The 57,671-nt window shown below is 37.7% G+C and carries 56 protein-coding genes and 1 rRNA gene (1 of these 57 running past the window's edge); 38 read left to right on the top strand and 19 right to left on the bottom strand.

The annotated features are described in order from the left end of the window. Positions 1 to 112: 112 nt before the first annotated feature. Positions 113 to 228, top strand: a 5S ribosomal RNA gene (gene rrf / locus ACIQXF_RS15390). Between the two features lie 159 nt (positions 229 to 387). Here the strand turns inward: rrf and ACIQXF_RS15395 are convergent. Next, positions 388 to 1,059, bottom strand: a complete 672-nt coding sequence (locus ACIQXF_RS15395; RefSeq protein ID WP_402784214.1) for a LytTR family DNA-binding domain-containing protein — start codon at positions 1,057 to 1,059, stop codon at positions 388 to 390. A 215-nt stretch (positions 1,060 to 1,274) separates the two neighbouring features. On the opposite strand from ACIQXF_RS15395, the gene aceA reads away from it, so the two are divergent. Together aceA and aceB are read left to right on the top strand one after the other, a co-directional pair. Continuing rightward, positions 1,275 to 2,558 carry an isocitrate lyase gene (aceA, locus tag ACIQXF_RS15400; protein WP_402784216.1) on the top strand — a complete coding sequence of 428 codons (1,284 nt, stop codon included), beginning with the start codon at positions 1,275 to 1,277 and terminating at the stop codon, positions 2,556 to 2,558. Between the two features lie 304 nt (positions 2,559 to 2,862). Then, a complete protein-coding gene (gene aceB, locus ACIQXF_RS15405) occupies positions 2,863 to 4,461 on the top strand; it encodes a malate synthase A (RefSeq protein WP_402784218.1) in 1,599 nt (532 codons plus the stop codon). A gap of 341 nt (positions 4,462 to 4,802) precedes the next feature. Here the strand turns inward: aceB and ACIQXF_RS15410 are convergent, their stop codons facing one another. Next, positions 4,803 to 5,468: an O-methyltransferase gene (locus tag ACIQXF_RS15410; protein ID WP_402784331.1), complete on the bottom strand. Its 666-nt coding sequence runs from the start codon at positions 5,466 to 5,468 to the stop codon at positions 4,803 to 4,805. Between the two features lie 128 nt (positions 5,469 to 5,596). On the opposite strand from ACIQXF_RS15410, the gene ACIQXF_RS15415 reads away from it, so the two are divergent. From ACIQXF_RS15415 to ACIQXF_RS15440, 6 genes are all read left to right on the top strand, one after another. Further along, complete coding sequence (locus ACIQXF_RS15415) at positions 5,597 to 6,484, top strand: LysR family transcriptional regulator (RefSeq protein ID WP_402784220.1); 888 nt, start codon at positions 5,597 to 5,599, stop codon at positions 6,482 to 6,484. A gap of 87 nt (positions 6,485 to 6,571) precedes the next feature. Further along, positions 6,572 to 6,967: a GntR family transcriptional regulator gene (locus ACIQXF_RS15420; RefSeq protein ID WP_402784222.1), complete on the top strand. Its 396-nt coding sequence runs from the start codon at positions 6,572 to 6,574 to the stop codon at positions 6,965 to 6,967. A gap of 4 nt (positions 6,968 to 6,971) precedes the next feature. After that, complete coding sequence (locus ACIQXF_RS15425) at positions 6,972 to 8,069, top strand: DUF1648 domain-containing protein (protein ID WP_402784224.1); 1,098 nt, start codon at positions 6,972 to 6,974, stop codon at positions 8,067 to 8,069. Between the two features lie 147 nt (positions 8,070 to 8,216). After that, positions 8,217 to 8,891 (top strand): response regulator transcription factor, encoded by a 675-nt coding sequence (locus ACIQXF_RS15430; protein ID WP_402784225.1) that lies wholly within the window; start codon positions 8,217 to 8,219, stop codon positions 8,889 to 8,891. Continuing rightward, positions 8,888 to 10,258 carry a sensor histidine kinase gene (locus tag ACIQXF_RS15435; protein ID WP_402784227.1) on the top strand — a complete coding sequence of 457 codons (1,371 nt, stop codon included), beginning with the start codon at positions 8,888 to 8,890 and terminating at the stop codon, positions 10,256 to 10,258. The genes ACIQXF_RS15430 and ACIQXF_RS15435 overlap by 4 nt, the downstream gene beginning before the upstream one ends. 76 nt (positions 10,259 to 10,334) lie before the next feature. After that, positions 10,335 to 10,739: a hypothetical protein gene (locus ACIQXF_RS15440; protein WP_402784229.1), complete on the top strand. Its 405-nt coding sequence runs from the start codon at positions 10,335 to 10,337 to the stop codon at positions 10,737 to 10,739. A 56-nt stretch (positions 10,740 to 10,795) separates the two neighbouring features. Here the strand turns inward: ACIQXF_RS15440 and ACIQXF_RS15445 are convergent, their stop codons facing one another. Further along, positions 10,796 to 12,745: an SEL1-like repeat protein gene (locus tag ACIQXF_RS15445; protein ID WP_402784231.1), complete on the bottom strand. Its 1,950-nt coding sequence runs from the start codon at positions 12,743 to 12,745 to the stop codon at positions 10,796 to 10,798. A 217-nt stretch (positions 12,746 to 12,962) separates the two neighbouring features. On the opposite strand from ACIQXF_RS15445, the gene ACIQXF_RS15450 reads away from it, so the two are divergent. The 4 genes from ACIQXF_RS15450 to ACIQXF_RS15465 all read left to right on the top strand — a co-directional run bounded on the left by ACIQXF_RS15450 (position 12,963) and on the right by ACIQXF_RS15465 (position 16,967). After that, positions 12,963 to 13,676, top strand: coding sequence for a glycosyltransferase family 2 protein (locus ACIQXF_RS15450; RefSeq protein WP_402784233.1), 714 nt, complete (start codon positions 12,963 to 12,965; stop codon positions 13,674 to 13,676). An 82-nt stretch (positions 13,677 to 13,758) separates the two neighbouring features. Next, positions 13,759 to 14,019: a metal-sensitive transcriptional regulator gene (locus ACIQXF_RS15455; RefSeq protein WP_402784333.1), complete on the top strand. Its 261-nt coding sequence runs from the start codon at positions 13,759 to 13,761 to the stop codon at positions 14,017 to 14,019. A gap of 253 nt (positions 14,020 to 14,272) precedes the next feature. Beyond that, the gene (locus tag ACIQXF_RS15460) at positions 14,273 to 15,427 is read left to right on the top strand and encodes a transglutaminase domain-containing protein (RefSeq protein ID WP_402784234.1); all 1,155 of its coding nucleotides are present in this window, start codon (positions 14,273 to 14,275) and stop codon (positions 15,425 to 15,427) included. Between the two features lie 235 nt (positions 15,428 to 15,662). Further along, a complete protein-coding gene (locus ACIQXF_RS15465; protein ID WP_402784236.1) occupies positions 15,663 to 16,967 on the top strand; it encodes a transglutaminase domain-containing protein in 1,305 nt (434 codons plus the stop codon). Positions 16,968 to 17,123: 156 nt separating this feature from the next. Here the strand turns inward: ACIQXF_RS15465 and ACIQXF_RS15470 are convergent, their stop codons facing one another. From ACIQXF_RS15470 to ACIQXF_RS15500, 7 genes are all read right to left on the bottom strand, one after another. Continuing rightward, a complete protein-coding gene (locus ACIQXF_RS15470; RefSeq protein ID WP_402784238.1) occupies positions 17,124 to 18,071 on the bottom strand; it encodes an N-acetylglucosamine kinase in 948 nt (315 codons plus the stop codon). Beyond that, the gene (gene argH / locus ACIQXF_RS15475; RefSeq protein ID WP_402784239.1) at positions 18,068 to 19,582 is read right to left on the bottom strand and encodes an argininosuccinate lyase; all 1,515 of its coding nucleotides are present in this window, start codon (positions 19,580 to 19,582) and stop codon (positions 18,068 to 18,070) included. The genes ACIQXF_RS15470 and argH overlap by 4 nt, the downstream gene beginning before the upstream one ends. Positions 19,583 to 19,609: 27 nt before the next feature. Then, entirely contained in the window at positions 19,610 to 21,331 is a 1,722-nt protein-coding gene (locus tag ACIQXF_RS15480) for an ABC transporter permease (protein ID WP_402784241.1), read from the bottom strand. Between the two features lie 12 nt (positions 21,332 to 21,343). After that, positions 21,344 to 22,414 carry an ABC transporter ATP-binding protein gene (locus tag ACIQXF_RS15485; protein ID WP_402784243.1) on the bottom strand — a complete coding sequence of 357 codons (1,071 nt, stop codon included), beginning with the start codon at positions 22,412 to 22,414 and terminating at the stop codon, positions 21,344 to 21,346. Positions 22,415 to 22,627: 213 nt separating this feature from the next. Beyond that, positions 22,628 to 23,731: an extracellular solute-binding protein gene (locus tag ACIQXF_RS15490; protein ID WP_402784245.1), complete on the bottom strand. Its 1,104-nt coding sequence runs from the start codon at positions 23,729 to 23,731 to the stop codon at positions 22,628 to 22,630. A 195-nt stretch (positions 23,732 to 23,926) separates the two neighbouring features. Next, positions 23,927 to 24,862: an EamA family transporter gene (locus ACIQXF_RS15495; protein WP_402784247.1), complete on the bottom strand. Its 936-nt coding sequence runs from the start codon at positions 24,860 to 24,862 to the stop codon at positions 23,927 to 23,929. 18 nt (positions 24,863 to 24,880) lie between these two features. Continuing rightward, the gene (locus ACIQXF_RS15500) at positions 24,881 to 25,444 is read right to left on the bottom strand and encodes a GNAT family N-acetyltransferase (RefSeq protein ID WP_402784249.1); all 564 of its coding nucleotides are present in this window, start codon (positions 25,442 to 25,444) and stop codon (positions 24,881 to 24,883) included. 178 nt (positions 25,445 to 25,622) lie between these two features. Here ACIQXF_RS15500 and ACIQXF_RS15505 point away from each other — a divergent pair, with 178 nt between their 5' ends. The 6 genes from ACIQXF_RS15505 to ACIQXF_RS15530 all read left to right on the top strand — a co-directional run bounded on the left by ACIQXF_RS15505 (position 25,623) and on the right by ACIQXF_RS15530 (position 30,444). Beyond that, positions 25,623 to 26,567 (top strand): carbohydrate kinase family protein, encoded by a 945-nt coding sequence (locus ACIQXF_RS15505; RefSeq protein WP_402784251.1) that lies wholly within the window; start codon positions 25,623 to 25,625, stop codon positions 26,565 to 26,567. 157 nt (positions 26,568 to 26,724) lie between these two features. After that, positions 26,725 to 27,156, top strand: coding sequence for a protein-tyrosine phosphatase family protein (locus ACIQXF_RS15510; RefSeq protein WP_402784252.1), 432 nt, complete (start codon positions 26,725 to 26,727; stop codon positions 27,154 to 27,156). A gap of 212 nt (positions 27,157 to 27,368) precedes the next feature. Then, complete coding sequence (locus ACIQXF_RS15515) at positions 27,369 to 27,572, top strand: PLDc N-terminal domain-containing protein (protein WP_402784254.1); 204 nt, start codon at positions 27,369 to 27,371, stop codon at positions 27,570 to 27,572. Then, entirely contained in the window at positions 27,569 to 28,462 is an 894-nt protein-coding gene (locus ACIQXF_RS15520) for an ABC transporter ATP-binding protein (RefSeq protein ID WP_402784256.1), read from the top strand. The genes ACIQXF_RS15515 and ACIQXF_RS15520 overlap by 4 nt, the downstream gene beginning before the upstream one ends. Continuing rightward, a complete protein-coding gene (locus tag ACIQXF_RS15525; RefSeq protein WP_402784258.1) occupies positions 28,459 to 29,241 on the top strand; it encodes an ABC transporter permease in 783 nt (260 codons plus the stop codon). The genes ACIQXF_RS15520 and ACIQXF_RS15525 overlap by 4 nt, the downstream gene beginning before the upstream one ends. A 498-nt stretch (positions 29,242 to 29,739) precedes the next feature. Beyond that, the gene (locus ACIQXF_RS15530) at positions 29,740 to 30,444 is read left to right on the top strand and encodes a CBS domain-containing protein (RefSeq protein ID WP_402784260.1); all 705 of its coding nucleotides are present in this window, start codon (positions 29,740 to 29,742) and stop codon (positions 30,442 to 30,444) included. 18 nt (positions 30,445 to 30,462) lie between these two features. Here ACIQXF_RS15530 and ACIQXF_RS15535 read toward each other — a convergent pair whose 3' ends face one another. Further along, positions 30,463 to 31,188, bottom strand: a complete 726-nt coding sequence (locus ACIQXF_RS15535) for a DUF421 domain-containing protein (RefSeq protein WP_402784262.1) — start codon at positions 31,186 to 31,188, stop codon at positions 30,463 to 30,465. A gap of 115 nt (positions 31,189 to 31,303) precedes the next feature. On the opposite strand from ACIQXF_RS15535, the gene ACIQXF_RS15540 reads away from it, so the two are divergent. Beyond that, complete coding sequence (locus ACIQXF_RS15540) at positions 31,304 to 32,509, top strand: MFS transporter (RefSeq protein ID WP_402784264.1); 1,206 nt, start codon at positions 31,304 to 31,306, stop codon at positions 32,507 to 32,509. Positions 32,510 to 32,572: 63 nt separating this feature from the next. On the opposite strand, the gene ACIQXF_RS15545 is transcribed toward ACIQXF_RS15540, so the two are convergent. Further along, positions 32,573 to 33,259 carry a histidine kinase gene (locus tag ACIQXF_RS15545; RefSeq protein WP_402784266.1) on the bottom strand — a complete coding sequence of 229 codons (687 nt, stop codon included), beginning with the start codon at positions 33,257 to 33,259 and terminating at the stop codon, positions 32,573 to 32,575. Between the two features lie 917 nt (positions 33,260 to 34,176). On the opposite strand from ACIQXF_RS15545, the gene ACIQXF_RS15550 reads away from it, so the two are divergent. The 11 genes from ACIQXF_RS15550 (at position 34,177) to ACIQXF_RS15600 (ending at position 44,038) form a co-directional block, all read left to right on the top strand. Next, on the top strand, positions 34,177 to 36,588 hold the full coding sequence (locus ACIQXF_RS15550) for a Na+/H+ antiporter subunit A (RefSeq protein ID WP_402784268.1): 2,412 nt from the start codon (positions 34,177 to 34,179) through the stop codon (positions 36,586 to 36,588). After that, positions 36,578 to 37,000, top strand: a complete 423-nt coding sequence (locus tag ACIQXF_RS15555) for a Na(+)/H(+) antiporter subunit B (RefSeq protein ID WP_402784270.1) — start codon at positions 36,578 to 36,580, stop codon at positions 36,998 to 37,000. The genes ACIQXF_RS15550 and ACIQXF_RS15555 overlap by 11 nt, the downstream gene beginning before the upstream one ends. A gap of 3 nt (positions 37,001 to 37,003) precedes the next feature. Continuing rightward, complete coding sequence (locus ACIQXF_RS15560) at positions 37,004 to 37,342, top strand: Na(+)/H(+) antiporter subunit C (RefSeq protein ID WP_402784272.1); 339 nt, start codon at positions 37,004 to 37,006, stop codon at positions 37,340 to 37,342. Then, entirely contained in the window at positions 37,335 to 38,840 is a 1,506-nt protein-coding gene (locus ACIQXF_RS15565) for a Na+/H+ antiporter subunit D (protein WP_402784274.1), read from the top strand. The genes ACIQXF_RS15560 and ACIQXF_RS15565 overlap by 8 nt, the downstream gene beginning before the upstream one ends. Then, positions 38,840 to 39,322, top strand: a complete 483-nt coding sequence (locus tag ACIQXF_RS15570; RefSeq protein WP_402784276.1) for a Na+/H+ antiporter subunit E — start codon at positions 38,840 to 38,842, stop codon at positions 39,320 to 39,322. The genes ACIQXF_RS15565 and ACIQXF_RS15570 overlap by 1 nt, the downstream gene beginning before the upstream one ends. Then, positions 39,322 to 39,606: a Na(+)/H(+) antiporter subunit F1 gene (locus ACIQXF_RS15575; RefSeq protein WP_402784278.1), complete on the top strand. Its 285-nt coding sequence runs from the start codon at positions 39,322 to 39,324 to the stop codon at positions 39,604 to 39,606. The genes ACIQXF_RS15570 and ACIQXF_RS15575 overlap by 1 nt, the downstream gene beginning before the upstream one ends. Further along, complete coding sequence (locus ACIQXF_RS15580) at positions 39,584 to 39,943, top strand: Na+/H+ antiporter subunit G (RefSeq protein WP_402784280.1); 360 nt, start codon at positions 39,584 to 39,586, stop codon at positions 39,941 to 39,943. Before ACIQXF_RS15575 ends, ACIQXF_RS15580 begins: the two co-directional genes overlap by 23 nt. A gap of 649 nt (positions 39,944 to 40,592) precedes the next feature. Next, complete coding sequence (locus ACIQXF_RS15585) at positions 40,593 to 41,381, top strand: transporter substrate-binding domain-containing protein (RefSeq protein WP_402784282.1); 789 nt, start codon at positions 40,593 to 40,595, stop codon at positions 41,379 to 41,381. 85 nt (positions 41,382 to 41,466) lie between these two features. After that, positions 41,467 to 42,126, top strand: coding sequence for an amino acid ABC transporter permease (locus ACIQXF_RS15590; RefSeq protein ID WP_402784284.1), 660 nt, complete (start codon positions 41,467 to 41,469; stop codon positions 42,124 to 42,126). Then, a complete protein-coding gene (locus tag ACIQXF_RS15595) occupies positions 42,119 to 42,841 on the top strand; it encodes an amino acid ABC transporter ATP-binding protein (protein ID WP_402784286.1) in 723 nt (240 codons plus the stop codon). Before ACIQXF_RS15590 ends, ACIQXF_RS15595 begins: the two co-directional genes overlap by 8 nt. A 381-nt stretch (positions 42,842 to 43,222) precedes the next feature. After that, positions 43,223 to 44,038: a metallophosphoesterase gene (locus tag ACIQXF_RS15600; protein WP_402784288.1), complete on the top strand. Its 816-nt coding sequence runs from the start codon at positions 43,223 to 43,225 to the stop codon at positions 44,036 to 44,038. Between the two features lie 12 nt (positions 44,039 to 44,050). Here the strand turns inward: ACIQXF_RS15600 and tatC are convergent, their stop codons facing one another. The 5 genes from tatC to ACIQXF_RS15625 form a co-directional block, all read right to left on the bottom strand. Next, positions 44,051 to 44,899 (bottom strand): twin-arginine translocase subunit TatC, encoded by an 849-nt coding sequence (gene tatC, locus ACIQXF_RS15605; RefSeq protein ID WP_402784290.1) that lies wholly within the window; start codon positions 44,897 to 44,899, stop codon positions 44,051 to 44,053. A gap of 11 nt (positions 44,900 to 44,910) precedes the next feature. Then, complete coding sequence (tatA, locus tag ACIQXF_RS15610; protein WP_402784292.1) at positions 44,911 to 45,114, bottom strand: twin-arginine translocase TatA/TatE family subunit; 204 nt, start codon at positions 45,112 to 45,114, stop codon at positions 44,911 to 44,913. 45 nt (positions 45,115 to 45,159) lie between these two features. Then, positions 45,160 to 46,872: a GMC family oxidoreductase gene (locus ACIQXF_RS15615; RefSeq protein ID WP_402784294.1), complete on the bottom strand. Its 1,713-nt coding sequence runs from the start codon at positions 46,870 to 46,872 to the stop codon at positions 45,160 to 45,162. 16 nt (positions 46,873 to 46,888) lie between these two features. After that, the gene (locus tag ACIQXF_RS15620; protein ID WP_402784296.1) at positions 46,889 to 47,635 is read right to left on the bottom strand and encodes a gluconate 2-dehydrogenase subunit 3 family protein; all 747 of its coding nucleotides are present in this window, start codon (positions 47,633 to 47,635) and stop codon (positions 46,889 to 46,891) included. Between the two features lie 297 nt (positions 47,636 to 47,932). Then, the gene (locus ACIQXF_RS15625) at positions 47,933 to 49,117 is read right to left on the bottom strand and encodes an alanyl-tRNA editing protein (RefSeq protein WP_402784298.1); all 1,185 of its coding nucleotides are present in this window, start codon (positions 49,115 to 49,117) and stop codon (positions 47,933 to 47,935) included. A gap of 170 nt (positions 49,118 to 49,287) precedes the next feature. Here ACIQXF_RS15625 and ACIQXF_RS15630 point away from each other — a divergent pair, with 170 nt between their 5' ends. The 7 genes from ACIQXF_RS15630 (at position 49,288) to ACIQXF_RS15660 (ending at position 56,252) form a co-directional block, all read left to right on the top strand. Then, positions 49,288 to 49,575 (top strand): DUF6509 family protein, encoded by a 288-nt coding sequence (locus ACIQXF_RS15630; RefSeq protein ID WP_402784300.1) that lies wholly within the window; start codon positions 49,288 to 49,290, stop codon positions 49,573 to 49,575. 499 nt (positions 49,576 to 50,074) lie between these two features. Then, on the top strand, positions 50,075 to 51,220 hold the full coding sequence (locus tag ACIQXF_RS15635; protein WP_402784302.1) for a VanZ family protein: 1,146 nt from the start codon (positions 50,075 to 50,077) through the stop codon (positions 51,218 to 51,220). Positions 51,221 to 51,233: 13 nt separating this feature from the next. Further along, entirely contained in the window at positions 51,234 to 52,568 is a 1,335-nt protein-coding gene (locus tag ACIQXF_RS15640) for an FAD-dependent oxidoreductase (RefSeq protein WP_402784303.1), read from the top strand. Positions 52,569 to 52,582: 14 nt separating this feature from the next. After that, on the top strand, positions 52,583 to 53,056 hold the full coding sequence (locus ACIQXF_RS15645) for a glutathione peroxidase (RefSeq protein WP_402784305.1): 474 nt from the start codon (positions 52,583 to 52,585) through the stop codon (positions 53,054 to 53,056). 209 nt (positions 53,057 to 53,265) lie between these two features. Continuing rightward, the gene (locus ACIQXF_RS15650) at positions 53,266 to 54,033 is read left to right on the top strand and encodes an ABC transporter ATP-binding protein (protein ID WP_402784307.1); all 768 of its coding nucleotides are present in this window, start codon (positions 53,266 to 53,268) and stop codon (positions 54,031 to 54,033) included. Next, on the top strand, positions 54,020 to 55,888 hold the full coding sequence (locus ACIQXF_RS15655; protein ID WP_402784309.1) for an FtsX-like permease family protein: 1,869 nt from the start codon (positions 54,020 to 54,022) through the stop codon (positions 55,886 to 55,888). The genes ACIQXF_RS15650 and ACIQXF_RS15655 overlap by 14 nt, the downstream gene beginning before the upstream one ends. Before the next feature lies 1 nt (position 55,889). Further along, positions 55,890 to 56,252: a YxeA family protein gene (locus tag ACIQXF_RS15660; RefSeq protein WP_402784311.1), complete on the top strand. Its 363-nt coding sequence runs from the start codon at positions 55,890 to 55,892 to the stop codon at positions 56,250 to 56,252. Between the two features lie 27 nt (positions 56,253 to 56,279). On the opposite strand, the gene ACIQXF_RS15665 is transcribed toward ACIQXF_RS15660, so the two are convergent. Continuing rightward, complete coding sequence (locus ACIQXF_RS15665; RefSeq protein ID WP_402784313.1) at positions 56,280 to 57,671, bottom strand: sensor histidine kinase; 1,392 nt, start codon at positions 57,669 to 57,671, stop codon at positions 56,280 to 56,282. Further along, positions 57,668 to 57,671, bottom strand: partial view of a response regulator transcription factor gene (locus ACIQXF_RS15670; protein WP_402784315.1) — the 3' portion only. The gene runs 719 nt beyond the window's last position; 4 of the gene's 723 nt are visible here — the last part of the coding sequence; its start codon lies off the right edge, out of view; it ends in the stop codon at positions 57,668 to 57,670. The genes ACIQXF_RS15665 and ACIQXF_RS15670 overlap by 4 nt, the downstream gene beginning before the upstream one ends.

Genomic DNA, 57,671 nt, shown 5'->3' on the forward strand with positions numbered 1-57,671 from the left:
CACATGGAGCTGACGAATACTAATCGATCGAGGACTTAACCAAAATGTTTGAAGCAATCAATGCGCCGTTTATCCAGTTTTGAAGGAATAAATCTTTCAATTAAATACAAAGTCTAGTGATGATGGCAAAGAGGTCACACCCGTTCCCATACCGAACACGGAAGTTAAGCTCTTTAGCGCCGATGGTAGTTGGGGGCTTCCCCCTGTGAGAGTAGGACGTCGCTAGGCACACAGTAGCCACTGAGAAATCAGTGGTTTTTTTATTATTATCTTAAAATCTTGAGGCTGCTTAACCAGTGTATAAGCAGCCTTTTATCTTCATAGCAGATGTTTTTTGTATCGAAATCGAACCGGACGCAATTTCTCCTTGGCGAAATTGATTATGCATTAAAATTCAAGGGCATTTCGAAGATTATTTATATAGGATTGACTAACTGGAAGTTCACTTCCATCCTTTAGAGTAACAATAAAATTGGAAGTGAGATCACGAGTCATTTTTTTTATAAAGTGAATATTAACAATATAGGATCTATGAATGCGAATAAAGAACGATGGTAGACGCATTTGAAGCTCTTTTAGTGTAATACTCGTTTTAAATTGTTCCCCCTCTACATAAAACCACGTTTTTTTCTGTAGGCTTTCAATATGTGAAATCTTATCAATTGCAACAGGATTCCATTCTTCTTCTTGTTTCCCCGTTAGAAATTGAAAGGGTTCTAAATTCTTTTTGCTAAAGGTTGAAGGCAATACCACAATAAGCGCTGCAGGTACATCTAATATGTGGATTGGATAGCCTATCCCATAATATGGTGTATCAAACAAGGAATTATCTAAAATGGCGTCTGTTCGCTTTCTTGTGCTTAATACCTGTTCTGCAATGCTACCATATTGTACTTGTTGACCTACCTCCAAGTTAATGTTTTGATGTCCAGAATGAAAATAAATATAAGATTTTTCGACAGCAATTGCAATGGATGAATCAGTTGGAATCCAGTCCTTTAACATTGAAACAAACTCTTGTGAAATATCTTTTGGAAAAGAATTAGACTCATTATTCATTGTGAATATCCCCCTTGTCTGTAAACAGTTTACCAAATTTCGTCGCTAAAAAAAGCGGTTTCATCGTTAAAATTTGGTCTTCTATCTAAAAATAGTGAAAATTCAGATACACTGTTATATATTAATTTACAACAAATAAACCTGTTATGGAACAGAGAAATAAAAAGTTTTTTAACAGAGTATATTGTACACAAAGGGGAAGGTGGAATTTCAATATGTCAACACGTCAAGAAAAAATCCAAGCATTAGAAAAACAATGGGTAGAGAACCCTCGTTGGGCAGGCATTGAACGTGCATATTCAGCTGAAGAGGTTATAAAGTTACAGGGCTCTGTTGTACTTGAACAAACTTTAGCAACTAAAGGTGCCGCTCGACTTTGGAAATCTTTACACGAAGAACCGTTTATTAATGCATTGGGTGCACTAACAGGTAATCAAGCTGTACAACAAGTAAAAGCAGGATTACAAGCAATCTACTTATCAGGATGGCAAGTAGCTGCTGATGCTAACCTTTCTGGTCAAATGTACCCTGACCAATCCTTATATCCAGCAAACTCTGTACCAGCAGTAGTTAAGCGTATTAACCAAGCTTTACAACGCGCAGACCAAATCGATCATGCTGAAGGACGTGTAGATCAATTTGATTGGTTCGCTCCAATCGTAGCAGATGCTGAAGCTGGCTTCGGTGGTCCACTAAATGTATTTGAACTTGTAAAAGGTATGATTGAAGCTGGAGCTGCTGGTGTTCACTTAGAAGACCAATTAGCTTCTGAGAAAAAGTGTGGTCACTTAGGTGGTAAAGTTTTACTTCCAACACAAAATGCTGTTCGTAATTTAATTGCTGCTCGTCTTGCAACAGACGTAATGGGTGTTGATACAATATTAATCGCTCGTACAGATGCTGATGCTGCTGATATGGTAACATCTGATATCGATCCTCGTGATGCTGAGTTTATTACTGGTGAACGTACTCCAGAAGGTTTCTTCCGTACAAAACCAGGTATCAAACAAGCAATTGCACGTGGTTTAGCTTACGCTCCATATGCAGATTTAATCTGGTGTGAAACGTCTAAACCATCACTTGAGGAAGCTCGTGAATTTGCAGCAGCTATTCATGCTAAATTCCCAGGTAAAATGCTCGCATATAACTGCTCACCTTCATTCAACTGGAAAGCGAACCTTTCAGAAGAAGAAATTGCTGAGTATCAACGCGAACTTGGCAAATTGGGTTACAAATTCCAATTCGTTACATTAGCTGGTTTCCACGCTTTGAACCACTCTATGTTCGAGCTAGCTCATGATTATAAAGATAATGGTATGGCTGCATACTCTAAGCTTCAGCAAGCTGAGTTTGCATCTGAATCGAAAGGCTACACAGCTACACGTCACCAACGTGAAGTAGGTACTGGATACTTTGATGAAGTATCTCAAGCTATCTCTGGTGGTACTTCTTCTACAACAGCTATGGCTGGGTCTACAGAAACTGAACAATTCGTTTAAGTTTAACTTCTTTCAGCAGAAGTCTCCCACCTCTATAGGTGGTGAGATGAATGCAATTTTAAGTCACTCTTCAGCGGGTGTCCAAACATTCGCTGAAAGAAGTCAAAGCCTCCGGCAGATGTCACGGAATCGGAAAGGAGTTCTTTGTGCATGCACAAAGCCGATTCCGGACGCAATTATGCCGAGGCATAATTGATGTAAAGTACGCGTAATCCTAAATTCATAATCATAGATCAGTCTCCTCCGCTCCTCCTAAGGCGGAGGATGACTAAATTTAAAAACGCAAAGGTGGGGGAAACAACTGATGGAACAAGCAACAACAGGTAAGCTTAAAATTGTTGGGGAACAAAACGAGCAAACAAAAGAAATCTTAACACCAGAAGCCCTTGAGTTTGTTCTTGCCCTGCACGAAAAATTTGATGCTCGTCGTAAAGAATTGTTAGCGGCACGTCAAGAACGTCAAAAGCGTCTTGATTCAGGTGAGAAGCTCGATTTCTTATCGGAAACAAAGCATATTCGTGAGGGAGATTGGACAATTGCACCACTTCCGGCAGATTTGCAGGACCGTCGTGTAGAAATCACAGGACCAGTTGACCGTAAAATGGTTATTAATGCTTTAAATTCTGGTGCAAAAATGTTTATGGCTTGCTTTGAGGATGCATCTTCTCCGACATGGGAAAACATGATTGGTGGTCAAATTAATATGCGTGATGCTCTTAATAAGACCATTGAATTTACACAGGCATCCAATGGTAAAACATATAAATTAAATGAAAAAACAGCTGTGTTATTAGTACGCCCACGTGGTCTTCATTTACTTGAAAAGCATGTATTAGTAGATGGCGAACCGATTTCTGGTAGTTTCTTTGATTTCGGTCTGTATTTGTTCCACAATGCTAAAAATGCATTATCAAAAGGAACTGGGCCATATTTCTACCTACCGAAGCTTGAAAGCCATTTAGAGGCGCGCTTATGGAACGATGTCTTTGTATTTGCACAAGATTATATTGGAATTCCACAAGGGTCAATCAAAGCTACTGTACTAATAGAAACAATTTTAGCTGCGTTTGAAATGGATGAAATTTTATATGAACTACGTGAGCATTCAGCTGGTCTGAATTGTGGACGTTGGGATTATATCTTTAGCTATATCAAGCGTCTACGTAATCAACCTGATGTCATTTTACCTGACCGCGGGCAAGTAACTATGACAGTACCATTTATGAAGGCTTATACGTCTCTATGTATTCAAACTTGTCATAAACGTAACGCACCTGCAATGGGTGGTATGGCAGCCCAAATTCCGGTTAAAGGGGATGACGAGGCGAATGCCGTGGCATTTGCAAAGGTTGCTGAAGATAAGCGTCGTGAGGCTACAGACGGCCATGATGGTACTTGGGTAGCGCATCCAGGCATGGTTGCAACGGCGATGGAACAGTTTGATGCGATTATGACAACACCAAACCAAATCCATAAAAAGCGCGAAGATGTAAATGTTGCAGCTGAAGATTTAGTAGCTGTTCCAGAAGGGACAATTACACTAGATGGTCTTCGTATTAACTGTAGTGTAGGAGTTCAATATATTGCTTCTTGGCTACGAGGTAATGGTGCAGCACCGATTAACAACTTGATGGAGGATGCTGCAACAGCAGAAATTTCTCGTACTCAAGTATGGCAATGGATTCGTCATCCGAAAGGTATTTTAGATGATGGACGTGGTATTACATTGGCATTTGTACTAGAGATCTTGGAGGAAGAGCTTGTGAAAATTAAAGAGGCTGTTGGGGAACAAGCTTATAACAGTGGTCGCTACGATGAAGCTGCTGAACTGTTTAAATCTTTAATTGAGCAGGATGAATTTGCCGAATTCTTGACGCTTCCAGGTTACGAAAAATTAGCTTAATTGAAGATAATCTACTAAACGAACATATCCAACTTTCCTAAATTATTGTGGACTGAACTCGAATGCAGTCCACCTATTCCGCTAACGTATGAGCGGGGTCTGTTCCCCCGTTCTTACCTTAGAAAATGAGCACAGTTTCAAAAATAGAAGGGGTCTACTTATACAAGTAAAGAGATTTAAAAGGGGTGAAAGATGTCTTGCGAGCTTAGATGGGGGGCTTGTAAGGCATCTTTTTATTTTAGAAAAAAGGCATTTAATAGTTAACACATTTTTGCCGTCGACACTTCGCTTTTGCGAGTAAAGGGTGTCCCAAATGACTTTTGTGACTCCCCTTTTTGCAATTATTTAACTACAGCAAGCACAAATCCATCATAGCCTTTATGACCGACTGTTTGTATAGCAGTAGATTCAATTCGAGATTCTTCCTTCAATAAATTCATAAAATGACGTACACCTTGCACCCGAGCATCTTCACTTTTCTCATCAACCACTGCACCATTGCGCACTACATTATCAGCGATAATCACTGCTCCTGAATTAGCCAATTCTAAAGCCAGTTTTAAATAATGTGGATTATTTGGCTTATCTGCATCAATAAAAATTAAATCGAACGGAGGGGCTAATTTTTTTAAGGTAGGCAAAGTATCCAATGCCTTTCCAACGATTATTTCAACTTTATTTTCACAACCTGCATTTTTAATATTTTCCTTAGCCACAGAAGCATACTCCGGATCAACCTCTAATGTGTATACTTTGCCTTCTTTTGGAAGTGCACGCGCCATCCAAATGCTACTATAACCACCAAGTGTTCCGATTTCTAAAATGGTTTTTGCACCTTTCATTTTAGCAAGTAAATATAATAGCTTACCTTGAGTTGGTGAGACATCTATTTCTGGAATACCAGCTGCTTTATTGGCCAGTAAAACAGCTTCAAGTTTTGTGTCTGTCGGTATTAATCTGTCCATAAAGTAATCATCTACATTTTCCCAAACTTTGAAATAAGTCATCATACTATCCCCGTTTCCACATTCTTTCTTGCAAGCTTGCATGTAAAGTGTATGATAGAATGAATCATAATAAAAATATATTATAATTATTAATTCATAACTTTAAGTTATGGAAATGAGGTGAAATCATGAATATTCATGGATTAAAGTTGTTTTATCAAGTTGCCACCACAGGTAGTTTCACTAGAGCGGCAGAGTTACTGTGTATTAGTCAGCCAGCAGTTTCAAGCCAAATAAAAAAATTTGAACACGAAATAGGTGTTCAGTTATTTAAGCAGCAGGGACGAGGGGTAGTATTAACTGAATTTGGGGAAGCCTTATTAGAAAAAGCAAAAAATCTTGTTACGCTTGAAGAACATATTGAATCATTTATTGAAGATTATCGTCTTGCTAAAGCAGGAACCATACATATAGTTGCAACTTACTTACCGGCTAACTTTCTAATTCCAAAATGGGCTGCTACCTTTAAAGGAGCAAATGAGGATGTCAATTTAGTTATTACAACTACCAATACTAAAGATGCCTTTGAGCAACTAATACAGTATAAAGCAGACATTGCTATTTATGGTGGTGGTATATTGGAAAGGCCTGAAGAAGTAGAGTGGGAGGAGTTGTTTGAGGATGAATTATGGTTTGTTGTCTCCACTAATCATCACTATGCAAATCAATCCATTTCACTTGCTGACATGACAAAGGAACCTTTTATTATGCGTGAGGAGGGGAGCTCAATGAGAGAGCATCTTTTTTCTTTATGTCGAACGTTTCAAGTAAAACCACCAAAAATCGCACTACAGTTCAATGGAATTAATGAAACAATCCGTTCAGTAATGGCTGGCTATGGTGCAAACTTTATATCGTCGCTAGCTGTTCGGGAGTATGTTGATAGTGGGCAATTGGCAAGAGTTTATGTAAAGGATGTTCATATTAAACATAAAATTGCTATTTGTACAAGAAAGAATGAAAAGCACAGCTTACTTGTTAAAAAATTTATTGAGACAGTTAAGAATTCTTTATAATTGTGAATGCCTAGAATCTTATCTTTATATGCATGAAGGGTGATTGTTTGTTATATTGTTTTTATAACAAATATGGAGATGATATCAATGTTTATTCAAATAGAGCCCCAATCCGACGTACCCATTTATGAACAGGTAACACGTCAAATTATTGAAGGTATTGCAAGGGGAGATATGAAGCCTGGTGATACCTTACCATCTGTACGAAATTTAGCAGCGGATTTAGGTGTTAATATGCACACTGTTAATAAGAGTTATCATGAGCTAGAGGAAAAGGGGATTATCACAATCCGAGCCAAATCAGGAGCTATTATTTGTTCGGAAGAAGAGCGCGCTCTAACTCCTGAACAATTACAGCAAATTGAAAAAAATTTAAAGCCGGTTGTGGCAGAAGGAATGGTGCTCGGCGCAACAGTGGAGCAGATTGAGCACATGATGAAAAAGGTATTCGCTGATCTGCAAATACCAGCAGAAGGAGTGTAGCAAAATGCTACTAGGCATTTTTACAACGATCTATATCATCACATTAGCTTTACAAGTGTTTGTTCCATTTATAGTACGGGAAACAATTATTTTTGGTGTTACTGTACCTGAGCAACACGTAAAACATCCTGCATTAGGTAATATGAAGAAGCATTATGCTCAAATTGTAGGAATTTTTGGTATTGCGTTTTTAATCATTATGATCGTCAGTTATTCTTATCTTGCACCATCAGAGTTCATGCAAGGTAATTTACTACTTGGATGCTTATTTGCGATGCTGGCAGTCAGTATGATGCTATATTGGATGAACCATCAAAAAGTATTAAAACTTAAAAAACAAGAGCAATGGGGTTTAAATATAAAACAAGTGCGTGCAATTGATTTAACGGCACGTAGCCGTGATGAAATGCTTCCTTGGCCATTTTATGTAGTACCTTTAGGTGGTACGGTGTTTGTGATTATCTTTACGTTGTTACATTATGACCAAATTCCGAATAGTATTGCTGTACACTGGGGGCCAAACGGAGAAGCAGATTCTTGGAGGAACAAAACATATTTTACTGCGATTTCACTGCCGCTTGTCATGCTGATGATGCAATGTATGATGTGGGGGATTGTAGATTCCATCAAACGTTCGGCTATCAGATTGGCAGTTAATCGTAAGGAAGAATCATTGGAAGACCAGCTGAAAAGTCGGAAATACATGAGCTGGAACATTATGTTAATAAGCTATGCGTTAACTATATTACTCACCGTGTTACAGTTAAGCAATATCTATCCTTCGATGATGGCAGGAAATAGATTGTTACCAGTATTTTTTTCATTTTTAATACTCATTCTTGGTTCATTAATTGTTTACGTATGGAAAAAACGTCGGCTAAGGGTAAGCTATGGGGAAAATATAATGTCAGAGGTAACGGATGTTGATGAGGATCGTTATTGGAAGGGTGGATTAATTTATATGAACCACCAAGATCCCTCCGTTTTTGTAGAGAAACGCTTTGGTGTTGGTTGGACGATGAATTTTGCCAATCCAAGGGGCTATATTGTCATTGTCTTACCGCTGCTTATATTGCTATTGATTTCTATTTTTTCATTATAAAATTCGAAATTCGCGACACTACTGCGAGGAGATTCGTTTCAATTGTTCTGCAATTCCCTTGTGGTAGTAAGCGAATTTTTTTGTATATTAAAAAAGTATCATATGTTAGATTTTAGATAGTTTAAGGGTAATTGGAGGATAGGGAGTATGAAAATTCTTGTTGTAGATGATGATGTGCATATTCTACAGTTAGTGAATATTTACCTTACAAGAGAGGGCTATCAGGTGTTACAGGCAGAAAGTGGACAACAGGCTCTACAATTACTTGAAGGAAATTTGCCAGACTTAGCTGTAGTCGATGTTATGATGCCTGGAATGGATGGTTTTACTCTCACTGAGACGTTGAGCCAGGATTACGATATTCCTGTATTATTATTAACCGCGAAGGGCGAGCTTGAAGATAAGGAACGTGGTTTTTTGGCAGGTTCAGATGACTATGTTGTAAAGCCTTTTGAACCTAAAGAGCTCCTCTTTCGCATAGCTGCAATATTACGTAGACTTGATAAGAAAAATCAAATAACGATTCAGGTCGGTAAGTTAGTCATTGACCGCCGAAGCTTTGAAGTTGTCATTGGGGAAGATACGCTGATAATGCCTTTAAAGGAATTTGAACTACTGGCATTACTAGCATCGCGGCCAAATCAGGTGTTTACACGTAGTTACATTATGGAGCAAGTATGGGGCTATGACTACGATGGAGATGAGCAAACTTTGAATACCCATGTGAAGCGGATACGTGAACGGTTGCATCGGTATAAAACTGATACTGAGATTAGAACGGTTCGTGGTGTTGGCTATAAGCTTGAGGTTGTTGCATCATGAAAACGTTATATAGTAAGTTCGTTGTCACGACTATGCTCGTTATGATTGGCAGCTTATGTATTGGTTTTTTCGCGACTAATACTTATTATCATCAAGTCATAAAGGAAAAAAATGATACTAAAAATGTTACTATTGCGAAGGATATTGTGAAATATATTGAGACAGCAAAGCCTGACGATTTAGATAATTACTTAACAACTCTTGGCGAAATTGGCTATCAAATTTATGTTACAACTGGTGATAAAGGGAATTTTTACGGTGGTGAATATCGTGATAAAACATTATCATCCGATACTATCGGTCGTGTTCTAGATGGAGCAATTTATCATGGTATGCGAGACTTTCCAAAAGAAACATTTGTAACAGGCTTTTTTGCGAATGAGCTCATTAATACGATAGGTGTGCCATTTACATTTGAAAATAAGCCTTATGCCCTGTTCATAAGGCCTGATATTCGCCTGTTATTCTCTGAGGTGCATACGATTCTAGCTGGACTTATTATTGTGATGGCGGTGCTTAGTTTATTAGCGATGCTACTATTTGCTAAAGCCCTAATTCGCCCCATTACACAACTAACAGAGGCCACACATCAGCTTGCACATGAAAAATTTGATACGTTACTAGATATTGAGCGTGCAGACGAGATTGGACAATTAGCAATGAGCTTTAATGTGATGACGGGAAAATTACAGGAAAATGATCGAATGCGTAAAGAGTTTATTAGTAATGTATCACATGATTTCCAGTCACCGTTGTTGAATATTCAAGGCTATGTAGATTTGCTAAAGAACCCCTTGCTGAACGACAAAGAGAGGCAGGAGTACACAACTATAATTGAACTAGAAACAAAGCGTCTGTCGACATTAACTAAGCAATTGCTTTTATTGACGTCGCTAGATCAATCTACAAGGCTGTTAAAACGTGAACCTTATCGTTTAGATGAGCAGCTGAAGGAAACGGTAAGAAAATACCGCTGGCAGCTTGAAGAGGCAAATGTGCAATTAACGTATCAGCTAGAGTCAGTAACCTATGATGGTGATGCAGGGTTATTACAAAATGTTTGGGATAATTTAATGACGAATGCCATTAAATATAATGTCGAGGGTGGAGAAGTTCAAATTCATTTGCAGGAGCAACCAACTTCAGTTGAAGTACTCGTCAAGGATAGTGGAATAGGAATGACTACTGATCAATTACAAAAGGTATATGATCGCTTTTATCGCGTCGATGCCTCCAGAACAAAGCAAGGAACTGGGCTTGGACTAGCTATCGTCAAACAAATTACTGAGCTACATGGGGGAACGGTTCAAATGGAAAGTGCGATTAATTCTGGAACGAAGGTTCATATCCACTTACCCAAATTGTAATGAGGAGTTCATGTAAAGTTCATATTCACACGATAGACTGCTGATTAAGTTGAAAAAGCTTAGGAGGAATTATCGTATGGAACAAAAATGGAGTTTACGTCTTATTCGTCTGGCTGCAATTTTTGCCTTATTTGGTACGTATCTAGGCTCACATATGTCTGGTTCAGGTGGTTATGAATACAGACCGATACATGCACACGTGTTACTTGTTGGGTGGTTAAGTATGTTTGCATGGGGTATTTTTTATCGTGCTTTCAAAGTGAAATCACAAAAATTAGTGGCCGCACATAGCTGGACAGCCATTCTTGGCGTTTTTGGCTTAACACTAGGCATGTGGTTCTATAATTTAAATCCATTTAATTTTAACAGCACGTTTACATTAATCTTCTTTATCGTAGGTGGAACAACATTACTAATTAGCTTCGCATTATTTATCGTTGTGACATTTATGATAAATCAAAAAGAAGAAATGAAAAATTAACAACAATACCGTGTCACTTTTATTAGGAGCTGACACGGTATTGTTAGGGGAAATAACTAATGTATATTTTCAAGAGACTTCTTAAGCCACTTTGTTGCCTCGTTATAATCTTGCGCAACACCGTGTCCTTTTTTGTAAAGCATACCTAGCTGGAATTGAGCCTTTTGGTGCCCTTGGTATGCTGCAAGTCGATACAATTGGGCTGCCTTCGAAAAGTCCTTCGGTACCCCTTGACCATGACTATGCATTTGAGCTAATTGGTATTGTGCTTTGGCGTGACCCTTTGCAGCAGCCTGTTCAATCCATTTTGCTGCTTCTGTATAGTCCTGCTCAACACCTTTTCCTTTATCAAATAAATTACCAAGCTGATATTGAGCGCCTGAATGTCCTTGGATGGCTGCTAATCGATAGCAGCGTCTTGCCTCTTCTAAGTTCTGATTGATACCTAATCCTTGCTCATATAATAACCCCAATTGATACTCAGCATTTATATGGGACTGATCAGTTGCGGCCCTCCACCATTTAGCAGCTTCTGCATAATTTAATGAGACTCCAGCTCCAGTTGTAAATAATAATCCGAGCTCATATTGAGCATCAGCATAGCCCTTTTCAGCAGCCGCAGTAAAGTATGGTAAGGCCTTGTCAGGTTGCTGAAGTTGGTATGCGTAGATGCGCCCAAGCTCGAAGCCTGCACTTATATGTCCATTGCTAGCAGCCAGCTGTAACCATTTTTCTGCTAAAGCTATGTCATCTTCTTTTTCATATAGTACGCCGAGACAGTATTGAGCATTTACATGCCCTTTATGTGCAGCGAGCTTAAACCATTTTATTGCCTCTTTACAATCTTGAGGTATACCTTGTCCAGTGTTATACAGCATTGCCAATTGAAACTCTGCATTTGTATGGTCTTGAAGCGCAGCCAAGTGGAACCATCTTGTAGCTTCCTCAAAATTTTGCGAGATGCCACGACCTTTAAGATACATATAACCAAGATTATACTGAGCACTTGCATCACCTGCTAATGCTGCCATTTCAAAATAGGCTATAGCCTCCTCATAGCTTTGCTCAACACCTGTTCCGTTATGATAAAGGAAGCCGAGATTATTTTGAGCACTTGTATTCCCTTGATTGGCCGCTAAAATATACCACTTTGCTGCCTCGGCAAAATTCAGTGACATACCAAGCCCTTGATTATATAGAACACCTAAATGATATTGTGCATCTGCATATCCTAAATCTGCAGCTGCTTTATAATAACGAGCGGCTTCTTTATAATTTTGTTCAACACCATGTCCTAAATGATAGAGTACACCTAAGCTATAGAGTGCATTTGCATCATCTTGTGCAGCAGCTCGTTCATACCACATTTTTGCAACTGCATAATCTTTCTTTACACCATGACCCTGATTATAAAGAACGGCTAAATTATATTGAGCACTTGCATTTCCTTGTTTTGCGGCAATTTCAAACCAGCTTGCAGCATTTTTATAAGCCTCTGTTGATTGATTATTAGGATGTAGCATATTTATTTCAAAAGCTGAAGTTATATCTTCTAAGCTAGAGCCCGGGCGTGTCAATTGAGCCTTGAAATTTCGGTCATATCGTTTAATAAACCATTCTACAATATCACTAATATAATCAAGGACAATTTTTGCAGCTTTTGCTTCAATAATTTCATTATTATTATGACTAGTCATTTTGTTAACAAGATTCATTAATAAATAAATGCGACGTGGATGAATTTTTGCAACAAAGTTTCGATTATTAAGTAGAGAACGAATATTTTTTAGCTTAGGTTCTGTATGCATTTCTAGCTTATATATTTCATATAAAATTTCCTCTAGTACAAGAAGAGACCTTTGTAGCGATACAGCTGGTTTTGAAATGGCGAGCGAACTAGCATCCTGTAAATTCTTAGCTAACTTTATAAAGGATAGAGCTTTTAATTTCTTACATTGCTCTTGTAGGATTTCAAATTGTATGACGATAGTTCTCACTCCTTTCACAAAAATCCTCTTTTTTCATATATCGGGAAAATATTAGTATTATTGATATGTTTAATTGGATTCATCAGTTGAATTGTCCACGTTACATGATACTATTTGATATAAGGGAATGCGTGTATGTCGAAGTAGATTTTAGACGTGCAAGAAAAATAAATGCACTATAAGTATCATGTATCTGCCTAAGTTTCATTTTATAGTCATCCGGAGGATAGAATTAATGAAAAATATTGCAGCAATCATTCCAGCATTTAATCCACAACAATCACTTATAACCTATGTACATCAATTATTAGCGACTACTATTACTCAAATTATTATTGTCAATGATGGTAGTGATCAAAAATATGCAGGGATTTTTGAAGAACTAAAGAAAATTGACAGCTGCCGAGTGTTAGAGCATGACCACAATATTGGAAAGGGTGCTTCACTAAAAACAGCTTTTTCCTATATATGGGCACAAAAGGGGTTGCTTCAGGGTGTGATTACAGTAGGTGCCCACAGTCAGCATACATTACAAGATGTAAAGTTGGTTTTAACGATGACAAAAGTATTTTCTGAAGGAATTGTGCTAGGTGTTCGTAATTTTCATTCTTCTGACAGCACGTTTTTTTCATACTGGGGTAATCGAGCGACAAGCTTGTTCTTTGAGCTTCTTTATCATAGAAAGTTAATGGATACTCAAACAGGCTTACGGTTTATTTCTATAAATGAATTACCATGGCTGATGAAGGTAAAAGGTGAACGATTTGACTATGATACAAATATGCTAGTGGTTGCACTCAAAAAAAAGTGTCCAATTTTTGAAGTAGAGATTGGTCAGTTGCGCATAAAGAAAAACACAATTTTACAGTATGATGAAATAACAAATGCAAGTACAATTATTGCTAAAATGCTTATGAATTATTTAAAACCGAGAAAAAATAATAAATAGGTTGATTTTTAAATTAATGTGCTAGGATAAAGAGTAATATTTACTCAAGACGTAGCGAGTATGAAAAGAAGGAGCAATGATGATGGAATATACAGATCAAGTGAAAAATCGTGTAAAACGGATGGAAGGCCAGCTACGTGGTATTTTAAAAATGATGGAGGAAGAAAAGGATTGCAAGGCAGTCATTACACAATTATCTGCAGTACGTTCAGCAGTAGATCGTACAGTTGGTGTAATAGTGAGTACTAATCTTCTGGAATGTGTACAAAATGCTGAAGGTGACGGCGAGAAAATGAACGAAGCTATTCAAGAAGCAGTCAATTTAGTAGTAAAAAGTCGTTAAAATAAAGAGCAGCCTCCCGCGAGAATGGGTATTAATATATTAGAAAAAAACTCACTTAAGGTGAGTCTTTTATTTTTTACAATAATATAGTTTAATTCGCCAATAATTCGGTGGTTTTAGGAAATTAAACCTATGTGTTTGCTATTGGATTTTTGGTTAAAAGTAATAGTTAGTGAACTTGTACGATAGATTTATAGTTACTTCCTTGTTATTCTAGTTATAAGAATATACCATAAATGGGAAGGTGATTTTTATGAAAAAATGGTTGATAAGTAGTGCCGTACTACTGATGATAAGCCCAACAGCAGCCTATGCTCAGAATACAGAGGCCCATTCAGTAAATACTTCCCCAGTGATTGCTTATAATGTAGTAGCTAGTACCAAAGTAACAACTTGGGATCAAATCACAACAGAAATCGTAAAACAATTAAATAATTTTTCGACAGAAATTAACATTACATATAGTGGTTCAATGACTGATTTCGATAAAAAGTTTAAGGATGCTTTTGAAAAAGCACAGCAACAAGCAGTCTATGCAAGTGGTCATTTGGAAAGTACCGCTATGTCTGCAGATTCAACAGGCAATGTAACATATAAAACAAAATATTTCACTAACCAAACACAAGAATCTGCTGTACAAAAGAAAATTGATCAAGTACTAAAAACAATTATTAAGCCCTCGATGACTGAGTTTGAAAAAGTAAAAGTGATAAATGATTATATTGTGTCAAATGCCACATATGGCACTAAAACAAAAGCTAGTCCTCATAGTGCATATGCATTGTTAATGGAAGGACAAGCTGTCTGTCAGGGCTACGCATTAACTGCCTATAAAATGTTGGAACAAGCCGGAGTCGACACAAAGTATGTAGTGGGCTATGTTAATGGTAATGAGGAACATGCATGGAATTTAGTGAAGGTTAGTGGCAAATGGTATCATTTAGATACAACATGGAATGATCCATTACCAAATCGTGTTGGTGCCTCTTCATATGATTATTTTTTAGTAACGGATGAACAGCTAAAGAAAGACCATAAGTGGAAAGCTCCTGATTATCCTGCTGCAACAAGTACAATGTATAGCTATATGCAAAATGTTCATTTTGCCTATCAAGTTAATAATACGCTGTACTTTAGTAATACAGCAGATAACGATAAATTGTATAAGCTTGACCTAGCAAGTAGCAAGAAAACAAAGGTTATTGATAAACGTGCTTTATATATAACAGGAGCAGATAATATATTGTATTTCAGCGATTACAGTAACAGTGGATACTTAACAAAACTAAATCTTAAGACATTAGAGACTGAAGTACTTGTCAAACAATCAGTTTCTGATTTAAAGATAAGTGATAACTATTTAATTTATAACATTAAGGCAAAAGAACAGAAGCTTAAAATAAACTAAGCTCCAGTGTCGCTGTTATTTACTAAGAGATAATGGGAGTAGGAGACTTCCGTGAGAAATGAGCGACGAAGAGGTTCGAACTCACTCATAGGAGGATCTACCCAAAGTATAGTGTATAACCACAATTTTACAAAGTTACCTTTATCTTTTTTTATAAAATATAAGCACAAAAGGACTTCTGAGTAAGTTCTTTGTGCTTTTTTTGTATATAATGAAAATAGGAATACGGTTGGAGGTGAGGATTTTGTGGAAAAAATTAGCTATTATCGTAATTATCGTTATTTTTATTGACCCAATCTATTCAGCTGGTAAAGCAGTTGTACAACAGGTGATCACTTGGGCAAATAATGATGAAATAGAAACGATGCTTCTCTCAACAAAGGAAAAAATCATAGATGTCACTGCTAAACTTTCAGAGAATGCCTCAATTGAAACAGCTACACCTATAGAAGAAGACCCAGAAGGAAATATAGCCGTTACAGCACCTACTTCCGAAAAACCTGAATCGAAGATAGTTGTATCGAATGCAAAGGAAATGGCTGATGCGATGTATGCGTACTACAGTAGTTTTTCACCTACATTTCAAATACAATATCAAGGCAATACGCAAAAAATTGAACAAATCGTGAAAGAAGCCTATGAAAATGCTATAAAACGGGATGATTATGTATATGGGCATATTAGTAAACACTCAATTCGTTTTGAATATGGGAGAAAAACAGCTACAATCTTTGGCGAGCAAAGTTATTTAATGACACCAGAGCAGGCAGCATATGTCGAAATGAATGTTCAAGAGATTGTGGCCTCTATTAATAAAAATGCATTAAATGATGTAGAAAAAGTTAGGGCTATCAATGATTATATCGTTGCCAACACCGCCTATACAGATCAAACTAATTCAAGTCCGCATAGCGCATATACAGTTCTTTCAGAGCATGGTGGGGTTTGTCAGGGCTATGCATTGTTGGCTCACTCTATGTTACAAAAGCTAGGTATAGAAACAAAATATATAGTAGGTTATGTTGGACAAGAAGGACATGCATGGAACTTAGTAAAGCTAGGTGGTCAATGGTATCACCTCGATACTACATGGAATGATCCAGTACCAGATCGTAAAGGTGCAGTACGATATCAATATTTTTTAGTGGATGATCAAACGATGGCAAAAGATCATACGTGGATTGCTGGGGATTACCCGCAAGCAAGAAGTACCGTGTATAACTACTTTCATGATATAGATTTCCCTACACAAGTTGGGCAGCAAATATTTTATAGCAGTATTTCTGATAATAATAAATTGTACGTCCTTGATTTGAAGACAGGTAAATCGAAGCTCGTTTCGAGGTCACGAGCACAATACATTGTATACGCAGACGGTTGGCTATATTTTAGCAATTATTCGCAAGGTGCATATTTAACAAAAATTCGCCCTAATGGAAGCGGAGAACAAATCTTAAATAGGGAAGATACGAAGGACTTATTTGTGAAGGATGGCTATTTATATTTTACGACAAATGAACTGAAAAAAATGGCTCTTTAACTTCTGTATCTGGCGCTGTCGCTATACTTTCGCGTAGTTAAACATTTGGTTGCTGTCGCTACGCTTTCGCAAAGTAAAGATTTGCCGCTGTCGCATAGTAAAGATTCGCTGAATGAAGATAAAAAAATAATCCTGAATGAACAAAAGGGCATGACATTATTTACTGTCATAAGCCCTTTTTGTTCGCTCGATAAGATAATAGATTGGTTGATGCTGACACAGAGAAACTTCGATTTGCGGATACATCGATTTCATTTCCTGTGATAAAGTTTTAAAAATTATTGGGTTATGCTTAATGGCACCACCATTACAGTACAGGTTAAATGCTCCTCCTTGATAGCCGCTTTTTTCTAATACAGCGCAAACAAGGAGCACTAATTCATGAGCAGCACGCATTGATATTTGAATAGCGCATGAATCATTTTTGGTCACTGCATCTGCCAAAAATGCTCCCATTCTTGCAAGCTGTGCATTCGTGTATGCTGGATGGAATAGCCATGCGGCTAGCTCCGTAACATCTTGAATACGTAAGTAATGATAGACAGCATTTTTTAAGATGGTCGGTTCTCCACGCCCGTCTTCCATTTTGAAAATAGCACGAATGACCTCCTGCCCTAGCCAATAGCCACTACCTTCATCTCCTGCCCGATGTCCCCAACCACCAGCACGCACTATCTGCTTACCATCAAATGCGTATGCAATGGCACCTGTTCCAGCAATGAGTAAGGCGCCAGCCTGTCCGGCAGTAACACCGAGTAAAGTGGCTTGTGCATCATTTTCGATAATAAGCGTATCTATCTTTAGTTGTAATGGGGATAGCGCGTTATGAACTATTGCTGACACGATTCCATGATCCTTGGGGGAATCAATGCCAGCCATTGCAAAGGTGGCTACAGCAATATGTGAACATTTTTTCGTTTGCAAAAAGTCCTGTACATTTCCTAACAACGCTCGCAATACTACTGTAGCAGATTCGGCACCAATAGCTTGATAGTTAGAGCCACTCGTTGATTTTGTATATATAATTTCACCAGATTCGGCATGTACGATTGCACATGCCGTTTTTGTAGCACCGCCATCAATAATAAGTAGCCATTCCATCATTGATTCCATTCCTCTATAAATACAGATAATTGTTTTTCAGCCTCTGCGATTTTAGACTCCTTCATACGAATCCACTCATAAAGACTATGTGAACTTAGCTTGGCGCGTTCAAGAGATGCTTTCATTGTTGAAGGGGCAGGACCACCAGGTAGTGTACGGAGACCAACGAAAGTCTCTGGTTTTAAAGTTTTATAAAAATCCTCTTCAGAGATATTTAATGGTTTACCAGTAATCAATTTAGATTGTGTATTCGCTAACCCCCATGAAAGACTTACTAGTGATTCTTCACCATGAGCAAGCAATACTTTAATACATTTACTTACAATACTATGAGCTTGGCGGAATGAAATTCCTTCAGAGCGCACTAAAGTATCGGCAAGCTCTGTTACATTTGCAAAGCTATTTTCTGCTCGATTTCTCAGCCTTTTCTTGTTCACATCCATTGTGACAACAAGCGAGCCAAATAGTTTGTAAATACCTATTAAACGGTCAATGGCACGCCATAAATAAGGTTGCATATCATCTTCAGTATCTACGATATCCCCAAACGGTGTATTATGTACCATTTGTAATACTGTGCTAGCATCTCCAACAACCGCTGATAGTAATGAACGCGTATGCTCTATTGAAACAGGGTTACGCTTTTGAGGCATTATTGAGCTAATTTGTACGTACGGACTTGCCAGTGTAAATGCATTGAATTCCTGTGTCGCCCATAGTAAAAAATCTTGAGATGTACGTCCGAGATTAAGTGCCGCAAGCTGAACAATACTCGCCGCCTCTGCAATATAGTCAGCACCAGCAACAGCATCCCACGCATTTTCGATAATATCATCAAATGCCAATAAGTCGCACATACGCTCACGACTAATCTTGAAGCCTGTTGTTGTAAGTGCTGCAGCTCCCATACTGCTACGATTAACGGTTTTGTAGACATGCTGTAAACGTTCAAAATCTCGTTCAAGTTGATCGATGACAGCTTTCAAATAATGCGCAAAGGTTGTTGGCTGTGCCTGTTGTGTATGTGTATAGCCAATCATAATAGTATCAACATGCTCCTCAGCAGCAGCAATTAAATCATCTCGTAATGTAAGTAATTCTTGCATTAGTAATAATAATTTTTTTCTTAAAGTCATTCGATAGATGGCAATGCCCATATCATTACGACTTCTACCAATGTGAAGATTTCCAGCAACATCACCAGCAAGTTCTATTAATTTATTTTCAATGCGGAAAAATAAATCCTCATATCGTGGGCTGTAATCCTCTATACGATAATAGTTTAGGTCTAGTTTTTTTAGTGCAATAGCAATTTGTTTTGCTTCGTCTTTTTTTACGAGTCCTTGTTCTTCTAACATTTTTAAGTGTGCAATATTAATTTGTAGCATGATTGTTAAAAAGTTTTTCTTCGCTTCATCATAAGCTGGCTGTAAGACGATTTTACGATAAATATTAGAAGGGAAATTCATCCCGTCTTCTTGCTGTGTTTTGTTGCGGAAATCTTCAAACATAATAATTGCCTCCTAGTAGATTAGCAGTTATATGGCTGAACCAGCACTGCCTTTAGATAACTTCTCAGAAATAATAAGTACAATTAAAATTAAGCAAATTTGTAAGACACCGTATGCACAGGCAGTTCCAAACTTAAACGCATACAATTTTTGGAATATTGCTACGGATAGCGGGATAGTCGTTGTACTGTAAATAAGAATTGATGCTACGAATTCACCAAAGCTTTGCACAAGTGCAAGTAATGTACCTGCAAGAATGCCAGTAAAGGTAAGAGGCACTACGATACGTCTAAATGTATACCACCAACTGGCACCTAAGCCTCGTGATGCTTCTTCGATAGACTGATCTAACTGCACAAGAGATGCGGATGTCGATCGAAAAACGAGCGGTAAATGTCTAATAAAGTAAGCTAATGGTAAAATCCAGAACGTCCCGATCAGAACTTGATTAAAGGCAAAAATATTTTCCGTACTAAAGGCTGCGATTAAATTGACGGCTACAACTGTCCCTGGCAATGCCCAAGGAATCATAATCAAAATGTCGAGCAATGTCTTACCTTTAAAATTTAGACGTACCATCGCATAGGCTGCTGCGACACCGAAAATAATATTGCCGAACGTTGCGACGATACCCATTTGAATAGAATTCCAAATAGGTCGCCACGTTCGTTCATCTGTGAAGAGAGCTACATAATGGCTAAGTGTATAATCGGTAGGCAGAATTTGCGTTTTCCATGCTCCATCAACTGAAAAAGAAATTAAGATAAGCACTATAATCGGCAAGATTAAAATTAATGTACCTATGAAAGACGCAATAGTCGCTATGATTTTCATCCTTTTTGAAGACACTTCAGATCGATGAACGCTGATGCCCTTGCTTAGGTTTTGATAGTTTCGGCGGTTTTGATACCAACGCATAATAATTAAAAAGGTGATGGATACAAAGGATAAAATCATGGATTGCGTCGCTGCCATATCTAAATTGCCATTAGTACGAGATAAATATATTTGCATTGTCATCGTGCGTTCTACACCGAACATTAAAGGTGCCGTGTAGGATGCCATAGATATCATAAATACTAATAGTGAAGATGCAACAATCGAAGGTGTTAACATTGGCAGAATAACCTTTGTCCATACACGAATACGCCCCGCTCCTAGACTAGTTGCTGCTTCCTCAAGTGCTGGATCTAGTCCCTTTATCGCAGCGGAGGCAGTCAAGTAGAAGTAAGTGTACATAGTGAATGTATGTACAACGATGACCCCCCCGATACCTTTTAAGGAAAAGGGCACTTGATTTAAACCAAATAGATGTTGAAGCGCACGTGGGAAAATGCCACTTTCTCCATATAAGAATGTAAAGGAGAGTACCCCTACTAAAGGTGGAAGGGCCATGGGTACCAATACTAAAACAGATAGTACACGCCTACCTGGAAAATCATAACGTTCTAGTAAGAATGCCATGGTAACACCAACGATTGCGCAGCAAATAACACTGATGATAGAAATATATAAACTAGTCCATAATGCTTCGAGATTTGCTGGGCTAGTTATGTCAAAAAACTTTTTGTAATGAAAGAGTGGATCATCACTAGAAAAACTTTGTATAAGGGTTTGATAGAAGGGATAAACCACATAGGCAAACAACACTAAAAATAATGGCGAAATTAAGACATATACAAACCAATTAGAATGCGTGAGTCGTGTCCATACATTTTCTTTAGGAGCATTGAGGGGTGGTTTTTCCATGTTGCTTTCCTCCTATTCACCTAAAAAGTATAGTGCATCGTTGGCTATATTTAAGGTAATATGTTCACCAATCTTTTTTAAATGGTCATTTGAATTAATAATCATAACCTTTAGTGAAAATTCTTTAAAATCCACAATATAATTTACACTGATTCCAGTAAATTCAACAAAGGTAATCTTACCTGTTAATGTGTTGTCTCCGTTACCTAGATTAATAGACTCCGGACGAATAGAAATAAACACTTTGTCTCCAATCATATGCGTTAAAGTTGGGGAGCTATGTTGTTTTTGCCCAGTAAGAACAAGTCCATTTGCTGTTTTTGCTTGTATGACTTCACCATCAATTGTATTGATTGTTGCTTCAACTAAATTTGTTTCACCAATAAAATCTGCGACGAAGCGATTTAAGGGGCGATTATAGATCTCCTGTGGGGCACCAATTTGCTTGATGTATCCATTATCCATCACCATTATTCGATCAGACATGGCCATGGCCTCCATTTGATCATGCGTAACGTAAATAGTTGTGACGCCAAGCTCAGATTGTATACGTTTTATTTCAATTCGCGTTTCTTCGCGCAATTTTGCATCTAAGTTTGATAATGGCTCGTCGAGTAATAAAATATCAGGTTCGATGACAAGTGCTCTTGCTAATGCAACACGTTGTTGCTGACCGCCAGATAATTCATTAATTTTTCTGTCTCCGTACGATGCGAGATGAACTAACCCGCGAATTCGATCGACTTTTTGCTTGATATCATTTCTGGATAGCTTTCTCACCTGTAAACCGAAGGCTATATTTTCATCAACCGTCATATGAGGAAAAAGAGCGTAATTTTGAAACACCATACCGATATTACGTTTATTGGGCTGAAGTCTAGTTACGTCTCGATCATCAAAAAAAACTTTCCCCTCCGTTGGGTAATAAAAGCCAGCAATCATTCTTAAGGTTGTTGTTTTACCGCAACCGCTTGGACCGAGGAACGTAAAAAACTCGCCAGCTTTAATATCAAGATTTAAATTTTTTACACCATGCACTTGACCAAATTGCTTAGAGACATTTTCTATTTTGACGCTTCTCAATAAAACGTTCCTTTCTCGTAGTGAATTAGTTGTACATGAAGGGTATCAAGGTAAAAAATGTTGCATTTTCTAGTGAAGTACGACTGATTATTTCCTCTTTTTTATACAAAAATAGCAAACTAGGGGATGACCACTAGTATGCTATTTTTCCGTCTTAAAAATTTAGTAGCAGAAAAGGAGAGCATAATAAGCATACAATTGTGTCATTAAGTTTTATTTACCGCGACCTTTTATATTGTTATCCCAGTACTCCATCCATTCAGCTTCTTTTTCCGACATAAGTTGCCAATCGATATCAAACGTTTTTAAATCTAATTCTTGATACCAATCAGGCATTGTTGTTTTATCGATATCAGTGCGAGTAGGAATTTGATAGTAGTCATTTGCCAATTGCGTTACCATATCTTTTTCAAATAAAAATTCGACAAAAAGCTTTGCATTCTCTAAATTTTTAGCATTGTTTACAACAGCCACACCATCTACTAAAATTGGTGCACCACTTTTTGGATAAATATAGTCGAATGGATAATCCGTCGTAAATTTCTTTAATAAAATATCTTGGAGATTCCATAAAGAGATGCTTCCTTCTTGACGTGTTAACTTTAAATAAAGTGCATTTGGATCTTGTGTATATTCTTTCGTGTTAGCATCTAATTTCAATAACCAATCATAACCCTTATCAAGTGAATCGACACCTTGTCGGACAATCATGGAAGAGTAAATTGTACGCATTGTTCCAGAAGCTAGCACGCCGCGAATTAAAATTTGATTCTTCCATTTTGGATCTAATAGGTCATCCCAATCCTGTGGCCCTGTCTCCTTTGTTAATAAATCCCTATTAATCATAATAACTTCTGGTAGTAGCATTTCACCAAACCAACGACCTTTTTCATCCTTATGAGCTGCATCGATGGAACCGTTAAAGCTAGGCGTCCATGCTTGTAGTAAATCCTCGTTGGCTCCAACAATTAGCGCTGATTGTGTACCGCCCCACCAAAAATCAGCCTGAGGATTGGCTTTTTCACCCCGCAAGCGTTCTAAAATTTGCTGTGCGCCCATCGTTAAAAATTCAACCTTTATGTCCGGATACTTTTCATTAAACTGATCGATTACTTTTTGCACCATTTCTTCGTCACGGCCTGTGTAAATAACAAGCTTGCCTGATGGTGATGCCTTCACGTCTACCTTTTCAGAGTTGGATGCTTTGTCACTATCTGTGGCGTCTTTTGTAGAATTCTTGTTGTTATCACTACTACAAGCAGCTAAGATAATGAGCATCAGCACTAGGAAAAAACCGAGAATACGCGTTTTTTTCATAATCTTCCCCTTCCTCATAGTTAGTCACTTACATATAGCAGTATAATACGAAGGTTGAACATTAATGTTAAAATTATCGAAAAATTCTAATTATAATAATCATAAACTAAGTAAAGATTGGATATCAATGGAGTTTAGACAAAATTCAAAAAAACTCCTTAAAAAGGATATATCCATTTTTAAGGAGTCTGATGATTATTTAATTCCCTTTGTGTTACCATTTACTGATTCCAATAAGATAGCCTTTTGTCGTCGCTGAGCAAAGATTGTCGGAAGTATCATACCAACAAGAACAAAAATAATACCGATTATCTGTAAAAAGGTTAATGGTTCATGTAGAACAATAACAGAAACAGTTACAGCGACAGGCAGTTCTGTGGCACTCAATATAGAAGCAAGAGCTCCGCCTATCTTTGGAATAGCTATAGAGAAAAAATAAATCGGCAAAATAATACCGAAAAGCCCAAGTGCTAGCCCAAATTTCCATAAGCCTTGAGCAAATAATTTCCCGTTCCAAACAATTTCAGGATTCAGGAAAATACTAATCGTTATGAGTGCAACAAAGGAAACAATTAACACGCGTGATGTGGTTGTAATACCCTCCACAGGTCTGGAGTTAAATTGTATAAAGCAAGCAAAGCTAACGGCTGCAGTAAACCCAAATAACCATCCTTGTATTGGAATTCCGCTTAAATCTACATTCAATACACCAGCGGCTAAAATGGTCCCAATAAATAAAATAATGATAGAAATCACTTCAGGTCGACTTGGTAATCGTTTATGTAGTCCACAATCTAACAATAGACCAATCCACGTAAATTGAAAGAGCATTACTACTGCTAAAGACGCGGGAAGATAATTTAATGACTCCCCGTATACAATACCTGTAATACCCGTAAACAATCCTGCGCAAATTAAAATGAAAAGTCCCCGTTTTGAGGGTTTGGGTATTTGTCTTTGTGTAACTATAAATATAGTGCCTATTAGTATAAAGCCAATAATATATTGACTCGTTATTGCCTCTGCTGATGTAAAACCATGTTGCATCGCTACTTTGACGATTGTCGATAAAATCCCGTAGCTACTAGAAGCAATGACAATCAAAAGAGGATATATTACATTTGTTTTCATGCTTTTACTATTCACTTCCTACATCTGTTTCACCATATGATGAAAGGGTTCATCAATAATTGACCATGGTTCTGTAATGACAAAGCCCAAACGCTCATATAGACGACGAGCGTCTTCTTTCTGCGTTTCGACATTTAATGATAATTTTCTATAGCCGTGCTGCTTTGTTAGTTCTTCTGCAAATTGTAGTAATAATGTACCGATCCCTTTACCACGGGCTTCTTGTGCTACACAAACAGTATCGATATAGTATTCGTCCTCATGAGCCTCTTTATCGATGACAATAGAAGGCGCATTTTTTACTTCCAGCCATTTTACAAGATTAGCGTCCATTTCAATAGCCTGTACGCCATTATAGTAAACAAGAATTCCTAATATCTGTTCATCCTCAACGGCAACGAAGGTATTTACATAGGAGTGTCGATTGTCTTCACGTTTGAAAAGTACTGTTAGTTCCCGTTTAACTGCTTCAGCTGTTTGTTCACCAGATAAACGATTGGCGATATCACCAATGGCATCCATAATTAATGGTACAACGGCATGGGCATCCTGCGGTTGTGCTTGTCGAATTGTAATACTCATTGTCAAAATCCCTACCTTTCTATAGGCAAGTATAACAAAGATAGGAGATGACTCAAGTTATTGAGTAGATGGGGATATTTTTTAGTGACTACTTTACTATTTTTCCGAAAGTTTAAAACTTTATACGACAACTATTTTCATGTTAATCTAGAATGAATAGACTTTCGGGAGGACAACTATGACAAAGGAAGATAAGGATTTTATTTTAGTCTATGGAGATGCTTTTATTGACTATATTGCTGATGATGTAACAAATACATCTTTTACTAAATATATGGGTGGGGCAACGGTAAATGTTGCTGCAGGTATTAGCCGTATTGGTGCTCCATCTGCATTAATTACCATTACCGGAGATGACGAAGGCTCCCAATTTGTAAGAGATGGGCTTGCGGAGGAAGGGGTAGCTCTAGATTATGCAGTTTTTAACCCTGCAAAACGTGTAAGTGGTGTCTATGTGCATTTAACAGAAGCATGTGAGCGTATTTTTAAAGATTATGTCGATGAGACACCAGATTTACAAGTAGAAGCTTCTCAGTTAAATGAAGTTGCTTTTAAACATGCCTCTGCTATAACAGTGTGTTCAGGTACTATGTTTCATCCTACAGCCCTTGAAACGACACGTGCTGCTGTAGAGATGGCAAAGGAAAAAGGGGCAATTATCGCGATGGATGCGAACATTCGACCATTACGTTGGAGCAGTGAGAAGATTTGCCGTGAAACCATCACATCGTTTTTTGAGGAAGTAGATATTTTAAAGGTTACAGATGATGAATTATTCTTCCTAACAGAAACAACTAGCTTGGAAGAGGGGATTGAGCAATTAAACAGTTATTTAGTGCCCATTATTTTAGTAACAGTAGGGGAAAATGGTACATATGCGGTATTAAATGGTGAGGTTATCCATGTATCGACAGAAAAGGTTGTGCCAGTAGATACTACAGGTGCTGGAGATGCATTTATGGCTGGTGTATTACGTGATGTTCATTACAATGGCTTACCTACAACAGAGGAGGAGCTTGTTCGTTGTGTAAGCTTTGGCAATAAGCTGGGTGCTTTGGCAGCAACGAAAGCTGGCGCATTAACTGCTCTTCCGTATTATGATGATATAAAGCATTTACTTTAACTTTTTTCAGCAGGTGTCCAAACACCTGCTGAAAGAAGTTAAAGCCTCCGGCGGATGTCATGGAATCGGAAAGGAGTTCTTTGTGCAAGCACAAAGCCGATTCCAGACGCAATTATGCCGAGGCATAATTGATTAATTGTTTGGAGCGTGTCATATTATGGAGAAAAATTACGATGTATTAGTAAAGGATCGATTATTCTTTGGCGGTGCGAAAGATGCAGATTCAGCTTTTGAACAAGAAACGGTTGATATCGTGATTGATGTTCGAGTAAATGGATTATCTAAGGAGGAGCAGGAAGCGGCTTCGTATGTGTACAAGCATATGCCCATTGCTGATGAGGACATAGAAGTAGCACCATCTATTCGAAAAGTTGCGAAAGAAATTGTTTCTGCCTATGAGAATGGGCAGAAAGTTTACTTCCATTGCGGAAGCGGGGGTGGTCGTGCAGGCGTAGCAGCGACTGCCGTGTTAATGGAGCTTGGCATGGCTAATTCTCTAGAGGAAGCGGAAATAGCTGTAAAGGAAGCACGTCCACAAGTAACGATTCGCCCAAAAATGGAAGATGCTTTGCAGAAACTATATAAATAATAGGCAGTTCAATAAGTCTCTTTTAAAGTAAATTCGTGTGAAATTGAAAATGCAGAAGTGTTGTTAAATCAACATTTCTGCATTTTGCAATTTACTAATGCTTGGCTAAAATACCCTTTAAGTCCCGTTTTCAATTGTATCTAATTTTGTTCTATACATATTAGAATGAAATTTGTTATAGTAATAATATAACAAAGAATGAGGTGATTTGTATGATGGAGGAGTTAGCAAAAGTTCCATGGGCAGTCATAGCTCCACTTATCGTGGTTCAATTAATTTTAATAATTGTAGCTCTATTAGACTTACGTAAAATCCATGCAACAAACGGACCGAAAATTTTATGGGTTTTTATTATTATATTTGTTAATCTACTAGGGCCAATTGCGTACTTTATAGTTGGGAGAAAGCAATCATGACAACATTACTTCAAGTAACAGGTTTGACAAAGCAATTTGCTGAGAAAGTAGTTGTAGATGGAATTGAGTTCATATTAGAAAAAAATACATCTACCGCGTTAATTGGACCGAATGGTGCAGGTAAGACTACGACATTATCGATGCTAACGGGTCTATTAAAACCAACTTCCGGAAGTGTAAAAATGCTAGATGGTGATTTAAGAGCCAATATTGGTTTTCTGCCACAATATCCGCAATTTCATCCTTGGCTAAGTGCGTTAGAGTTTACTGAAATGGCTGCAAAATTAAATGGTGTACCTACAAGAAAAGCCAAAATAGAAGCACAGAAAACTTTGGAATTTGTAGGATTAGGTAATGATTTAAATAAGAAAATTGCCACATTTTCTGGTGGTATGAGGCAACGACTTGGTATTTCCCAGGCAATTGTGCATAATCCTAAATTACTGTTATTAGATGAGCCTGTTTCTGCTCTAGATCCAGTCGGACGCAGGGAAGTACTTGATTTGTTGAAGGGTTTGCAACAAGAAACAACTATTTTATATTCGACGCATATTTTAAATGATGCTGAAGAGATGACAGATCAATTATTGTTTTTACGTGATGGAAAGCTAGTAGAGCAGGGAACATTACTTGAGGTCAGACAACGTTTCGATGAACCAAATTATGTTGTAGAGTTTGGCACTGAAAAAGAGGCACAACTTTTTGCCAGTCAATCTGCGCTTATTGGAGAAGCTAAGGGGAGTCATGTATATATAGAAATTATTGATGAAAAACCGAGTATGCAGGATCTGCTTCAACATTTAAGCAGTTGTCCTTACAAAATACGAAAAGTAGAGCGACAAACAGCATCACTTGAAGAGATTTTTATGAAGGTGGCGAAAAGCATATGAGGGGATTTAACGTACTTCTGCAAAAGGAATTCAGAGAAGCTTGGCGAAGTTGGAAGTTTTTATGGATACCTCTTGTATTTGCATTGCTTGGTATGAGTGATCCACTGACAAACTATTACATGATGGATATTTTAAATGCTGTCGGTAATCTACCAGAAGGCTTTGAGATGTTGATGCCAGAGCTTATGCCAGTTGACTTATTACAAGCCTCTATTGGACAGTTTCAAACGATTGGGTTACTCGTATTAATGGCTACTTTTGTAGGGGCCATTAGTAAAGAAAGAGCAAGTGGTATGGCTACTTTATTGTATGTGCGTCCTATATCGTTTGGAGCTTATTTTATGAGTAAATTTATCGTCATGGGTACTGTTGGCTTAGCTAGCATTTTAGCTGGTTTTGCTGCGAGTATTTACTATACAGTCGTGCTTTATGGAACATTTGAGGTAGGACCACTTGTAGCAAGTTTTTGCACGTATTTTTCTTGGCTACTCTTTGTGTTAGCTGTTACTTTGATGATGAGTGCTACCTTTAAAACTGTTATAGCAACAACATGTGCATTTGCTTTAATATTTGTTGGACAAATATTGGATGCTTTAGTCGGTACATTTTGGACGATATCTCCGTGGAAACTACCATTATATGGTGTTCAGTTAATGAGGGGTACGATGGAAATGTCTGATTATTGGTGGAGTCTATCTATTACATTAGTTGCCTCAATTATTTGTATAAGTATAGGGATTTTGACAATGAAGAAAAATGCATCAATGACGAAAATTTAACTTAATTCAAACATTCGCTGAAATGGAGGAACTCAGGCAATTACACATCCTGTGAAAATGCCTGAGTGACAAACATCGTGTTGTCGTTACTGATGCTACTACATTTGCACTACCAATTAACGATAAAGTCTCTATGTTGGAGATCACCTTCTTGGACATTTTTAACTTCATATAATAGTAAAAGCCGCTCAATTAAAACTTATGAAATCTTCCTCTAACGGATACAATCCAATTTGTTCAGATAGTAAAGATGATTCCAGTATTTCCCACATCGCTCCCGCAAAGAAAACATTTTTTGACCCAATCTGCTCATCGGACGTCCCCAGGAAAGCACTAAGTCGGAACGAAAATCAACCACACGTTATAGAGATGGGGCTATATTATGTACATAACTTATCTTGGAATATCCATAACTTAGGAATATAATGTAGCTATGACTTATGATTTGTCGAATAACTCGGAAAATATGAAAATTTAAGTAGGAGGGTGTGGATAAATTTGGCTACAGAAAATTCCGATCGCTTTCTCACAGCGTTTAATCGGATAGATCACAGGCTAAGAGATATTGTCGGTGCGAAAGATTTTATGCCATTTTACCGTCTTATCGATCAAGCAAAGAAGAAGGATGTACTAGTACGAAAATACGAAGACGATTTAAGATCATATGCGGATTTGCGAAATGCAATTGTCCATCATCGTACATCAATGGAATATGTAATTGCTGAACCTCATATTGACGTAGTTGAGAGAATCGAGTATATAGATGCAACACTTGCTAAGCCCACGCTCGTTGGACAAATGTTTAGCAAAAAAGTGCTCGCTTTTCAGGAAAGAGATTCGTTAAAGCATGTGTTAAAAGTCATTCGTTATCGTAAATTTACACAGTTTCCTGTATATCATAAAGATCAATTTAAAGGACTTGTGACGACAGTGGGAATCACAAACTGGCTAGCTACGATGATGGGAGGCAATCAATTACCTAAAAAGATTCCGAGCTTACACGATATATTAATGCATGAAAAAAATCGAGTGAATTATAAATTTGTGAGTAGATACATAACGATTTACGAGGCAGAAGATATTTTTAAACAAGGGGTAGAGCGGGGACGCCGCTTTGAAGCTTTATTAATAACGGAGCATGGGAAGCCTCATCAAAAGCTAATCGGCATTGTTACACCATTGGATATTGTAAAAATAGATTAAGCAAGACGACACAAGCTATTAAGGGCTTGATCGTCTTGCTTTATCCTTCAAGCTTACATATAAGGAGCCGTTTGCTTGAACCTGCGCGAAATAAACATCTTCAGCGGATTGAACATTTTGCTTTTTCAGCTTTTTCATAAGCCAATCTTCAGTCAATTCAAGTTCAACTAAATTTTCATAAATAACCTGTCCATCTGAAACCACTTCTGTTGGGATATAGGTTGGTGGTGTTACATCTGCCTTTACATCTTGTTTTGTCGCTGGCTGCTCAGCGGGTTTTGGTAACACACTAAGTTTACCGGTTGTTTCAAGTAACGCATATTGTACATCTTGTATAGAGAATATGGCTTGTTCTCGTAACATCATTGCTAACTCATCCATATGCAAACGATTTTTCTTCAAGGCGGATTCTAAAATAAGTCCATTTTGAATAAGAATTGTTGGCTTGTCATCGACAATTACACGAGCCTTTTTGGATTTAATGGTAACAACGGTCATTAAATAAGTTAAAATACTCCACCAAATTAATGCAATAAGTCCATCTAGAAAGGGTGTCTCAGCCTGTGCGGCAATTTCTGACGCAATAGAGCCAAATGTGATACCTGTTGTATAGTGGAAAAATGTAAGTTGCCCGAGCTGTTTTTTTCCAAGTAATCGGGTTACAATGAGCAACGCAAAAAAGGAAAGTGTTGATCTAAGGATCATTTCCCAAAAATCAGCTTTAAAAAATTCGTCTATATTCATACATAAATCAACTCCCTTAAAACTGCTATCAACGAATAGCTTGTGCAAAAAGGTCGATAGTATGCGACAATTTCTTATAAATGAAAATTATAAAAACAGAATATGGGGTGACTGCATGAACAAACAAATAGAAAATTATAATAACCCAGTCTATCCAATTATGATTGCAATAGCTGTTGCCCATCTTATCAACGATACGATGCAAGCAGTTATCCCGGCGATGTTCCCTATATTGAAGAGTGATTTAGGGTTAACTTTCACACAAATAGGCCTTATTTCGTTTGTATTGAATATGTTTGCCTCTGCTTTGCAGCCCGTTGTTGGTTATGCAAGTGATAAAAAACCAATGCCCTATGCTTTGCCAATTGGCATGGCTAGTTCGTTTATAGGTATAGCAATAATAGCGTTTACATCACAATATTGGATAATTATTGTTGCAGTGTTATTTTTGGGTTTTGGTTCAGCCATTTTTCATCCTGAGGGTTCACGTGTATCGTTTATGGCAGCGGGCTCAAAAAGAGGGCTTGCACAATCGATTTATCAAGTAGGGGGTAATTCTGGTCAAGCACTTGCACCCCTAATTAGTGCCTTTATTTTTGATATTTTTGGACAACGTGGTGCAGCCATTGTCTTAGTGATGACAGCAATTGGTATTGTAGTCTTAAGTAAAATAGCTGCATGGTATAAAAAGCAGTTGGAGCAAGAACGTGCGGCAAAGAAAAAACGACTCTTAGTCTCTAACTTGCCACCTCTAACAAAGAAACAAGTAGGTATTGCATTAACATTATTATTTACTATTATTTTTGCGCGATCATTTTATACAACCAATATTACAAGTTATTATGTATTTTATTTAATGAATCATTATGATATCAGTCTTCGTCTTGGGCAAATCTTAATTTTCACCTTTATGGCATTTGGTGTCATTGGAACATTTTTTGGAGGCTCTTTATCAGATCGAATTGGCAGAAAAAACGTTATTTTACTGTCCGTTATTGTACCAATGCCATTCTGTTTAGCATTGCCGTATGTCCCGTTGTGGGCAGCAATTATATTTTTGGTGATTATCGGTGCGTTAATTATGATTAGCTTCTCAGTAACGGTTGTTTATGCACAAGAGCTTGTACCGACAAAAATTGGTACAATGGCAGGTTTAACAACAGGCTTTGCGTTCGGAATGGGTGCGATAGGAGCGTTGGTAATTGGTAGATTAATTGATCACAAAGGCATTGAATTTACAATGATGGTTGTATCTTTGTTACCTTTATTACTCTTAGTGGCCTTTTTCTTACCGAAGGATAAACCTGCTTCAGCGGTGTAGATCTGAGGAAAGAGCTGACGGAAAGATAAAAACGCGTCCCCAAATAAGAGGTACGCGTTTTTATTATTGACGTAATGGTGATAGAAATTCTGCTGGTAGTTTTTCTTTATGAACAACATAACCCTCAGAAACATGGACTTCGTGCATTTTATCATTGTAGGTAAATTTGAAAATACCATTGTCAAAGTCGGTGCCAATTTCTTTGAAAAATATACCCTCAATTGATACATATTTAGGGCATGTAAATGCTACCTTAAAGTCTTCGTGTTCCTTGATTAAGTAAGCACGTACACCTTTTTCATATGTATCGTTTGCATCATCATCGGTTGGTCGTTGAACTGCAACGATGTGAAAATCAACAAAAGGAACCTCTTTTAACAGAACATTTAGGAATGAGCCTTTTGTGATCTCTTCCCAACGACTTTGTGCACTTTGCCCAACTATGATTTGTGAAATACTGTAATTTTTGGCCACTTCCGCAATTACTTTTTGTATTGGGCGTTTTTCATTATCCTGTAATATGAACTTTTCAACTTCGAGCTCATCAGATAACTTTTTCCATTGCTCGATGTAGCTAGATTTCTCTGCATCAAACTCATCAAGGGGTTGCGAATCAACCGAAAGAATATAGAGTGGGCAATCTAGCATAGTGGCCATTTTATGCCCACGACGTATTAAACGTTCACCGTTAAGACCGTAGTAAACACAGACTAGAATACTTTCATCCAAACGCCCTTTTACATGCCTCATAAAAATTTACACCTCTTATCCTTGTTGTTATTTTGCTGTTTTCACTGTTCGTTTTGAAAAAATTATCCTAAAACAGCTAAAATTGATGCTGTTACAGTGCATTATGCTTATTTATATTGTATACTTAAAATGTATAAAAGTTATTGCCAATATATCTGGAAAACCTTTAGGAATTAGGTTTATCTCTATGCTTTACAGTTATTTGACTTATGCATCTCGTGCATTTGAACCAATTGCTTCTATATGCCACACTATTATGAAGGGAGTTAAATAGATAGTCAAGTCTCTTGGCATGCCTTGGAGGTAGTGAGTCTAATTTTGAATAATGTTTATCTATTTATTACTTCTAAATCCATGCAGAAGCTAAGGACAATATGACATTGATCACTCAGGCTACATAGGATATTGAAGCTCATCGTCTGAGTTCCCCCTGATTCATGCAGTACGACCGCAGAAAACTACGACTGAATTCATTCATACTCCAAAATATATGTTGAATGATAAGAATGCTGTAATAACTAGAGTGTCTTCACCGCACAAGTTAAATCTTAGATGCTACTTCGACACGCCACTTATTTTCCGATTTCTAAGAGTATATTCTTTAATACGAGAAAATCAATTTTAAAGATTTCTGATATATTAGTTAAGCTTTCTGGATAACAACTCTTGATCATCTTTGAGGATGATGAGATACAAAAAGACTTTAGTATTTTTCAGTGGGTATCTAAACGTTTGCTGAATAAAGTTAGGGTCTCCAGCAAATGTTATAGATTTTTTTGTGCGCTAAGTAAGTATAAGCGTAGTAACTATAGCAGATTTGGGAATACTTTATTATCGACTATAATGCTACAATCTTTCGCACCATTCCAAATCTAACAGCAGTTTGCTGGACGAATATGATAGTAGGAGGTTTTCATTTGGTTACAGTTCTCATTGCGATACTTTTACCATTTGTTTGTGCTGCGCTTATTCCATTACTTTATAGGCGACTAAGGCGTATTGCACATCTTGGCTGGTTTGTTTTATCCGTTCCATTCATTTTGTTTCTTTTACTCGCGCGCTACGTTCCCCAAATGGCCGAGGGTAAAACGTTTATTCATACATATGAGTGGATTCCCTCTTTTAATATAAATTTCACAACTTACCTCGACGGACTCAGTATGATTTTTGGTTTGCTGATTACAGGTGTAGGTAGCTTAGTCATTTTATATTCTATTTTTTATTTATCAACGAAAGAATCTCTTCATCATTTTTACTGCTATTTGTTACTATTCATGGGCGCTATGCTTGGCGTCGTCTTTTCAGATAATTTAATGGTATTGTACACGTTTTGGGAGTTAACAAGCGTGTCATCCTTCCTGTTAATTGCATTTTGGCATCATCGTAAAGCATCCCGTGCTGGTGCGAGAAAAGCCATGACAATTACTGTATTTGGCGGTCTATCAATGCTTGCAGGCTTCTTAATGCTCTATGTGGCATCGGGAACATTTAGTATTCGTGAAATAGTAGCCAATATAGGGGTTGTACAAGATCATACATTATTTATTCCAGCGTTAATCCTTATTTTACTCGGCGCATTTACAAAGTCTGCACAGTTTCCTTTCCACATTTGGTTGCCTGATGCAATGGAGGCACCAACACCAGTCAGTGCCTATTTACATTCGGCAACAATGGTGAAAGCAGGTATTTATATAGTTGCACGTTTTTCTCCAGTATTCGGAGGAGAGGCTGTCTGGTTCTGGGTGGTCAGTGTGATTGGTCTTGTAACATTGTTCTGGGGCTCATTCAATGCCGTACGTCAAACGGATTTAAAGGCGTTATTGGCCTTTTCAACAGTTAGTCAGCTTGGGTTAATTATGAGTTTATTTGGACTAGGATCGGTCGGTCATTATTACGGTTATGCTGAAAATTCCATTATATATACGCAGGCAAGCTTTGCGGCGTTGTTTCATCTTGTTAATCACTCCACATTTAAGGGTGCACTATTTATGATGGTCGGTATTGTCGATCATGAGGTGGGGACTCGGGATATTCGTCGTCTCGGTGGTTTAATGGCATTGATGCCTGTAACGTTTACAATTGCAGTTATTGGCGGTTTTTCTATGGCTGGTTTACCTCCGTTTAATGGTTTTTTAAGTAAGGAAATGTTTTTTACGGCGGTACTCGCTATTCGTAATGTAGAGGCCTTTTCAATAACTGATTTAGGATTACTATTTCCAATCGTGGCGTGGTTGGCAAGCATCTTTACATTTGTCTACTGTATGATCTTAATTAGTCGTACGTTCTTCGGAAAATTACAGCTAGATAAGATGGATAAAAAACCGCATGAGGCACCGCTTGGGATGCTAGTTTCTCCAATCGTTCTATGTACCTTAGTAGTCGGGATTTTCTTTTTCCCTAATGTGCTAGGTCATTATATTTTAGAACCTGCTATGGCGAGTATTTATCCAACATTCCCTTCCACTACTGAATTAACACCACATATTCATGCGTGGCATGGCATAAATGCAGAGTTAATAATGACTTTCGGTGTAATCATTATTGGGGCAATCTTATTTAAAACGTTAAAAAGGTGGAAGCCCTTATATCGCATTTTTCCACAGAGATATACATTCAATACGTATTATACTCGCATGATTGAGTTTAGTGAAAATAGCTCAGCGAAGTTAACAAATCGCTATATGACAGGCAATTTAACACATTACTTTGTCTATATCTATGTATTTTTTATTGCCCTTATTGCAGGCTATTTTATTTGGTCGGATGCGATGGCATTTAATTTTGCCATGGATTCCACAATTGAGTCCTATGAGCTAATTCTTGTGTTTGTAATGATGTTCGCAGCCGTATGGATGATTTTTGCAAAGGGTCGTGTAACGGCAATGTTGTTGAATGGTGTGCTTGGCTATTCGATTGCATTTTTCTTCGTAATTTTCCGTGCTCCTGATTTAGCATTGACTCAATTAGTGGTTGAATCGGTGACAACTGCGTTATTCCTTCTATGCTTTAAATATTTACCGGATTTAATGCCTGAAGCCTCCCATAAAAGAGCGCAATGGTCGCATGCAGTTATTTCCATTTTCGTTGGAGCAACTGTAACGATCGTAGGCTTAGCAGTTGTCCACTTCGATCGTTTTGAGCCTGTTTCTACTTATTTTAATGATGCCTACGAACTTGTAGGGGGTTCAAATATTGTCAACACAATACTAGGTGATTTCCGTGCATTTGATACCATGCTAGAAGTTGTCGTTCTTCTAATTGCAGGCTTAGGGGTGTATACACTAACGAAGCTTAAGCCGCGAAGGGAGGAAACGGATCATGAAAATTAATGACGTTATTTTACGTACTATTACAAAGACTGTCGTATTCATTATTTTAACCTTGGGTGTTTATTTATTTTTCGCAGGGCATCATGCTCCAGGTGGGGGCTTTATAGGTGGCCTCGTGCTTGCCTCTGGTATTGTTCTATTGTATTTAGCGTATGACATTGAAACAGTGCATAAAGGGATACCATTTGATTTTAAAAAAGTTGCAGCGCTCGGTGTCTTACTTGCTACGGGCACAGCAATCGGATCACTTTTTTTTGACGTACCATTTTTAACACAAGCACATACCTATATTGATATACCGATATTGGGAAAAATGGGCTTTTCGACCGTAACCGTTTTTGAAGCCGGTGTAGCTTTAACTGTTGTAGGTGTTGTGGTCACAATTATTTTAAGCATAAGTGAGGATGAGTAGCCAATGGAGTCTTTAATACTAGTTTTAGTTGGAGTATTAGTAGCTGTTGCGACGTACTTAATCCTCTCAAAACAGTTATTACGCGTAATTTTAGGAACTGCAGTATTATCGCATGCAGCGCATTTATTGATTTTAACGATGGGTGGTCTGAAAAAGGGAGATGTGCCACTTTTAGAAGAATCAGAAGGTCCTTATACAGATGCGCTACCTCAAGCTTTAATTTTAACTGCAATCGTCATTAGCTTTGCAGTGACTGCGTTCGTCCTTGTTCTCGGCTATCGTGCCTATAAAACCAATGGCACAGGGAATTTTGATGAAATGAGAGGTAAGCCGGATGAGTAATATGATTGTTTTACCATTGATCGTGCCGGTCATTACGGCAATTTTACTAGTATTTTTACGTGAAAATATAATCTTACAGCGCATCATTAGTTTAATGACATTAAGCTTTGTTGTCCTTATCAGTGTTGTCTTACTACTAGAGATTCAGGAACAAGGTGTGATGCGAATTGACTTTAGCGGCTGGGCACCCCCGTTCGGCATTTTATTTGTTGCCGATTCATTCGCAGTCTTACTTGTATTAGTAGCCAATATAGTTGCAGCAATTTGTTTGTTATATGCAGTTTCCACAATTGGCAAAAACTATGAAAAGATGTACTTTTATCCCTTTGTGCTACTCATGGTGGCAGGGGTCAATGGCTCATTTTTAACAGGCGATATTTTTAACTTGTTTGTGTGCTTTGAGGTTATGTTACTTGCTTCTTACGCACTTATTAGTTTAGGTGGCGATAAGATTCAGTTACGTGAGGCGCTAAAGTATGTCCTTATCAATATTGTTGCATCTTGGATTTTCTTAGTGGCCTTAGCATTTTTATATGGAACCGTAGGAACGTTAAATATGGCACATATTTCTGTCCGTGTTATGGAGGCAGGGGCTAATCCTCTTATTACGACTGTGGCGCTTATTTTCTTAATCGTCTTTAGCTTAAAGGCTGGATTATTATTATTCTTCTGGCTTCCTGGATCGTACAGTGCACCACCAACAGCTATAGCTGCCCTTTTCGCGGCACTATTAACTAAAGTAGGAATTTATGCTCTTGTACGTACCTTTACATTACTTTTCCCAAATAATACTGAAGTTACTCATGCAGCACTTGGAATTATGGCAGGACTTACTATTATTGCTGGATGTATGGGGGCACTTGCAGGGCGAGATGTAAGAACAATTGCTTCTTATAACGTTCTTATTGGTGTTGGATTTATTGTAGCTGGTCTTGCCATAGGTACAGAGTCTGCGCTACAGGGCGTAACCTACTATTTAATGCATGATATGGTGGCAAAGGCCATGTTATTTTTAGCAGTCGGGATGATGATGTATGTTACCGGTGAAACGGTTATCGATAAAATGAGTGGGCTTATTCGAAATTATCCTCTTTTTGGTTGGTTATTCTTTATTGTCATGTGTTCACTTGCGGGGATACCACCGTTAAGTGGCTTTTTGGGTAAGGTATTAATTGGACAAGGAGCTATAGAGGGAGGAAATTTTGTTCTACTAGGTCTAGGATTTTTATCAAGTTTAATTGTTTTGTATTCACTTTTACGTATATTTCTCTCATCATTCTTCGGGGAAACCATTATTAGTCTTGAGGATGAGAAGCCCTTACCCAAACGCATTGTGTTGCCATTAACATTGTTGGCAGCTTGTACAATTGGATTAGGTATAGGAGCGGAATGGATGGCACCATATGTAACAGACGCAGCAGAGACACTCTATAAGCCATCGATTTATATTGATGCAGTGTTGGATGGCGAAACATGGCAAGGTGAGGTGAGTAAATAATGGCGATGCAGTTTATTTTAAATTTATTTATCGCAACACTTTGGTTATTGTTACAGGATGAAGTGATTCCACAGTTTTCAACATTTTTAATGGGTTTTATCGTTGGTATGGGGATTTTATATGCCATGCATCGCTTTTACGGCACACAATTTTATTTAAAGCGTGTGTTTTCGATCATTAAATTATTATGGCTCTTTAATTGGGAGCTACTATTATCGAGTTACAGCGTGTTAAGACAAATTACTACTCCGAGGCTAAAAATTACGCCTGGTATATTTACGTATAAAACAGCACTCAAGGGAGATTGGGAAATAACAGCGCTTGCGTTATTGCTCACTCTTACTCCAGGTTCAGTAGTGATGGAGGTTTCTGAGAAGGGAGATATGTTCTATATTCATGCAATGGACATTGAACAATCGAAAGATGCTGTAATTCGTTCAATAGGGAAATTTGAACAAGCGATAATGGAGGTGACTCGCTAATGATTGAAAATATTTTACTATTGGCTCTCGCATTATTCAGTGTATCAATTGCGTTGTCACTGTATCGTGTCATTCGTGGTCCATCGTTGCCCGACCGCGCCATAGCACTTGATACAATTGGTGTTAATTTACTTTCTGCAATTGCTATCGTTTCGATTGTATTGAAAACAAAGGCGTATTTAGAAGCAATCTTAATATTAGGTATTTTAGCTTTTATCGGCACGATTGCTTTTACAAAATATATTGAAAGAGGTGTGATTGTTGAACGGAAATCAAATGATTGAATGGGGGGCAGTCATACTAATTTTGATTGGTTCTATTGTTAGTGTTATTAGTGCATTTGGGATGATTCGGTTACCAGACGTTTACACACGTTCACATGCTGCAACAAAAAGTTCGACATTGTCAGTCTTAACATGTCTATTGGGTGCATTTGTTTATTTTTGGGTACACGATGGATATGTGAGCGTACGTTTAATTTTAGGTATTATCTTCGTCTTTGTAACAGCTCCTGTGGCAGGGCATTTAATATGTCGGGCTGCCTATCGCTCTCGCGTACCTTTAGCAGAAGGTTCTGGTGAAGACGAACTAAAGCCAAAGCTATTTCCAAATGAAAAATAATATAATGCGAAAAACCTCCATATTATTGGGGGTTTCAGTTTGTCGACAAAAGAATAAATATAAATTAATGTTCTTCAATAAGCAGAGGTTGATTTTCATAATCGACAAACTGCACAAAAACTATTATAGCTATGATTAAAAATAGGGTTTGATTATTTCTATAAGAAAAAAACGAGGTAGTTTCGGCGCTCGTCACAACATATGGAAATGGCGGGGCATGCCGATTATATTGCATACAGTTTTAAATAGCGTTTGTCTACAGTTTGAAACCTTCATAATTATTGAAGGTTTTTTTATTTGTTGAAAAATTCTTCAGAAGTCCATTAAAGTCGTGCCTAGAAATTTATTTTTTGGAATTATGGCGAGAAAGGGATAAAGATTGAGAAATCGGAAAATAGTAAAGTAATGTTTATCTTCTTCAGCAGAAATTGATGCTGAAGCTGAAAAAATTTATTGATTTATCAGAAAATTATGTGTATAATATTTTGTCAAAAAATTTTTAGTTTAACTTGATTATTATTTCAAAAGGGTATATCTTAATTAGCAGATAGATTTTTTATTCTCTCTTATGAATAAATATCCATTTGACTAATTTCGAGAACTAGATTCTCATGTACAATAAAAAATAACTAAAAGGAGATCTTTGAATATGAAAAATAAATTTTTCGTGCTAATGCTAGTTCTAGTAATTGGTGTACTAGCGGCATGTGGCGCAAAAGAAGATAAAACTACAAATGCTGGTGCAGGCACAGAGCAAAAGCAAGTATTAAAAGTCGGTACTTCAGCTGATTATGCACCATTTGAATATGTTGATGCTGCAAAAGGTGAAGAAATTATTGGTTTTGATATAGATTTAATTAAATTAGTTGGTGAAAAAATTGGTGTAGAAATGCAAGTTCAGGATATGGACTTTAATAGCCTAGTACCAGCTCTTCAAGCAGGTAAAATTGATGTGGTTATTTCTGGTATGTCACCGAATGAAGAACGCGAACAAGTTGTAGACTTCTCTGATAAATATAATCAAACAGAGCAAGTGGTCATTGTGAAAAAGGATATCGGAATCAACAAAGAAGCCGATTTAGCTGGTAAAAAAATTGGTGTGCAAACAGCTTCTATCCAAGAAAATTTAGGTAATGCTATTGCTAAAAAAGTAGATGCAAAGGTTGAAGGGCGTACACGAATTCCTGAAATAATCCAAGATATGATGTCTAAACGTTTAGATGCTGGGATTTTAGAAGGCGGCGTTGCGAAAGGTTATTTGAAAACAAACGATAAATTAGTAGCATTCCCTGTAGAAGAGCAACCAGAAGATTTCAAAGCAATTGCTGTTCCAAAAGGTAGCGACTTAAAAGATAAAATTAACAAAGCATTAAAAGAATTAGCTGATGAAGGTAAAATTCAAGAGCTAGAAGAAAAATGGTTAGAAAAAGCTGAATAAGTTAATTGAACTGCGATAGCTCTATTTTGGGCTATCGCTTGTGCTTTTCATTTCCCAAATAGAAGAAGAGAAAGGAGGGGACGCTGTGAATTTAGATTTTACAGCTATCATTCCCTCTATTCCTTATATATTAAAAGGAATAGGTGTTACACTTCAAATTGCATTTGGAGCTTCAATCATCGGTTTTATAGTAGGTATTTTACTAGCATTATGTAAAATTGGTAAAGTGAATGCTTTACGTTGGTTTGCAGATTTTTATACGTCGATTTTCCGTGGAACACCACTAGTCCTACAATTGTTAATTATTTATTACGCTGTGCCACAGTTATTAGATATTCAAATTGAACCAATTCCAACCGCAATTATTGCGTTTGGGTTAAACTCAGGTGCTTATATTTCAGAAATCATCCGTGCGGGTATTAATGCAGTTGATAAAGGTCAGATGGAAGCGGCACAAGCACTTGGTATTCCATATGCAAAAATGATGAAAGATATTATTATTCCACAAGCAGTAAAAAATATTTTACCTTCTTTAGTAAATGAATTTATTACATTAAATAAAGAAACAGCAGTTGTCACAGTTATTAGTGCACTTGATATTATGCGTCGTGCTTATATTGTTGGTGGATCAACATATCGCTATCTTGAGCCTTTACTATTTGCAGGTGTTATCTACTATATTATGACGCTTGTATTAACGTTCCTTGGTAAACGAATCGAGAAAGGAATGAGAAAAAGTGATTAAAATTGAAGATTTACACAAATCATATGGAAAAAATGAAGTACTAAAGGGTATTACAACCGAAATTAAAGAAAAAGAAGTAATTGCTATTATTGGACCATCTGGATCTGGTAAATCAACATTCCTTCGCTGCTTAAATTTATTAGAAGAGCCGACGAGCGGAAAAATCACAATTGCCGGTGATGTACTGGCAGATAAAGGGACAAATATTATGAAAGTACGTGAAGAAGTTGGTATGGTATTTCAACATTTTCACCTTTTTCCTCATAAAACAGTACTTGAAAATTTAACATATGCTCCTATCAATGTGAAGGGGATCGACAAGTCAGCTGCTATCAAAAAGGCAGAAGATTTACTAACGAAAGTAGGTCTATTTGAAAAGCGCAATGAGTATCCGAACCGTTTGTCTGGTGGCCAGAAGCAACGTGTTGCCATTGCTCGTGCGCTTGCGATGGATCCTAAGGTAATTTTGTTTGACGAGCCTACCTCAGCTCTTGATCCTGAAATGGTAAAAGAGGTTTTGGCTGTTATGAAAAATCTTGCGGATACTGGGATGACGATGCTAATCGTAACGCATGAAATGGGCTTCGCACGTGAAGTGGCTGACCGTATACTATTCCTTGATGGCGGTAAGTTAATCGAGGATGCATCACCAGAAGAGTTTTTCACATCACCATCTACACAGCGTGCGAAAGATTTCTTAGAAAAAGTATTATAAAATGGAAAAACGCATTTAAATGCTCAAAAAGGAGTATCTAAATGCGTTTTTTTAAATAAAGAAACATAATAAGCTTCTTATGCAATCCATGAATTTTAAGTGTATGTGCTTACATTTACTTTGTTTTATGCTTATAATAGGAGGGTCAGATTTTATCTTCATTCAGTAGAAGCTCCCACCTTTGAAGGTGGTGAGGTGAATGCGGATGTTGTTCCTTTTAAGTGGGTATCCCAACACCTACTGAATAAAGATAAAGCCTCCGGCGGATGTCACGGATTTTCAAAGGAATGAATTGTGCTGGCACAATTCAAAATCCGGACGCAATTACGCCAAGGCGAAATTGATCTGATGAAAAAGTAGCCACAAAGTGAGCGATTGCGATTGAAAAAATTATTATATGTAGCTTTTTTTGGTGTTTTTATAGTCATTTTTTTGTACGTAAACAATCACTGGCTGGTTGTAAGCAAGTATGAATTCGAGTCTGAAAAATTGCCTGCCAGATTCGATGGGCTACGCATTACACAAATATCAGATTTACAGGATGCTCTCTTTGGCGAACAGCAAGAGAAACTCATAGCAAAGGTAAAGACAACAAATCCTGACCTGATTTTTATTACAGGTGATTTAGTTGATAGTAATCGTTATGATTTGGAGCGAAGCTTGCAGGCTGTTAGAGGATTAGTTAAATTAGCGGATGTCTACTATGTACTAGGAAACCATGAAGTAGCGACGAATAAGGTTAATGAAATTTATGAGGAGCTATCATCGTTAGGTGTACATGTGTTGTCCAATGAATCGACTGTCATTGAGCGCGACGGGGAGCGCTTGGCGATTATTGGCGTAGAAGATCCGTTATCGGGTAGAACAACGAAAGAAATGCTAAAGATAGCAACAAGAAATGTTCAACCAAATGTACTAACGATTTTACTAGCGCATCGACCAGAAGTGTTTAATACGTATGTGGAGTTTGGAATTGATTTAGTATTTGCAGGACATGCACATGGTGGACAAGTTCGGATTCCAGGTATTGGTGGAGTCTTTGCACGAGGACAGGGAATATTCCCTAAATATACGGCAGGTGTTTATGAGGAAGAAACAACAACTATGGCCGTTAGTCGAGGATTAGGTAATAGTACAGTACCTATCCGAATTTTTAATCCACCAGAGATACTTGTAATGGAATTAAAGAAAAAATAAAGCACTGCGTTTTTACTGCGCAGTGCTTTCTATTTGTTTACGTTCAATATGTTTCACAAGATAAATGCTTATTTCATATAAAATAATCATTGGAATTAATACGAGTAGCTGACTAATAAAATCTGGTGGTGTAATTAAGGCAGAGCCAACTCCCATCACGATATAAGACCAGCCTCGTATTTTTTTCATAGCTTCAGCAGTTAGAACGCCAATAGACGATAAAAAGAGGGCTACGATTGGTAACTCAAAGAGTAGTCCGAGTGGTACAGTGGTCATAACTAAAAAGTGCATATATTCACTTGCTGATACCATAACATCAAAGTTAGTCGCTCCTATGCCTACTAAAAAAGAGTAGCTGAGTGGATTAACAATAAAGTAACCGAATGCTACACCCAATAAAAAGAGTACGAGCATGACAGGTGCATAGAGACCAAGAAAACGACTTTCTTCTTCCTTTAAACCTGGTTTTACAAAGTTCCATAAAAAATGAACTAGAAATGGCATGGAAAGTCCGAAAGCCAGTGTAGTGGAAATTGTCATGTAAAACTTGACTACCTCTAACGGTCCTAAAATAATGAGTGAATGTCCTCGTGTTACATAAGGGAACCAAATATTAATGGTAGAGAATACGATAATAAAAAATAAAATAAAGACAAATAGCCCTTTAATAATTTGTTTTCGTAATTCTATAATATGTTCAAGCGACGATGCTATAGGAAAAAGCGGCTCATCTGCTACAATATCCTGTTCAAATGCTGCCATTGGAACTTCAACAAAAGCCTCCACTGGTGTGAGAGGCTCAGCTTCTTTCTTATCAAGCGGACTTAAATATTTCTTTTTTCCATCTTCATATGGATCCATAGGAACACCTCCTACGAAGCATCAGATTTTTTTTCGACTTTTTTCTCTGAATCATCATCGTCCTCGATAAGCCCCTTAGTGGACTTTTTAAACTCTGCAAAAGTTTTACCCACTGCACCGCCGATTTCTGGTAATTTTTTTGGACCAAACACGATTAAGACAATCACTAAAATGATGATTAATCCTGGTACTCCAATTGCTCCAAGACCTCCCATAGTCTTGCCTCCTTTTCAAAAGATGTCTAAACAAAACGATTGCTTTTACACTAAAGAACCGCCTGATTTGCTATATTTCACAACACCTTCTGCGCAGCGGTAGGCTAGTGCTCCTAAAGTACCTGTTGGATTATAACCACTATTGTGCGCGAAGTTTCCAGCACTCACAGCAAAAAGATTTTCTACATTCCAATGCTGCAGGTAGTTATTGACTACGCCATTCTCAGGCTTTAAGCTCATTACGGTTCCGCCTGTATTGTGTGTCGTTTGATACGGCACAATATTGTAATCAGTGATTTCTGCATTTGGCACAACGATCTTGGCGCCCATCTCTTTCATTATGTCAGCCGCGCGTGCCGAAATATATTTATGAAGCGCGCGATCCTGATTTGTAAAGTTGTACGTTAACTGTATTAGAGGTAAGCCGTAAGCATCCTTATACGTAGAATCAAGAGACAAATAATTTTCTTTATGGGGCATTGAAGCACCCTGTGCACCAATCCCGAATGAGCGTGTATAGTAATGAATAGATTGCTTCTTAAACTCTGGCCCCCATGCTGGCGTATCAGGGGGTGTTGGGTTCGAGCCGATAGGGCGCGCACCTGTTTGTGTGAGAGCTATATTTCCACCGTGAATAAAATCTAAGTCACTATGATCGAAATTATCGCCATTATAGTCATCTATACTCATACCGAGTGAACCTGCACCCATAAATGTGTTATATTGCTCATCAAAAAATCCTGTTGCCCCAGGTAGTATTTGGTAGCAATAGTTTCTTCCAAGTGTGCCTTTTCCAGTAGCTGGATCATATCGCTCCCCAATGTTAGAGACCATTAATAGTTTGGCATTATTAAAGACATAACTAGTAAGTACAACGGCGTTTGCAGGTTGAATAAATTCTTCACCAGATATTGTATCGATGTATCGGACACCAGTTACTTTATTGCCTTTCTTTAAGATTTCAACAACATTGGAATTATAGCGTAAGTCAAAATTACCTGTTTTTAATGCAGTAGGAACAACAGTAACCTCTGCAGATGATTTGGCGCCGTATTCACAACCGAAGCGCTCACAGAAGCCACAATATTGACAAGCGTTAATCGTTTCACCATCAGGGTTCTTATAAGCTTCTGATACGTTTGCAGAAGGTACCATGAAAGGCGTCAATTTCAATTTTTTAGTAGCCTCTTCAAATTGCTGAAGCATTGGTGTCATTTTCATTGGCCCTGTTGGATAGGGGTTTGAACGTTTGCCGCTAAATGGATTTCTATCATCTCCAGAAATACCGGCCGTTTTTTCGAACTTGTCGAAATAAGGCTCGAGTTCATCGTACGTTAATCCCCAATCCTGTAATAAATAATCAGGTCCAAGTTTATTCGGACCATACCGTTTGTCTGTTAGCGTTTTAATTTGAAAATCATAGGGCAAGAAGCGATATGTCATACCGTTCCAGTGTGTACCGGAACCACCAAGCCCCTCTCCAAGTAAAAATGAGCCAAGCTGACGCATAGGTAATGCTTTCATGTTACGATTATTGCGAAAGCTCACAGTTTCCTTTGATAGATTTTGCATTAAATCATAACGAATTGCATAACGATACTCGTCATGGATAGTCTGATAATCTTCTGTTCCACGTTTTTGACCACGCTCTAAACCAACGACTTTTAATCCGGCCTTCGAGCACTCTGCAGCAACAATGCCGCCAGTCCAACCGACTCCGACCGTTACAACGTCTACTCCTGGTAATGTTTGTACCATTTTCTACCTCCTTGAATTAGTGGCTACCTAATGAATTAGGCTCAATTTTTTGGAACTTTGGATCTTCGATTTGCGTAATATACGCCATTTGGTGACCAGGAAAGCCCTTCATTCGCCAACCATCCATATTGCGATTTCCACCATATATAGGATCAGAGTAAGCGCCCTCTAAAGTAGCTGCACGTAATAATGTAAAGAAGAATGCAGACGTTACACCACTCATTTGTACTTCACCTTTCTGGAAGGCAGTTAAAATTTCATCCATTTGCTTACCATCTATATCATTAAAGCTCTTTTTATAGCGATTCTGTGCTTCCGACTCCAACATTCTAACGCCTTGTTTGAAAATTTCTGCACGTGTTAAGCGACTCTGATATCCCTGTGTTGGAGCACCTTCAGCAAATGGTCCATGCATATATTCTTTAGAATTACTACCGTATTGCCCTGCTAGCTGTTGGTCAATAAAATAAGGTACATCCAAGCCCTTTGCACCTGGCCCTAAATCATCTTCAGGAAAAATACGTTCAGTAGCATTTGCTAAAATATTAAAATCTCTTTGATTCATAAAAAACATTTTAGCTTTTGGAGATCCGGTAACTTCAGTAGCAGTTCCGTGCTGACCATGTTCTAGTGTGGTAGTTCCTCTACCAGGTATGTTATAGCCTACTAGACCTCCTATTATTCCGCCGCCAACTAATGTTCCTGCAGCGATCCCTGTGGTTTTTAAAAAATCGCGACGTGAGACATTCTTTTCTGTACTCATAGAAATCCTCCCCACAAAATGGTATAAAAACTATCCTATTTTTTATAATCAGCAAAAAAAGTAAATTATAATCAAATGCCTATGGAAAAAAATTTAATTTCATCCAGTGTAGGAATGTATTTCGAAATATGGGTACTAAGATGAAGGGCGGAAAACACTAAAACGAGGGGAAGAATATGTGGATCAAAGATATTAGTTAATACGGAGTTTATACGAAGCCATCCAAAAAATTAAACTATAAATGAAAATGGGAGCTGTCCAATTATTGGACAGCTCCTACTTTATGTTAATGATCGATTAGCTAAGTATTTCTTGTACAGCCTCAAGTAGCTGTTCTTTAGAGATAATGCACTCACCGCCGCCTTGTACCATTTGATCATTGCCGCCACCTTTTCCATTGATCAGTGGTAATGTTTTTGCAGTAATGTCTTTCATACTTCTTTCTACTTTAGCCCCACGTGCTGCGACAAATTGTAGCTTGTCTTCAGTTTCTGAAACAAGTAGTACGATAGTGTCTGTCTGCTCCGCGACAATAATTCGAGCTAATTTTTGAAGCTCTTGCATAGTGCGGTGAAGAAAGGCGGCAGAAATAATTCGTTCGTTACTAGAAATGAGTGCTTTTGCTTCAAACTGTAGCAGTTCTTCTTTCGCAGCAGCAAGCGCTTTTTCTGTATTTCTCTGTGTAGTTAAGATTTTGGCAAGAGCTGTAGCCGCTTCTGCTTCAGGTACGCTTAGTTGTTTTGCAACATCAGCTAATACTTTTTTTCGCATGGCAAGCTCTGCTAATACGCGTTGTCCACAGACAAAGGAGACACGAATATTGCCCTTCATTTTTTCCATACCAAGTATTTTTATCGCGCTGACTTGTCCTGTGGATGTCGGATGGGTCCCGCCACAACCGTTGTAATCAAAATCAGGAATAATAACTAGTCGGATATCTCCTGTAACAGCTACATCTTTACGTAATCTATAGTTCTCAAGTTCTTTTTCAGTAATCCACTTCGTTTCAATTGGGCGATTCTCTAAAATAATCTCATTGGCACGGGCTTCCGCCGCTACAAGCTGTTCTTCTGTTAGAGCGTTCACGGCAATATCAATTGTGACCTGCTCACTACCCAAGTGGAAGCTAACAATTTGTGCATCGAAAAGCTCGACAAAAGTAGCCGTTAAAATATGTTGCCCTGCATGCTGTTGCATATGATCAAAACGGCGTTGCCAATTCAATTGTCCATGCACTTCTCCAACCAAAGTTAAAGAGTCGCCTTGAATATAATGACGAATTTCATCATTAATTTTTTCAACATCAATGACCTCGATATCATTTAAAGTACCAGTGTCATGAGGTTGTCCTCCTCCTGTTGGATAAAATGCAGTGTTTGATAGCACCACGTAGTTACGGCCATTTTCGTCAGTTCCTTTATTTTCAACCGCTGCTGTAAATTCACGCAACATTACGTCTTGGTAATATAGTAGCTCTTTCAAGAAAAAAAAGCCTCCTTTTATGTAGAGTATCCTTAAGAGAAGCATGTCTCTCAATAGTTCCATTTCATTGTGGCATAATTACTTATAGGTGTATACGGGGTTTCTAGTTGACCCATGATGAATTTGATTTAATATATAAAAGAACAGGTAAATATAAAGGAGCTAGTACAATGGAAATTACACAATTCTCAATGGAAGAAATTTTAGACCCAACAAACATTATTGAAGGTAAGCGTTATGAATTTATTTTAGATGTTGATATTGATGAAGAAGATGAGCTTTATCATGAAGTAGGAATTGAGATTCGTGTTCTAATTGCTGAAAAAGGAGAAGAACCTTTTATCTTAAATTACTTTGTCATGGAAAAAGCAGAGGGTGAGTATTTAGATTTTGCGTTAGAGGATGATGAACTAGAGGAAATACTAACATTCTGCAAAGAGGAAATTGCAAAAGTATAATATGCCCTTGAATGGAGCAGGTAAAGGAAAAATTCTTTACCTGTTTTTTTCTTCATTCAGCAATCTTTACTGTGCGAAAGCGAAGCGACAGCAACAAATGTTTTTTGTATCGAAAGCGTAGTGGTAGATACAGAAGACTCCTACTTCTGCAGGTGGTGAGATGAATGCGGTTTTGATTCCTTTTCAGTAGGTGTCCAAATCCCTGCTGAAATAGAGGAACTCAGTCTAAGAACGCCACGTCCTGTGGCAATTTATCTGTGCGAAAGCGAAGCGACAGCAACACACGACTAAGTGACCAACATCACGTTGGCCCAAAGCCCCCGGCGGATGTCACGGATTTTGATTTGTGCCGGCACAACTCAAAATCCGGACGCAATTACGCCAAGGCGAAATTGATTTAAGAATTATGTAAGATGGGTGAAATATTAGTGTTGTGTTTAAGGGCTATAATAGGTTTTAGATAAAAAAAAACGGGGATTTTAAACGAAGAGGTGCTTTTATGTCAATTTATACACAACCTATTATGGTAGCTTTCTTAATAACAATAGTTTTATCATTCTTACTATTTGTACCTTGGCTTATTTATACGTATCGGAAATATGGCTACTTATCTGTATCCAAAACCATTATTATGTGGTCATTTATTTTTTACTTTTTATCGGCACTATGCTTAGTTTTACTACCTTTCCCAGAAACACGTGATACTTGTTCTCTACAAGCCTCAGATACAGTCCATTATAATTTGCATCCTTTTCAATTTGTCGTTGATATTTTAAAGAATAGTGGGATTGTTCTTACGGATCCATCAACATGGCTTTATATCACAAAACAGCCTGCTTTTTACCAGGCGTTTTATAATTTCTTACTGCTCATGCCATTTGGCGTATACTTATGTTATTTTCTTAAAAAAAGAGAGTACTGGAAGCGTGCATTTCTACTTAGCTTTTTGCTAACATTATTTTATGAGGTAACCCAATTTACAGGGATTTATGGCATCTTTAATTGTGCGTATCGAATTTTTGACGTAGATGATTTAATGCTTAACAGTGTTGGGGCATTATTAGGTTTCTTTTTAGCACCTGTTGTGTGGGCGCTGTTTCCTTCTCATGAAGAAGTGGCGGCTAAAGCAGCAGAAATGGCCAAAAAAGATATCGTCAAGCCATTATCTATTTTATTAGCACTAGCAATAGATTTATTTATCTCACATTTCATTTTGTTCATCATAGGTGCTGTAACAGGCTATAGTGGTATTTTTGAATTTTTGGTGAGGATTTCCTTGTATATGTTGCTATTTGGTGTTGTTCCTAATTTAACAAGTGGCGCAACGTTAGGGATGAAGGTTATGCGATTTACGATGGTAAGTGAAAACGGCAAAAGTATTGTAAAACAATCTTGGCGCCGTTGTGTTGCCATTCTCGTGGTAGTATGTACTTCGGAGATAATAACAACTATAGGTCATATTCAATTAGATATGGATTCACCATTTTATGTACTGCAAATTGTCATTACTTTGCTAGCCTTTATAGCAAACCTTGTTTTAATGATGGTTATAGCTATTCATGTAATACGTGTCATTGTCAGTGGAGGCAGACACCGTTTATATATGGACCATTATGCAGGATTAATAGCAACGAGAAAAAAATAAGGGGGATTGTTGGATGAAGTACGTAATTATCGGGGGAGATGCTGCCGGAATGTCAGCAGCAATGGAAATATATCGAAATGTACCAGGAGCAGAGATTACAACTGTAGAACGTGGATTTATTTATTCATATGGGCAGTGTGGCTTGCCTTATGTTGTAGATGGACGTATTTCATCGACAAAGCGTCTCATTGCAAGAGATGTAGAAACATTTCGAGATAAGTACGGCATTGATGCACGTGTTGGTCATGAAGTTAACAGAATTGATGTAGATAAGCAGCTTGTTTTAGGAACACAGGCCTCTGGAGAACCATTTGAAATTCCCTATGATAAGCTTCTTATTGCAACTGGCGCAGATCCTATTATGCCGGTGAAAAAAGGTGCTGATTTAGCAGGAATACACATGGTGAAAACGATACCGCAGCTAGAGGATTTACTAGCCGATTTAACGTCAGACATAGAGAGAGTAACCATTATAGGTGGCGGCTATATTGGGCTAGAAATGACCGAGACAATTCATGCTTGCGGTAAAAAAGTAAGATTGATTCAACGAGGTAGCTATCTTGCAAGAGTTCTAGATGAAGAGCTTTCACAACATGTTCATGAGGAAGCCAAAAAGAACGACATTGAGCTTTTGTTAAATACAAAAGTAGAAGCGTTTGAGGGCAGTCAACGAGTTGAGCGTGTGATTACGGATAATGGTGAATTGGAGGCAGATTTAGTCATTTTGGCTGTAGGCATTAAACCAAATACACAATTTTTAGAGGGGACAGGCATAGCACTGGCTAAAAACGGCGCAGTTATCGTCAACCGGCATTTAGAGACATCTATCGAAAATATTTATGCCGCTGGAGATTGTGCAACGCATTTTAATATTGTAAAAGAACGCTTAGACTATGTACCACTTGGGACGACTGCTAATAAGCAAGGTCGTTTAGCGGGACTCAATATGTCAGGTAAATTTGCACCGTTTCGTGGCATAGTTGGTACGTCTATTTTAAAGTTTTTTAATTTAACCATCGCTACGACAGGTATAAATGAGCGAAAAGCAAAAGAGCTAGGTTTTGAATTTGAGGCATTTAAATTGTCTGCCCGTCATATTGCGGGTTATTATCCAGGAGCTCAACGGATGTTTATTAAAATTGTGGTTCGTAAGCGGGATCAGCAGCTATTAGGCGCACAAATTGTTGGCCCTGCTGGTGTTGATAAGCGTATCGATGTTTTTGCGACAGCCCTATACAATAAAATGACGTTACCAGATTTACTAGATTTAGATTTAGCTTATGCCCCACCTTTTAATGGCGTATGGGACCCGCTACAGCAAATTGCAAGAAAAAATGGACGTTTATAAATGGGGGAGACAAAATGAGCATCTACGACATTCAGGTTGCTTTAGAAGATGGTACTGAATATAGTTTAAATCGTTATAAGGGTATGGCAATATTAATTGTCAATACTGCTTCAAAATGTGGCTTTACACCGCAGTTTGAAGAATTAGAGGGTTTATATAAGAACTATCAGGATGAAGGTCTTGTTGTTCTAGGTTTCCCATCAAATCAGTTTAAGCAAGAGGTAGCGACTGCTGAGGAAGCGGCGTCCCAATGTCGTTTGACATATGGAGTGACATTCCCTATGCATCAGATGGTGAAGGTTAATGGTAAGGATGCACACCCTATTTTTGAATATTTAACATCTCATTCAAAAGGTTTTCTCGGCAATAGTGTAAAGTGGAATTTCACAAAATTTCTTGTGAATCGTAATGGTGAGGTTGTTGGACGCTATGGTTCAGCTGATAAGCCAAGTAGTTTTGAGAATGATATTAAAAAAGTATTAGCATAATAAAGTTGAAGGATTCACGCACAGTTTGTGTGTGAATCCTTTTTGGTCGATAAAACGCGAAAGTTTTTCGATAAAACACATAAAAGTTTCGAGAAAGTGCGAAAATTTCTCGATAAATTGCCCATGATTTAAGGTTGTTGTAAGCTTGCGACAAATTTGCTGTAAGTTTGAGGTCGTATACTAAAGTCAGAAAGAAGAGGTGAGCGTTTATGACGCCATTATTAAAGGTACAAAATGTAGAAAAAACTTACGGCAAGGGCGCAAATACATTTACAGCGCTATCGAATATATCATTTGAAGTAGAAAAAGGAGAATTTGTTGGTGTAATGGGACCTTCAGGGGCTGGGAAATCGACGCTACTAAATGTGTTAGCTACAATTGATACACCAACGACTGGTGAAATCGTTATTGGTGATACAAACTTAGCACGCATGAAGGATGCAGAGTTAGCTGATTTTCGTCGTGATAATCTAGGGTTTATCTTCCAAGACTATAATTTACTCGATTCTTTAACAGTTCGTGAAAATATCGTACTACCGCTCGCTATTGCAAAGGTGCCAACAAAGGCTATAAACGCAAGGGTAGAACGCATAGCTACACTGTTTGGAATAAAAGAGTTGCTCGATAAGTATCCGTATCAAATTTCAGGTGGTCAAAAGCAACGTACAGCGTCATCACGTGCGTTAGTAACAGAGCCTAAGTTAATTTTTGCTGATGAGCCGACTGGTGCTCTTGATTCAAAATCAGCAACAGACTTACTTGAAAGTTTAAGTGATCTAAATCAATCTCAGGCTGCCACTATTATGATGGTTACACATGATGCATTTGCTGCGAGCTTCTGCCAGCGCATTCTATTCATTCAGGATGGACAGCTTTCTAAGGAAATTCATCGAGGTACACAAACAAGGAAGCAGTTCTTCCAAGAGATTTTACAGGTGCTTGCTGGCATCGGAGGTGGAGTAAATGACGTTATTTAGTTTAGCGCGTAAAAATATTCAGCGCAATTTGTCGAATTACTTTTTATATATCGCCTCGATGGTCTTTAGTATCGTCATCTACTTTACATTTGTGACATTGAAATATAATGATGATCTCTCATCATTAAAGCAATTTTCACAGCAAATTAAAGGATTGATGAGTGCATCATCTGTTGTGCTATTGTTCTTTATCGTCATCTTTATGGCGTATTCCAATTCGTTTTTTATGAAGAAACGGAAAAAGGAAGTAGCACTTTACTCGCTATTAGGCGTGCGTAAGCAGAAAATTGGCTTAATGCTCTTTTTTGAGAATTTAGTGATCGGCCTTGTCTCTCTAGTACTAGGAATTGTTCTTGGATTCTTTATGTCACAAGGGTTAATAATGATTTTAGTACGTTTGATGGGCTATGAGGTTGTTGGAAATTTAACATTTTCATCTGAAGCACTAATAAATACAACTGGGATTTTTGCGCTATTATTTTTATTCACATCCTTACAGGGCTATCGTGTCATTTATCAATTTAAATTGATTGACCTGTTCCATGCTGAGAAGCAAGGAGAGAAAATCCCACGCGCATCATTATTAGCAGCTATTCTTGGGGCAGCGCTAATTGCATTTGGTTACTATACAGCGTCTTCAGATATCTTTACGAGTAAAATTTGGAGATTCTTCACAGTACTAGGTACTCCATTAATGGTTATAGGTGTGACAATTGCAGGGACATATTTATTATTCCATAGTGTTAGCGTATTTGTGTTAACAGCACTGAAGAAAGCAACAGCGTGGTCATGGAAGGGCTTAAATTTAATTGGTGTGTCACAATTATTGTATCGCATTCGAGCAAATGCTAAATCACTTTCTATCATCGCTATTTTAAGTGCGACAACAATTACAGCAGGTGGCGGCGTGTTTGGAATGTACTACAATTCAGAAGCATCTGTACGTCAAATGCTACCAAACACATTTATGTGGAAGGGCGATACAGTACAATTTTCTCAAGAAGATGTATTATACAATGAATCGCTTTCTGTGAAAAATTTACGTGTTGATAATGAATTTTCGTTTTTTGAATATACATTATTAAAGGAATCCGACTATAATCATTTAGCAAAATTGCAGGGGAAAGATAAAGAACTGCACATTGCAGATGGTTCAACAGTTTTACTTGATGCAAGTTTCGATGAACGTTTTTCACATGATTTTACGGGTGAAGAGTTTAAATTGGAGAACGGGGAATCATTCCATGTTGATAAGATGTATACGGAGAGCGTATTAAACTTTTTGCCAGCTGGTACAGTTCTCGTTGTTAATGATAAAGAGTTCGCGGCAACAAATGCAGAAGATATTAAAATGCAGGTTGTGGGTATGGACAATGACTTGAAACAACAAGCCATTTCAAAGGAGATATACAATCATCTATCTACAGAACAACAGGAAGGGTTTTCAAGTGTTCCGCAAAGTTATGAGGATAGTTTAGCTACTGTGGGATCACTATTGTTTGTAGGAAGCTTTTTAGGATTAGTATTTTTAGCAGCGACAGGAAGCATTATTTACTTTAAAATTTTAACAGAGGCAGAGGAAGATAAGTCTAAATATGCAATTTTAAATAAAATCGGTGTTAACAAAAAACAAATTTTAAAAACAGTTGCAGGGCAGGTTGCAGTTATCTTTAGTGCACCACTCGTTGTTGGGATTGCACATAGTGCATTTGCGCTGCTAGCCTTTTCACGGCTATTTAGTATGGATATAACTAAACCAGTAATACTGTGGATGATTGCTTATTCAGCAATTTACGGCATATATTATATCTTTACAGTTCGTTCATTCTATAAAATTGTTAGACAGGAGAATTAATATGAAAAAGGTTTTCTTAGGTATAGGAGCATTGTTCTTATTGTTCGTAGCAGGTCTTGTTGTTCTGATGACCGTAGATTTTAACCGTTTAAATAAAGAAGCATACTATGTTCATATCACTACTGATGGTGAAGTAGAGGAATTCAAGGGAAGTAACGGGGAAATACGGAAATCATATTGGTACGAGCTACCTGCTTATGATAAAAAAGGTGAAGAGCAAACATTAAAGTTTTCAGCTCAGAAAAATTTACGTCACGATGCATATTTGAAGCTTTATGTAAAAAAAGAATCGGAAGTTACATCATATGATGAAGTAAAATTCCATGAGCTACCTACAAAAGTACAAGAGCTAATGAAGAAATAAGGAGAAGGAGTAGTCCGTAGTATAGGGCTACTCCTTTTCTTCATCTTGTAATTGAATGCTGACAATAGTACCTTGTTGTTCTTCAGAGGTAATCGTTACAGTTCCTCCGTGCGCTTCAATAATATCTCTAGCAATAGCAGTACCTAAACCAGTACCATGTGTTTGCTCAGTATTTGTACCTCGATAATAGCGCTCAAAAATATGTTCAAGGTCTTCAGCAGAAATGCCGTTACCGTTATCAGAAATCGTAATAGAATAATCATCAACAAAAACATTAACTGTCACATCAGAGGGATTATGAAGCAATGCATTGTGTAAAAAATTCACCACTGCTCGACGCATAAAATGTTCGTCAATTTGATGTTTAATATTTTCTGAGGTAGCATCAAATTCAATGTTAGCTAGCTCATATTGTGGTGTATTGAGTGTATCAATTACAATTTCACGAATAAATTGCACCATGTTTACCTCGTTTAAAGTGAGAGGAAGCTGCTGATGCCTTAATCTCATCGTTAAATTTAAATCATCTAGTAAATCTTGCATATGCAATGACTGCTTTTCGATTATTTGGGCGTACTCGCTTAGTTCACTCTTCGTTAATTGCTCATCATTCAAAAGCTCCGCATAGCCGCGGATGGAAGCTAGAGGCGTCTTCATATCGTGTGAGACATTGCTGATCCATTCCTCGCGCATCATCTCTAATCTTTTACGTTCCTGCTCATGTGCAGCAAGCTCTCTCGATACCTCATTTAAATTCTCAAAAACTGGTTTGTACACACCACCTGGCATTTTACTGGTCACATGCTCATGATTCTTTAAATGACGAATACGTTCAATCATTGCATGTAGAGGCTTGGTCAATGTTCGACCGAAAAGCCAGCCAACGAGTGCCGCTACTAATAAATCAGCAATTACAATGAGCAAACCAAACTTGCCAATAAACTGTAATACTGATGAGCCAGAAAAATGAGTGACATATCTAGTAACGCCACTTCCCTTGATCCCGATAAGATAACTAAAACTTTCTTTACTTCCTACATACACGGTTGTATCAAAATCAAATTCTTTGTATTTATAAACTTGGATTAAGTCAATCGGTGCATAGTGTGAAGGAGCTTTATCTGGAGCAAAATGGGTATCAATAACCTGTCCATTATTATCAAGTAATTGAATCCAAGCATTTCGCTGATGCAATTGTTGAAGTCCATCCTTGCTTACTGCTGGCGTCCCATCACTTATATCAATATACTGTTGGAACTCGCGCACGAAGTTTTCTTCTGAATACGAGGTTGTATTATCGTAATTATTTCCCTGTTGAAAAATGAAAAAACCAATTAATATGGCTGTATTCACGAAAATAACAATAATAACAATTGACAGCACAGACAGAAGGAATCTAGCTGTTAATTTCCATTTCAT

Source organism: Lysinibacillus sp. NPDC097231 (genome assembly GCF_044761885.1).
Lineage (GTDB): Bacteria > Bacillota > Bacilli > Bacillales_A > Planococcaceae > Lysinibacillus.

Coding starts and splice junctions, on each gene's coding strand:
- ACIQXF_RS15415 (WP_402784220.1), top strand. CDS start 5,597: ATGAATATTCATGGATTAAAGTTGTTTTATCAAGTTGCCACCACAGGT.
- ACIQXF_RS15425 (WP_402784224.1), top strand. CDS start 6,972: ATGCTACTAGGCATTTTTACAACGATCTATATCATCACATTAGCTTTA.
- ACIQXF_RS15665 (WP_402784313.1), bottom strand. CDS start 57,671: ATGAAATGGAAATTAACAGCTAGATTCCTTCTGTCTGTGCTGTCAATT.
- ACIQXF_RS15460 (WP_402784234.1), top strand. CDS start 14,273: ATGAAAAAATGGTTGATAAGTAGTGCCGTACTACTGATGATAAGCCCA.
- ACIQXF_RS15510 (WP_402784252.1), top strand. CDS start 26,725: ATGGAGAAAAATTACGATGTATTAGTAAAGGATCGATTATTCTTTGGC.
- ACIQXF_RS15535 (WP_402784262.1), bottom strand. CDS start 31,188: ATGAATATAGACGAATTTTTTAAAGCTGATTTTTGGGAAATGATCCTT.
- ACIQXF_RS15640 (WP_402784303.1), top strand. CDS start 51,234: ATGAAGTACGTAATTATCGGGGGAGATGCTGCCGGAATGTCAGCAGCA.
- ACIQXF_RS15660 (WP_402784311.1), top strand. CDS start 55,890: ATGAAAAAGGTTTTCTTAGGTATAGGAGCATTGTTCTTATTGTTCGTA.
- ACIQXF_RS15440 (WP_402784229.1), top strand. CDS start 10,335: ATGGAACAAAAATGGAGTTTACGTCTTATTCGTCTGGCTGCAATTTTT.
- ACIQXF_RS15585 (WP_402784282.1), top strand. CDS start 40,593: ATGAAAAATAAATTTTTCGTGCTAATGCTAGTTCTAGTAATTGGTGTA.
- ACIQXF_RS15490 (WP_402784245.1), bottom strand. CDS start 23,731: ATGAAAAAAACGCGTATTCTCGGTTTTTTCCTAGTGCTGATGCTCATT.
- ACIQXF_RS15645 (WP_402784305.1), top strand. CDS start 52,583: ATGAGCATCTACGACATTCAGGTTGCTTTAGAAGATGGTACTGAATAT.
- aceA (WP_402784216.1), top strand. CDS start 1,275: ATGTCAACACGTCAAGAAAAAATCCAAGCATTAGAAAAACAATGGGTA.
- ACIQXF_RS15450 (WP_402784233.1), top strand. CDS start 12,963: ATGAAAAATATTGCAGCAATCATTCCAGCATTTAATCCACAACAATCA.
- ACIQXF_RS15560 (WP_402784272.1), top strand. CDS start 37,004: ATGGAGTCTTTAATACTAGTTTTAGTTGGAGTATTAGTAGCTGTTGCG.
- ACIQXF_RS15635 (WP_402784302.1), top strand. CDS start 50,075: ATGTCAATTTATACACAACCTATTATGGTAGCTTTCTTAATAACAATA.
- ACIQXF_RS15630 (WP_402784300.1), top strand. CDS start 49,288: ATGGAAATTACACAATTCTCAATGGAAGAAATTTTAGACCCAACAAAC.
- ACIQXF_RS15435 (WP_402784227.1), top strand. CDS start 8,888: ATGAAAACGTTATATAGTAAGTTCGTTGTCACGACTATGCTCGTTATG.
- ACIQXF_RS15480 (WP_402784241.1), bottom strand. CDS start 21,331: ATGGAAAAACCACCCCTCAATGCTCCTAAAGAAAATGTATGGACACGA.
- ACIQXF_RS15520 (WP_402784256.1), top strand. CDS start 27,569: ATGACAACATTACTTCAAGTAACAGGTTTGACAAAGCAATTTGCTGAG.
- ACIQXF_RS15650 (WP_402784307.1), top strand. CDS start 53,266: ATGACGCCATTATTAAAGGTACAAAATGTAGAAAAAACTTACGGCAAG.
- ACIQXF_RS15620 (WP_402784296.1), bottom strand. CDS start 47,635: ATGAGTACAGAAAAGAATGTCTCACGTCGCGATTTTTTAAAAACCACA.
- tatA (WP_402784292.1), bottom strand. CDS start 45,114: ATGGGAGGTCTTGGAGCAATTGGAGTACCAGGATTAATCATCATTTTA.
- ACIQXF_RS15395 (WP_402784214.1), bottom strand. CDS start 1,059: ATGAATAATGAGTCTAATTCTTTTCCAAAAGATATTTCACAAGAGTTT.
- ACIQXF_RS15540 (WP_402784264.1), top strand. CDS start 31,304: ATGAACAAACAAATAGAAAATTATAATAACCCAGTCTATCCAATTATG.
- ACIQXF_RS15500 (WP_402784249.1), bottom strand. CDS start 25,444: ATGAGTATTACAATTCGACAAGCACAACCGCAGGATGCCCATGCCGTT.
- ACIQXF_RS15525 (WP_402784258.1), top strand. CDS start 28,459: ATGAGGGGATTTAACGTACTTCTGCAAAAGGAATTCAGAGAAGCTTGG.
- argH (WP_402784239.1), bottom strand. CDS start 19,582: ATGTTTGAAGATTTCCGCAACAAAACACAGCAAGAAGACGGGATGAAT.
- ACIQXF_RS15495 (WP_402784247.1), bottom strand. CDS start 24,862: ATGAAAACAAATGTAATATATCCTCTTTTGATTGTCATTGCTTCTAGT.
- ACIQXF_RS15505 (WP_402784251.1), top strand. CDS start 25,623: ATGACAAAGGAAGATAAGGATTTTATTTTAGTCTATGGAGATGCTTTT.
- tatC (WP_402784290.1), bottom strand. CDS start 44,899: ATGGATCCATATGAAGATGGAAAAAAGAAATATTTAAGTCCGCTTGAT.
- ACIQXF_RS15455 (WP_402784333.1), top strand. CDS start 13,759: ATGGAATATACAGATCAAGTGAAAAATCGTGTAAAACGGATGGAAGGC.
- ACIQXF_RS15555 (WP_402784270.1), top strand. CDS start 36,578: ATGAAAATTAATGACGTTATTTTACGTACTATTACAAAGACTGTCGTA.
- ACIQXF_RS15420 (WP_402784222.1), top strand. CDS start 6,572: ATGTTTATTCAAATAGAGCCCCAATCCGACGTACCCATTTATGAACAG.
- ACIQXF_RS15615 (WP_402784294.1), bottom strand. CDS start 46,872: ATGGTACAAACATTACCAGGAGTAGACGTTGTAACGGTCGGAGTCGGT.
- aceB (WP_402784218.1), top strand. CDS start 2,863: ATGGAACAAGCAACAACAGGTAAGCTTAAAATTGTTGGGGAACAAAAC.
- ACIQXF_RS15410 (WP_402784331.1), bottom strand. CDS start 5,468: ATGACTTATTTCAAAGTTTGGGAAAATGTAGATGATTACTTTATGGAC.
- ACIQXF_RS15515 (WP_402784254.1), top strand. CDS start 27,369: ATGATGGAGGAGTTAGCAAAAGTTCCATGGGCAGTCATAGCTCCACTT.
- ACIQXF_RS15470 (WP_402784238.1), bottom strand. CDS start 18,071: ATGATGGAATGGCTACTTATTATTGATGGCGGTGCTACAAAAACGGCA.
- ACIQXF_RS15545 (WP_402784266.1), bottom strand. CDS start 33,259: ATGAGGCATGTAAAAGGGCGTTTGGATGAAAGTATTCTAGTCTGTGTT.
- ACIQXF_RS15655 (WP_402784309.1), top strand. CDS start 54,020: ATGACGTTATTTAGTTTAGCGCGTAAAAATATTCAGCGCAATTTGTCG.
- ACIQXF_RS15570 (WP_402784276.1), top strand. CDS start 38,840: ATGGCGATGCAGTTTATTTTAAATTTATTTATCGCAACACTTTGGTTA.
- ACIQXF_RS15575 (WP_402784278.1), top strand. CDS start 39,322: ATGATTGAAAATATTTTACTATTGGCTCTCGCATTATTCAGTGTATCA.
- ACIQXF_RS15430 (WP_402784225.1), top strand. CDS start 8,217: ATGAAAATTCTTGTTGTAGATGATGATGTGCATATTCTACAGTTAGTG.
- ACIQXF_RS15565 (WP_402784274.1), top strand. CDS start 37,335: ATGAGTAATATGATTGTTTTACCATTGATCGTGCCGGTCATTACGGCA.